Origin of the sequence: Collimonas sp. OK607, assembly GCF_900111995.1 — a bacterium.
Classification (GTDB): Bacteria; Pseudomonadota; Gammaproteobacteria; order Burkholderiales; family Burkholderiaceae_D; genus Collimonas.
The window spans coordinates 1-55,284 of record NZ_FOKF01000009.1 but is presented as its reverse complement, the minus strand read 5'-3'; the positions used below and the strand labels follow the sequence as shown (position 1 = coordinate 55,284).

The 55,284-nt window shown below is 54.3% G+C and carries 67 protein-coding genes (1 of these 67 only partly in view); 14 read left to right on the top strand and 53 right to left on the bottom strand.

The genetic code is table 11. From position 1 onward, the window contains the following. From BM029_RS08635 to hpf, 6 genes are all read left to right on the top strand, one after another. Window positions 1-315: the 3' portion of a KdsC family phosphatase gene (locus BM029_RS08635; RefSeq protein ID WP_092434730.1), read on the top strand. Its footprint begins 294 nt before the window's first position; 315 of the gene's 609 nt are visible here — the last part of the coding sequence; its start codon lies off the left edge, out of view; the stop codon is at window positions 313-315. After that, window positions 312-905, top strand: a complete 594-nt coding sequence (gene lptC / locus BM029_RS08630; RefSeq protein ID WP_092434727.1) for an LPS export ABC transporter periplasmic protein LptC — start codon at window positions 312-314, stop codon at window positions 903-905. The genes BM029_RS08635 and lptC overlap by 4 nt, the downstream gene beginning before the upstream one ends. Before the next feature lie 94 nt (window positions 906-999). Beyond that, a complete protein-coding gene (lptA, locus tag BM029_RS08625; protein WP_170851023.1) occupies window positions 1,000-1,554 on the top strand; it encodes a lipopolysaccharide transport periplasmic protein LptA in 555 nt (184 codons plus the stop codon). Continuing rightward, window positions 1,551-2,297 (top strand): LPS export ABC transporter ATP-binding protein, encoded by a 747-nt coding sequence (gene lptB / locus BM029_RS08620; protein WP_092414100.1) that lies wholly within the window; start codon window positions 1,551-1,553, stop codon window positions 2,295-2,297. Before lptA ends, lptB begins: the two co-directional genes overlap by 4 nt. A gap of 110 nt (window positions 2,298-2,407) precedes the next feature. Then, on the top strand, window positions 2,408-3,898 hold the full coding sequence (locus BM029_RS08615) for an RNA polymerase factor sigma-54 (RefSeq protein ID WP_092434721.1): 1,491 nt from the start codon (window positions 2,408-2,410) through the stop codon (window positions 3,896-3,898). Between the two features lie 167 nt (window positions 3,899-4,065). Next, entirely contained in the window at window positions 4,066-4,416 is a 351-nt protein-coding gene (gene hpf / locus BM029_RS08610; RefSeq protein ID WP_061532045.1) for a ribosome hibernation-promoting factor, HPF/YfiA family, read from the top strand. Window positions 4,417-4,549: 133 nt separating this feature from the next. Here hpf and BM029_RS08605 read toward each other — a convergent pair whose 3' ends face one another. From BM029_RS08605 to BM029_RS08570, 8 genes are all read right to left on the bottom strand, one after another. After that, window positions 4,550-5,239: a DUF4197 domain-containing protein gene (locus BM029_RS08605; RefSeq protein ID WP_092434718.1), complete on the bottom strand. Its 690-nt coding sequence runs from the start codon at window positions 5,237-5,239 to the stop codon at window positions 4,550-4,552. A gap of 96 nt (window positions 5,240-5,335) precedes the next feature. Further along, entirely contained in the window at window positions 5,336-6,478 is a 1,143-nt protein-coding gene (locus BM029_RS08600) for a deoxyguanosinetriphosphate triphosphohydrolase (protein ID WP_092434715.1), read from the bottom strand. Then, a complete protein-coding gene (aroKB, locus tag BM029_RS08595; protein WP_092434712.1) occupies window positions 6,475-8,217 on the bottom strand; it encodes a bifunctional shikimate kinase/3-dehydroquinate synthase AroKB in 1,743 nt (580 codons plus the stop codon). Before aroKB ends, BM029_RS08600 begins: the two co-directional genes overlap by 4 nt. A 63-nt stretch (window positions 8,218-8,280) precedes the next feature. Continuing rightward, complete coding sequence (gene pilQ / locus BM029_RS08590; protein WP_371329104.1) at window positions 8,281-10,407, bottom strand: type IV pilus secretin PilQ; 2,127 nt, start codon at window positions 10,405-10,407, stop codon at window positions 8,281-8,283. Window positions 10,408-10,457: 50 nt separating this feature from the next. Then, window positions 10,458-11,006: a pilus assembly protein PilP gene (locus tag BM029_RS08585; protein WP_092434706.1), complete on the bottom strand. Its 549-nt coding sequence runs from the start codon at window positions 11,004-11,006 to the stop codon at window positions 10,458-10,460. Further along, the gene (locus BM029_RS08580) at window positions 11,003-11,662 is read right to left on the bottom strand and encodes a type IV pilus inner membrane component PilO (RefSeq protein ID WP_092434703.1); all 660 of its coding nucleotides are present in this window, start codon (window positions 11,660-11,662) and stop codon (window positions 11,003-11,005) included. Before BM029_RS08580 ends, BM029_RS08585 begins: the two co-directional genes overlap by 4 nt. Next, entirely contained in the window at window positions 11,659-12,333 is a 675-nt protein-coding gene (locus tag BM029_RS08575) for a PilN domain-containing protein (RefSeq protein WP_092434700.1), read from the bottom strand. The genes BM029_RS08580 and BM029_RS08575 overlap by 4 nt, the downstream gene beginning before the upstream one ends. Beyond that, the gene (locus BM029_RS08570; protein WP_244544970.1) at window positions 12,333-13,412 is read right to left on the bottom strand and encodes a pilus assembly protein PilM; all 1,080 of its coding nucleotides are present in this window, start codon (window positions 13,410-13,412) and stop codon (window positions 12,333-12,335) included. The genes BM029_RS08575 and BM029_RS08570 overlap by 1 nt, the downstream gene beginning before the upstream one ends. 451 nt (window positions 13,413-13,863) lie before the next feature. Between BM029_RS08570 and BM029_RS08565 the strand changes: the two genes are divergently transcribed. Continuing rightward, a complete protein-coding gene (locus BM029_RS08565) occupies window positions 13,864-16,236 on the top strand; it encodes a penicillin-binding protein 1A (protein WP_244544969.1) in 2,373 nt (790 codons plus the stop codon). 41 nt (window positions 16,237-16,277) lie between these two features. Here BM029_RS08565 and BM029_RS08560 read toward each other — a convergent pair whose 3' ends face one another. The 6 genes from BM029_RS08560 to cyaY all read right to left on the bottom strand — a co-directional run bounded on the left by BM029_RS08560 (window position 16,278) and on the right by cyaY (window position 22,339). Next, the gene (locus BM029_RS08560; RefSeq protein ID WP_092434694.1) at window positions 16,278-17,414 is read right to left on the bottom strand and encodes a DUF2827 domain-containing protein; all 1,137 of its coding nucleotides are present in this window, start codon (window positions 17,412-17,414) and stop codon (window positions 16,278-16,280) included. Then, entirely contained in the window at window positions 17,411-18,556 is a 1,146-nt protein-coding gene (locus BM029_RS08555; protein WP_092434691.1) for a DUF2827 domain-containing protein, read from the bottom strand. Before BM029_RS08555 ends, BM029_RS08560 begins: the two co-directional genes overlap by 4 nt. A 27-nt stretch (window positions 18,557-18,583) precedes the next feature. Next, a complete protein-coding gene (locus BM029_RS08550; RefSeq protein WP_092434688.1) occupies window positions 18,584-19,723 on the bottom strand; it encodes a DUF2827 domain-containing protein in 1,140 nt (379 codons plus the stop codon). A 52-nt stretch (window positions 19,724-19,775) separates the two neighbouring features. Next, window positions 19,776-20,321, bottom strand: a complete 546-nt coding sequence (locus BM029_RS08545) for a hypothetical protein (RefSeq protein WP_244544968.1) — start codon at window positions 20,319-20,321, stop codon at window positions 19,776-19,778. 177 nt (window positions 20,322-20,498) lie between these two features. Then, the gene (locus BM029_RS08540) at window positions 20,499-21,719 is read right to left on the bottom strand and encodes an MORN repeat-containing protein (RefSeq protein WP_170851022.1); all 1,221 of its coding nucleotides are present in this window, start codon (window positions 21,717-21,719) and stop codon (window positions 20,499-20,501) included. Window positions 21,720-22,012: 293 nt separating this feature from the next. After that, window positions 22,013-22,339 carry an iron donor protein CyaY gene (cyaY, locus tag BM029_RS08535; protein ID WP_092414085.1) on the bottom strand — a complete coding sequence of 109 codons (327 nt, stop codon included), beginning with the start codon at window positions 22,337-22,339 and terminating at the stop codon, window positions 22,013-22,015. Window positions 22,340-22,380: 41 nt separating this feature from the next. Between cyaY and BM029_RS08530 the strand changes: the two genes are divergently transcribed. From BM029_RS08530 to BM029_RS08520, 3 genes are read left to right on the top strand one after another with little or no spacing between them, the layout of a single operon-like run. Next, window positions 22,381-22,629: an LPS translocon maturation chaperone LptM gene (locus BM029_RS08530; protein WP_092434682.1), complete on the top strand. Its 249-nt coding sequence runs from the start codon at window positions 22,381-22,383 to the stop codon at window positions 22,627-22,629. A gap of 8 nt (window positions 22,630-22,637) precedes the next feature. After that, window positions 22,638-23,924 carry a diaminopimelate decarboxylase gene (gene lysA / locus BM029_RS08525; protein WP_092434679.1) on the top strand — a complete coding sequence of 429 codons (1,287 nt, stop codon included), beginning with the start codon at window positions 22,638-22,640 and terminating at the stop codon, window positions 23,922-23,924. A gap of 19 nt (window positions 23,925-23,943) precedes the next feature. Further along, the gene (locus tag BM029_RS08520) at window positions 23,944-24,711 is read left to right on the top strand and encodes a transporter (RefSeq protein WP_092434676.1); all 768 of its coding nucleotides are present in this window, start codon (window positions 23,944-23,946) and stop codon (window positions 24,709-24,711) included. Here the strand turns inward: BM029_RS08520 and BM029_RS08515 are convergent. The 6 genes from BM029_RS08515 to BM029_RS08490 form a co-directional block, all read right to left on the bottom strand. Next, a complete protein-coding gene (locus tag BM029_RS08515) occupies window positions 24,695-25,351 on the bottom strand; it encodes a protein-methionine-sulfoxide reductase heme-binding subunit MsrQ (RefSeq protein WP_092434673.1) in 657 nt (218 codons plus the stop codon). The two genes, BM029_RS08520 and BM029_RS08515, sit on opposite strands and share 17 nt — an antisense overlap. Window positions 25,352-25,358: 7 nt before the next feature. Continuing rightward, window positions 25,359-26,339: a protein-methionine-sulfoxide reductase catalytic subunit MsrP gene (gene msrP, locus BM029_RS08510; RefSeq protein ID WP_092434670.1), complete on the bottom strand. Its 981-nt coding sequence runs from the start codon at window positions 26,337-26,339 to the stop codon at window positions 25,359-25,361. Window positions 26,340-26,428: 89 nt separating this feature from the next. After that, on the bottom strand, window positions 26,429-27,100 hold the full coding sequence (locus tag BM029_RS08505) for an HAD family hydrolase (protein WP_244544967.1): 672 nt from the start codon (window positions 27,098-27,100) through the stop codon (window positions 26,429-26,431). 4 nt (window positions 27,101-27,104) lie between these two features. Next, complete coding sequence (gene ccsB / locus BM029_RS08500; protein ID WP_092434667.1) at window positions 27,105-28,250, bottom strand: c-type cytochrome biogenesis protein CcsB; 1,146 nt, start codon at window positions 28,248-28,250, stop codon at window positions 27,105-27,107. Between the two features lie 82 nt (window positions 28,251-28,332). After that, entirely contained in the window at window positions 28,333-30,507 is a 2,175-nt protein-coding gene (locus BM029_RS08495; protein ID WP_092434664.1) for a cytochrome c biogenesis protein ResB, read from the bottom strand. 74 nt (window positions 30,508-30,581) lie between these two features. Next, window positions 30,582-31,247 (bottom strand): c-type cytochrome, encoded by a 666-nt coding sequence (locus tag BM029_RS08490; protein WP_092434660.1) that lies wholly within the window; start codon window positions 31,245-31,247, stop codon window positions 30,582-30,584. A 198-nt stretch (window positions 31,248-31,445) separates the two neighbouring features. Between BM029_RS08490 and yihA the strand changes: the two genes are divergently transcribed. The 4 genes from yihA (at window position 31,446) to BM029_RS08470 (ending at window position 35,988) form a co-directional block, all read left to right on the top strand. Further along, the gene (gene yihA, locus BM029_RS08485) at window positions 31,446-32,183 is read left to right on the top strand and encodes a ribosome biogenesis GTP-binding protein YihA/YsxC (RefSeq protein ID WP_092434657.1); all 738 of its coding nucleotides are present in this window, start codon (window positions 31,446-31,448) and stop codon (window positions 32,181-32,183) included. Window positions 32,184-32,418: 235 nt separating this feature from the next. Further along, window positions 32,419-33,432, top strand: a complete 1,014-nt coding sequence (hemB, locus tag BM029_RS08480; RefSeq protein ID WP_170851021.1) for a porphobilinogen synthase — start codon at window positions 32,419-32,421, stop codon at window positions 33,430-33,432. Between the two features lie 137 nt (window positions 33,433-33,569). Then, window positions 33,570-34,826: a sterol desaturase family protein gene (locus tag BM029_RS08475; protein WP_244544966.1), complete on the top strand. Its 1,257-nt coding sequence runs from the start codon at window positions 33,570-33,572 to the stop codon at window positions 34,824-34,826. Next, window positions 34,804-35,988 (top strand): magnesium transporter CorA family protein, encoded by a 1,185-nt coding sequence (locus BM029_RS08470; RefSeq protein ID WP_092434648.1) that lies wholly within the window; start codon window positions 34,804-34,806, stop codon window positions 35,986-35,988. Before BM029_RS08475 ends, BM029_RS08470 begins: the two co-directional genes overlap by 23 nt. Window positions 35,989-36,077: 89 nt before the next feature. Here BM029_RS08470 and BM029_RS08465 read toward each other — a convergent pair whose 3' ends face one another. The 33 genes from BM029_RS08465 to tuf form a co-directional block, all read right to left on the bottom strand. Continuing rightward, complete coding sequence (locus BM029_RS08465; RefSeq protein WP_092434646.1) at window positions 36,078-36,719, bottom strand: peroxiredoxin; 642 nt, start codon at window positions 36,717-36,719, stop codon at window positions 36,078-36,080. 122 nt (window positions 36,720-36,841) lie between these two features. After that, window positions 36,842-38,701: a protein-disulfide reductase DsbD gene (gene dsbD / locus BM029_RS08460; protein ID WP_092434643.1), complete on the bottom strand. Its 1,860-nt coding sequence runs from the start codon at window positions 38,699-38,701 to the stop codon at window positions 36,842-36,844. Next, complete coding sequence (gene cutA / locus BM029_RS08455; protein ID WP_092434640.1) at window positions 38,694-39,026, bottom strand: divalent-cation tolerance protein CutA; 333 nt, start codon at window positions 39,024-39,026, stop codon at window positions 38,694-38,696. Before cutA ends, dsbD begins: the two co-directional genes overlap by 8 nt. Window positions 39,027-39,181: 155 nt before the next feature. Beyond that, on the bottom strand, window positions 39,182-39,577 hold the full coding sequence (gene rplQ, locus BM029_RS08450; RefSeq protein WP_014004420.1) for a 50S ribosomal protein L17: 396 nt from the start codon (window positions 39,575-39,577) through the stop codon (window positions 39,182-39,184). 170 nt (window positions 39,578-39,747) lie between these two features. Next, window positions 39,748-40,725: a DNA-directed RNA polymerase subunit alpha gene (gene rpoA / locus BM029_RS08445; protein WP_014004419.1), complete on the bottom strand. Its 978-nt coding sequence runs from the start codon at window positions 40,723-40,725 to the stop codon at window positions 39,748-39,750. 142 nt (window positions 40,726-40,867) lie between these two features. Continuing rightward, window positions 40,868-41,491: a 30S ribosomal protein S4 gene (rpsD, locus tag BM029_RS08440; RefSeq protein WP_092356384.1), complete on the bottom strand. Its 624-nt coding sequence runs from the start codon at window positions 41,489-41,491 to the stop codon at window positions 40,868-40,870. Between the two features lie 179 nt (window positions 41,492-41,670). Beyond that, on the bottom strand, window positions 41,671-42,075 hold the full coding sequence (rpsK, locus tag BM029_RS08435) for a 30S ribosomal protein S11 (protein ID WP_014004417.1): 405 nt from the start codon (window positions 42,073-42,075) through the stop codon (window positions 41,671-41,673). Window positions 42,076-42,140: 65 nt separating this feature from the next. Continuing rightward, complete coding sequence (rpsM, locus tag BM029_RS08430) at window positions 42,141-42,506, bottom strand: 30S ribosomal protein S13 (RefSeq protein ID WP_014004416.1); 366 nt, start codon at window positions 42,504-42,506, stop codon at window positions 42,141-42,143. A gap of 27 nt (window positions 42,507-42,533) precedes the next feature. Then, on the bottom strand, window positions 42,534-42,647 hold the full coding sequence (rpmJ, locus tag BM029_RS08425; RefSeq protein ID WP_014004415.1) for a 50S ribosomal protein L36: 114 nt from the start codon (window positions 42,645-42,647) through the stop codon (window positions 42,534-42,536). A gap of 25 nt (window positions 42,648-42,672) precedes the next feature. Beyond that, entirely contained in the window at window positions 42,673-42,891 is a 219-nt protein-coding gene (infA, locus tag BM029_RS08420) for a translation initiation factor IF-1 (RefSeq protein WP_014004414.1), read from the bottom strand. Window positions 42,892-42,926: 35 nt separating this feature from the next. Next, window positions 42,927-44,258: a preprotein translocase subunit SecY gene (secY, locus tag BM029_RS08415; RefSeq protein ID WP_092414067.1), complete on the bottom strand. Its 1,332-nt coding sequence runs from the start codon at window positions 44,256-44,258 to the stop codon at window positions 42,927-42,929. Window positions 44,259-44,292: 34 nt separating this feature from the next. Then, complete coding sequence (gene rplO, locus BM029_RS08410) at window positions 44,293-44,724, bottom strand: 50S ribosomal protein L15 (protein ID WP_092356311.1); 432 nt, start codon at window positions 44,722-44,724, stop codon at window positions 44,293-44,295. Window positions 44,725-44,750: 26 nt separating this feature from the next. Beyond that, a complete protein-coding gene (gene rpmD / locus BM029_RS08405) occupies window positions 44,751-44,930 on the bottom strand; it encodes a 50S ribosomal protein L30 (protein WP_041742931.1) in 180 nt (59 codons plus the stop codon). A 10-nt stretch (window positions 44,931-44,940) separates the two neighbouring features. Continuing rightward, on the bottom strand, window positions 44,941-45,459 hold the full coding sequence (rpsE, locus tag BM029_RS08400; RefSeq protein WP_014004410.1) for a 30S ribosomal protein S5: 519 nt from the start codon (window positions 45,457-45,459) through the stop codon (window positions 44,941-44,943). Window positions 45,460-45,471: 12 nt separating this feature from the next. Beyond that, the gene (rplR, locus tag BM029_RS08395) at window positions 45,472-45,834 is read right to left on the bottom strand and encodes a 50S ribosomal protein L18 (RefSeq protein WP_041741098.1); all 363 of its coding nucleotides are present in this window, start codon (window positions 45,832-45,834) and stop codon (window positions 45,472-45,474) included. A 12-nt stretch (window positions 45,835-45,846) separates the two neighbouring features. Further along, complete coding sequence (gene rplF, locus BM029_RS08390) at window positions 45,847-46,380, bottom strand: 50S ribosomal protein L6 (RefSeq protein WP_092414066.1); 534 nt, start codon at window positions 46,378-46,380, stop codon at window positions 45,847-45,849. Window positions 46,381-46,390: 10 nt separating this feature from the next. Further along, the gene (rpsH, locus tag BM029_RS08385) at window positions 46,391-46,786 is read right to left on the bottom strand and encodes a 30S ribosomal protein S8 (RefSeq protein WP_092356317.1); all 396 of its coding nucleotides are present in this window, start codon (window positions 46,784-46,786) and stop codon (window positions 46,391-46,393) included. 14 nt (window positions 46,787-46,800) lie between these two features. Continuing rightward, window positions 46,801-47,106, bottom strand: a complete 306-nt coding sequence (rpsN, locus tag BM029_RS08380; RefSeq protein ID WP_014004406.1) for a 30S ribosomal protein S14 — start codon at window positions 47,104-47,106, stop codon at window positions 46,801-46,803. A gap of 7 nt (window positions 47,107-47,113) precedes the next feature. Beyond that, window positions 47,114-47,653, bottom strand: a complete 540-nt coding sequence (rplE, locus tag BM029_RS08375; RefSeq protein ID WP_061936382.1) for a 50S ribosomal protein L5 — start codon at window positions 47,651-47,653, stop codon at window positions 47,114-47,116. A 6-nt stretch (window positions 47,654-47,659) separates the two neighbouring features. Further along, the gene (gene rplX, locus BM029_RS08370; protein ID WP_061538669.1) at window positions 47,660-47,974 is read right to left on the bottom strand and encodes a 50S ribosomal protein L24; all 315 of its coding nucleotides are present in this window, start codon (window positions 47,972-47,974) and stop codon (window positions 47,660-47,662) included. 9 nt (window positions 47,975-47,983) lie between these two features. Continuing rightward, window positions 47,984-48,352, bottom strand: a complete 369-nt coding sequence (gene rplN / locus BM029_RS08365; protein ID WP_014004403.1) for a 50S ribosomal protein L14 — start codon at window positions 48,350-48,352, stop codon at window positions 47,984-47,986. Window positions 48,353-48,575: 223 nt separating this feature from the next. Continuing rightward, window positions 48,576-48,848, bottom strand: a complete 273-nt coding sequence (rpsQ, locus tag BM029_RS08360; protein WP_014004402.1) for a 30S ribosomal protein S17 — start codon at window positions 48,846-48,848, stop codon at window positions 48,576-48,578. After that, window positions 48,848-49,039 (bottom strand): 50S ribosomal protein L29, encoded by a 192-nt coding sequence (gene rpmC, locus BM029_RS08355; RefSeq protein WP_014004401.1) that lies wholly within the window; start codon window positions 49,037-49,039, stop codon window positions 48,848-48,850. The genes rpsQ and rpmC overlap by 1 nt, the downstream gene beginning before the upstream one ends. 12 nt (window positions 49,040-49,051) lie before the next feature. Then, window positions 49,052-49,471: a 50S ribosomal protein L16 gene (gene rplP / locus BM029_RS08350; RefSeq protein WP_092356322.1), complete on the bottom strand. Its 420-nt coding sequence runs from the start codon at window positions 49,469-49,471 to the stop codon at window positions 49,052-49,054. A 2-nt stretch (window positions 49,472-49,473) separates the two neighbouring features. Then, window positions 49,474-50,328: a 30S ribosomal protein S3 gene (gene rpsC / locus BM029_RS08345; RefSeq protein ID WP_092434637.1), complete on the bottom strand. Its 855-nt coding sequence runs from the start codon at window positions 50,326-50,328 to the stop codon at window positions 49,474-49,476. 9 nt (window positions 50,329-50,337) lie between these two features. Continuing rightward, on the bottom strand, window positions 50,338-50,670 hold the full coding sequence (gene rplV, locus BM029_RS08340) for a 50S ribosomal protein L22 (protein ID WP_170851020.1): 333 nt from the start codon (window positions 50,668-50,670) through the stop codon (window positions 50,338-50,340). Between the two features lie 6 nt (window positions 50,671-50,676). Beyond that, a complete protein-coding gene (rpsS, locus tag BM029_RS08335) occupies window positions 50,677-50,952 on the bottom strand; it encodes a 30S ribosomal protein S19 (RefSeq protein WP_014004397.1) in 276 nt (91 codons plus the stop codon). 10 nt (window positions 50,953-50,962) lie between these two features. Continuing rightward, window positions 50,963-51,790 (bottom strand): 50S ribosomal protein L2, encoded by an 828-nt coding sequence (gene rplB / locus BM029_RS08330; protein WP_014004396.1) that lies wholly within the window; start codon window positions 51,788-51,790, stop codon window positions 50,963-50,965. After that, the gene (gene rplW / locus BM029_RS08325; RefSeq protein ID WP_092414065.1) at window positions 51,790-52,104 is read right to left on the bottom strand and encodes a 50S ribosomal protein L23; all 315 of its coding nucleotides are present in this window, start codon (window positions 52,102-52,104) and stop codon (window positions 51,790-51,792) included. The genes rplB and rplW overlap by 1 nt, the downstream gene beginning before the upstream one ends. After that, complete coding sequence (gene rplD, locus BM029_RS08320; RefSeq protein ID WP_014004394.1) at window positions 52,101-52,721, bottom strand: 50S ribosomal protein L4; 621 nt, start codon at window positions 52,719-52,721, stop codon at window positions 52,101-52,103. Before rplD ends, rplW begins: the two co-directional genes overlap by 4 nt. A gap of 3 nt (window positions 52,722-52,724) precedes the next feature. After that, window positions 52,725-53,381 (bottom strand): 50S ribosomal protein L3, encoded by a 657-nt coding sequence (gene rplC / locus BM029_RS08315; RefSeq protein ID WP_092356334.1) that lies wholly within the window; start codon window positions 53,379-53,381, stop codon window positions 52,725-52,727. A gap of 291 nt (window positions 53,382-53,672) precedes the next feature. Beyond that, complete coding sequence (gene rpsJ, locus BM029_RS08310; protein ID WP_014004392.1) at window positions 53,673-53,990, bottom strand: 30S ribosomal protein S10; 318 nt, start codon at window positions 53,988-53,990, stop codon at window positions 53,673-53,675. A gap of 118 nt (window positions 53,991-54,108) precedes the next feature. Then, window positions 54,109-55,284 (bottom strand): elongation factor Tu (tuf, locus tag BM029_RS08305; RefSeq protein WP_244544965.1); only part of this gene is annotated, 1,176 nt, incomplete at its 5' end.

Below are 55,284 nucleotides of genomic sequence, written 5' to 3'. Positions count from 1 at the left end.
GTGCATGACAAGCACGCGGCTTTTGCCGCATTGCTGGCGCAACTGCAACTGACGCCGGACGCATGCGGATTCATCGGCGATGATGTAATCGACTTGCCGATCCTGTCGCAAGTCGGTTTTGCCGCCAGCGTGCCGAACGGCCATCCTGATGTCAGAAGCCGCGTACACTACGTCACCCGGGCCGGCGGCGGCCATGGTGCTGCGCGCGAGATCTGCGACCTGATCATGCGTGCGCAAAATACCTATGCCGACGCATTGGCATCGTATTTGCGTACTCCTTTGCCTGCTACTCCGCCAAGATCAGGTAAAGCATGAAAAATCTGCGCACCACCTATCGCTTTCGCTTCCTGCTGTTGCTGATATTGTTCATCCTGCTGGCGCTCGGCAGTTTCTGGCTGGTGCAGGTGATGAACAAACATACCGAGGATTCGCTGCCGAAGGCGGCGCGCACCGAGCCTGATTATTTCGTTGAGCATTTCAACTACGTGCAAATGTCGCCCAGCGGACTGCCGCGTTACAACATTTCGGGCGATCTGCTGACGCACAATCCGGTGGACGATTCGTTTGATGTGCAAAAGCCGCTGATCCATAGCTTGGATAAAGAAAAGCCGCCGATGAACCTGCGTGCGAACCGCGGCAAGATTGAAGACAACAATAGCAAGGTGCATTTGTACGGCGACGTTAATGCGGATCGGCCAAAGACGCCGAAGGCAGACAATTTTCACCTGAAATCCGAGTATCTGCTGCTATTGCCAGACGACGATGTCATGCAATCAGACCAACCGGTGGAACTCACGCTGGGGCAATCGATATTGCACGGTACCGGCATGGATTTCAACAATTCCACGCGTGTACTGAAACTGTTTAGCAAGGTGCATGGCGTATTTCCGCCGACACCTCATTGAGCGACGACGATCATATGCAAACCGTTGCAACGCATTGCAATCCATCGCGCCACATTTTTATGCATATAGCTCCATCCTTTATCCAGGATTTTTCATGAAACGAATTTTTTTCATATCTCTGCTATTACTCGGCGTCAGCGTCGGTGCCGCCGGCGTCGCGCATGCAGAAAAAGCAGACTCCGAGAAACCGACACTGATCGATTCCGACCAGCTTACGTATGACGACGTCAAGCAGGTCAACGTCGCCACCGGCAACGTGGTCCTGACGCGTGGCACGTTGCTGATGAAAGCCGATCGCGTGGTAGTGACCACCGACCCGTCCGGTTATCAATACGCGACTTTGTATGCGGATCCGGGCAAGCTGGCGACGTTCCGTCAAAAACGCGACGGCGGTCCGGACCTGTGGGTCGATGGCCACGCCGAACGTATTGAATACGACGGCAAGACCGAAGTCACCAAGCTGTTTTCGAAGGCGCAAATGCGCCGCCTGCAAGGCGACAAGCCGACTGACGAAGTAAATGGCGAATTCATTTCCTACGACAGCCGCACTGAATTCTACTCAGTCAACAATACGGTCAACGGCACCAGCCAGTCTGGCGCCGGGCGCATCCGCGCAGTGATCCAGCCACGCCCGAAAGCTGTCCCATGACCGCGCCTAGTACCCTGATAGTTAAAGGTCTGCAAAAAAGCTATGGCGCGCGCCAGGTGGTGCATGACGTGTCGCTGGAAGTCCGTTGCGGTGAAGTGGTCGGCTTGCTGGGGCCTAACGGCGCCGGCAAAACCACTTCCTTCTACATGATCGTCGGCCTGGTGCCATCGGATGGCGGCGAAATCGATCTGGACGGCGTCGACATTTCACGCCTGCCGATCCATCGGCGCGCCGTGCTTGGCCTGTCGTATCTGCCGCAGGAAGCATCGGTATTTCGCAAGCTGACTGTAGAAGACAATATCCGCGCCGTTCTGGAATTGCAGCGCCCCAATGGCAAGGCGCTCACCAAAGCCGAAATCGACGAGCAGTTGCATAAGCTGCTGCATGAATTGCAAATCGAAAAGCTACGTGAAAACCAGGCCTTGTCACTCTCCGGCGGCGAACGCCGGCGTGTCGAAATTGCCCGTGCGCTGGCAACCAATCCACGCTTCGTCCTGCTGGATGAACCGTTTGCCGGGATCGACCCGATTGCCGTGATCGAGATCCAGCGCATCGTCCGCTTCCTTAAGGAACGCGGCATAGGCGTACTGATTACCGACCACAATGTGCGCGAAACACTGGGCATTTGCGATCGCGCCTACATCATCAATCAAGGTAGCGTGCTGGCAAGCGGCAGTCCGGACGACATCATCGCCGACGAGTCGGTACGGCGCGTGTATCTCGGCGAGCATTTCCGCATGTAACTTCACGAACGCGAGAACGATGCAATTGCAGGTGGCGTAATTCGCCGCAGCACAGTGGCGCTTGAACTCCTTACAACAAACCATAGAAGTGAATTGTCCGCACGGTAGCCATGAAACAATCACTCCAGCTTCGCACCTCCCAGCATCTTGCGCTGACACCTCAATTGCAGCAGTCGATACGGCTGTTGCAACTGTCTACGCTCGAACTGCATCAGGAACTGGAACAGATCTTGTCGGACAATCCGCTGCTGGAGCGGGTCGACGACCCTCTCGATAATTCTGTGCGCTTGCTGGCGGACGGCGCTATCAGCGGCAGTACGTCAACCATGGACGCGCCGGTCGGCGATAGCGAAGTCAGCAGTTCGCCCAGCGAAAGCGAAGCCAGTTTAGATGCGCCGCCGGCAGCGGATGGCAGCCCCGAAAATAGTGATGGCGGCGATAGCGAATGGAGTTTTGACGATATCGCACGCAGCTCGAAAACCTCGGACGACGAGGATGCGCGGCCGCAACTGGAAGCCCACGAGTTGACGTTGCGTGAACATCTGCTGCAGCAAATGCGCGAAACGCTCGACAATATACGCGATCGGGCATTGGTCGAGCTGACCATCGATGCGCTGGACGATAACGGCTATCTGGAAGAATCGCTGGAAGAAATCCTGGAGCGTCTGCCGCCAGAACTGGAGATCGCTATCGAGGAGTTGTCGATGGCCCTGAAAATGGTGCAAAGTTTCGACCCCCCAGGCGTCGGCGCCCGTAACGCCTCAGAATGCCTGAGCTTGCAGATCAAGCGTTTTATCAAAGTGCCATTCGTCACGCGCCGCCTGGCATTGGCGATTGTACAAGATCACCTGATGCTTTTTGCGCAACGTGATTTCAATAAAATCAAGAAAGCACTCGATTGCGACGACGAGGATCTGCGTGAAGCGCAGGTCATCATCAAACAGTGCAATCCGCATCCCGGCGCGCCCTTTGCCGCCAATACGTCAGACTACGTGGTGCCGGACGTGATCGTCAGGCGCAGCAAGCAAGGCTGGCAGGTGATGCTGAATAATGACGTCATGCCAAGGTTGCGGGTGAATGTCCTGTATGCCAACATCCTGAAGCAAAGCAAGGGCGACGGCGCCCTCACTTCCCAGCTGCAGGAAGCCAAGTGGCTGATCAAGAATATGCGTCAGCGCTTCGACACCATCTTGCGTGTTGCACAAGCGATAGTGGAGCGACAGAGGAACTTCTTTTCGCACGGGGCGGTCGCAATGAGGCCGCTTGTGTTGCGTGAAATAGCTGATACACTGGGACTACACGAGAGTACTATTTCTCGTGTAACCACACAGAAATACATGCTTACTCCCCACGGGATGTTTGAACTGAAGTATTTCTTCGGCAGCCATGTTGCTACTGAGGCAGGTGGAGAGGCTTCCTCAACGGCAATCAGGGCACTCATTAAGCAATTGATAGGAGCGGAAGATTCAAAAAGTCCTTTCTCTGACAGCAAGATTGCCGACATGCTTGCGGAACAAGGTATGGTGGTCGCCCGCCGCACCGTCGCAAAATATCGCGAAGCACTGAAAATTCCGTCTGTTAATCTGCGCAAGGCCTTGTAGTTTTTTTCTGGTTTGATTGTAAAGCTTAACCTTGCTGTGTTTGGATCAAGCGGTTTTCATTGGGTTTTCGTTGATTCTTGCCAGGACAGTTCCTCTTGAATCGTCCGCCTAAAGATTCAGCCTATTCTGTTCCGGACCGCCAGCAATATTCTTGATAGGAGCGCTGTATGAACTTCACCATCAGTGGGCATCACCTCGAATTAACCCCTGCCATTCGCGAATATGTACAAAGCAAACTAGAGCGTATCAAACGCCACTTCGACCAGGTCATCGATATCAGCGTGATTCTGACCGTCGACAAAATCACTGAAAAAGAAAAGCGCCAAAAAGCGGAAATTAATCTGCGCGTAAAAGGAAAAGATTTGCATGCTGAAAGTATTGCTCACGATCTTTATGCCGCCATTGATGCACTGATCGACAAGCTCGATCGCCAGGTGATCAAATACAAGGACAAGATGCAGGACCATCAGCACGATGCTATCAAGCATCTGCCGGAAGAACTCCCCGCCGCGACCTGAACCGGTCGCCGAGCGCGCGAGCTGTCTAGCTCGCGCCAATAAATGAACAAGGGCGCAGTTAATGCGCCCTTTGTTACGAGTAAACCTTATTATTGGTAAATCATATTATTATTGTTCAAGCGTTGTTGCGCTCCTACTTAAGCGCGCCAAACACCTTGCCGATAATCGCACTGCCCGCACCGACAGGATCCTGGCGAATCGCCTTTTCCTCTTCACCGATGATTGTATATAAGCCATCCAGCGCGCGTTGGGTAACGTAGCCTTCTACGGTGCTTTGCTCAGCCGGCACCATCCCTGTTTTACCGACTTGCCCCATGACCGAGTTATATTGCGCCGACAGGCCGTTGCGGTCGGTCACGCCTTTGACGATAGGCAGGAATTTCTGTCCCAATTGCGCCGAAGTCTTTTGTTTGAAAAAATCGGTGACTGAAGTATCACCGCCGGTCAGGATATTTTTTGCATCTGTAACCGACATCGATTTAACCGCATTCAACAGCAAGGGCTTGGCCAAAGGCACTGCCTGTTCCGCCGCATGATTCATCGACACCACCAGATCGTCCAGTTTCTGTCCCTGGCCAGTCATCCTCAACAGCGGCATGGCTTTATCCAGCACGCTGGGCAAACCGATCTTGACCTTGTCATTATTCAGGAAGCCATTCTCGACCCCCAACTTGGACACCGCAACATCCGCGCCTTTTTGCAGCGCGGCTTTCAGGCCACTGCTGGCGTCCTGGTTACTCAGGTCGCCTATCGATAAAGCGAGCGCGGCCGATGCGGTTACCGCCAGAGTGATTGTCAATGCTGTTTGGTATGCGCGACGCATAATTGATCCTTGTGAAGTTAAATGGACAACGACAAAGTCTAACTCAACTTATTGCTATCAGATCTACAAACTACGAATGACGTTGGCACGTAAATCTTAAAGATGGCCTTCGTCTACCAGGAACAAACGCCTGTGTTCACGTATCGCATAGCGGTCGGTCATGCCTGCGATGTAATCGGCAATCGCGCGCGCTTGCTGTTGCGTGCCGGGCTGGCCGAGCTGATAGTCGGGCGGCAGCAGATTCGGCTCGGCGCTAAAACATGCATACAATTCCGCAACGATGCGGCGCGCCTTGGCGGTCATGCGGTTGACCAGATAATGGCGGTACAGGTTTTCGCGCAGGAAGCGTTTCAGCAAAGCGGCTTGCTGCGCCATGCCATCGGAAAATGCGATCAGGGGCGGCGCGTTACGTACATCGTCGACGCTTTGCAGGCGTGCATCCAGGATGCGTTGCCGGGAGGTCTGAATCAGGTCGGTGATCAAGGCATTGATCATGCGCCGCACCGTTTCATTGATCGCGCGGCGCCCGCTCAGCCCAGGGTACAGCAACTCGACCTGGCGGCTGTGCGTGGCATAGAACTCAATCTGGTTCATCTGCTCCAGCGTCAGCAAGCCTGAACGCAAACCGTCGTCGACATCGTGGTTGTTATAAGCAATCTCATCTGCCAGATTGGCGACTTGCGCTTCCAGCGTCGGTTGCTTGCGCTGAATGAAGCGTTCGCCGATATCGCCCAGTTTCTTGGCATTGGCCAGCGAACAATGCTTCAGGATGCCCTCGCGGGTTTCGAACATCAGGTTCAAGCCGTCAAACGCACCGTAGCGCTGTTCCAGCTGATCGACCACGCGCAGACTTTGCAAATTATGTTCGAAGCCGCCGTGGCCTTCCATGCAGTCGTTCAAGGCATCCTGGCCGGCATGGCCGAATGGCGTGTGCCCCAGATCGTGGGCCAGTGAAATGGCTTCCACCAGGTCTTCGTTCAACTGCAGGTTGCGCGCAATCGAACGGGCGATTTGCGCTACTTCGATGCTGTGCGTCAAGCGCGTGCGGAACAGGTCTCCCTCGTGGTTGACGAATACCTGGGTCTTGTATTCCAGCCGGCGGAATGCGGTGCAGTGGATGATGCGGTCGCGGTCACGCTGAAACTCACTGCGTGCGCTAGGAGGAGCTTCCTCGAACAAACGTCCTCGCGACAACGCAGAATGTGCGGCATAGGGTGCGAGGGACGTTTCCTGGTTCATCGTGGCATGTCTCCGGAGGCTAGTTGCTGAATTGTCGCCAGCAGGGCATCTTGCGGTGCAGTGGTGATCAGATGGCCGCCCAAGGGTTTCATTAAAATGAACTTGATCTGGCCGTCTTCGTTCTTCTTATCGATCTGCATCAGTTCCAGCCAACGCTGGGTGCCCAGGTTGGGCGCCTCGGTCGGCAAGCCGGCGGCGCGTACCAGTGCGCAAACCCGTTCCTTGTCGATGGCGCTGATGTGGCCGAGCCTGTGCGACAGATCCGCCGCCATCACCATGCCGCAACCGACCGCTTCGCCATGCAGCCATTTACCGTAGCCCAGACCGGATTCAATCGCGTGGCCGAAGGTGTGGCCAAAATTCAGGATGGCGCGCAAACCGCCCTCGCGCTCATCTTGCCTGACCACGTCGGCCTTCAGCTCGCAGGAACGGCGGATGGCGTAAGCCAAGGCGACGTTATCGCGCGCCATCAGCGCGTCGATGTTGTCCTCTATCCATTTGAAAAAAGCGGCGTCGATCACGGCGCCGTATTTAATCACCTCTGCCAGCCCGGCCGACAGCTCGCGCTCCGGCAGGGTATGCAAGGTCATGGTATCGGCGATCACAGCTTGCGGCTGATAAAAAGCGCCGATCATGTTTTTGCCGAGCGGATGATTGATGCCGGTTTTCCCGCCCACGGAAGAATCGACCTGGGCCAGCAGCGTAGTCGGGATTTGTACGAATGGCACACCGCGCATGTAGGCCGAAGCAGCGAAACCGGTAAGATCGCCGATCACCCCGCCGCCCAGGGCGATCAGGGTGGTCTTGCGATCGCATTTTGCGCTCAGCAAGCGATCGAAAATCTGCATCAGGCTGGCCCAGTTCTTTTCTTCTTCGCCGTCCGGCAACACGATTTCCAGCACGTTCTTGCCGGCGTCTTTCAACGCCTGGCTAAAGCCTTGCAAATACAACGGCGCGACGGTGGTGTTGGTCACCACGGCGACATGCTTGCCTGTAATCAGGCGGGCGATGCGCTCGCGGTCGGTCAACAGCGACGGTCCGATCTCGATCGGGTAGCTGCGTTCGCCCAGTTCTACCTGGAGTGTGATGGTTGGCGCTGGGGCCGGAAAGGTTGACGGCTGATTCATAGAAAAATTTGATGGAATAGGGGCGCTGGCGCTAGCCTGGCTAAATGTATCGACTTGCGATTCTTGCTCAAGCTCGTCTGGCAACTGGTTTGGCAACAACTCCAACTGGCTCAAAATGCTGTGCACAAGGAATTGTACGTTAGGTCGGCCAGTGTCGATGATAATGTCGGCGACATCGCGATAGTATGGTTCCCTCTGCCGTGACAATTCTTCCAGGCGTCGGCGCGGATCGGCGGTTTGCAATAGCGGCCGGTTTTTATCGCGGCTGGTACGCTGCAGGATGTTATGGATGCTGGCACGCAGGTAAATCACGGTGCCGCGGCTTTTGAGATATTCGCGATTTTCGGGACGCATGACGGCCCCGCCACCAGTGGCCAGCACAATGCCACGCCGGCCGCTGAGGTCGCGTATCACCTCCGTCTCGCGCTGACGGAAGCTCTCTTCGCCTTCTATTTCGAAAATCAAAGGAATCGAGACACCAGTACGCGCCTCGATTTCGTGATCCGAATCAATGAATAGCTTGTTGAGTTTTTTTGCCAGGGCGCGGCCAACCGTAGTCTTGCCCGCGCCCATCAGGCCTACCAGAAAGATATTGCCTGTGTACCGCACCATTTCACCACTCAACCTTTTGCTCAAAATGCAGGCACCGGCGTCTAACCGATGCCTTCTGTGCAATTACTGCCCAGAAATCCGGTCGATGACGATCTTCGGTGTCAGGAAAATTAATAATTCAGTTCGTTTGTTAACAATTGCCGTTTGTTTGAAAAGATAACCCAGAACCGGAATATCTCCAAGCAGTGGCACTTTATTAACATCATTTGAAATTGTCTGGGTATAGATCCCGCCAATCACGACCGTGCCGCCATTTTCAACCTGTACCTGGGTCTGGACATGCTTGGTATTGATCGAAACACCGCCAGGAACAACCACACCTACACTGTCATTGGTCACATCTACTGTCAAAATGACATTGCCGTCCGGGGTGATCTGCGGGGTCACTTCCAGCTTCAGGTTAGCCTTCTTGAACTCTACGGAGGTAGCGCCGCTGCTGGTGGCATTTTGGTAAGGAATTTCAGTACCTTGTTCAATCAGGGCTTTTTGCTGATCCGCCGTGACTACACGCGGGCTGGAGATAATCTTGCCCTTGCCATCTGCTTCCAGTGCCGACAGCTCCAGGCTGATGAATTTCGAGGCAGCCGAATTAAACAGAGTCAGCGCCACCGAACCAGCTGTACCAGTACTAGGATTGGCCGGTAAATTCACTGAATTCCCTGACGTCAGGGGAACTGTGCCAGTAGTTGTCGCCGTATTTTGTGTGCCTCCGGAGGAGACATTCTTGCTATTGAAGCCAAATCCAAGCTTGGCGCCAAGGTTACGGCTGAAGCCATCATTCGCTTCGACCATACGTGCCTCGATCAAGACTTGCCGCGAGGCGACATCGATTTTCTGAATCAGATTACGGATGTTCTGCAAGGTGGTCGGCGTATCGGTCACGAACAACTGATTGGTGCGAGGGTCGATCACAGCACTGCCGCGGCTCGACAAGATGGAATTCTTCTTCTTGCCTGCGCCACCACCACCGGCATCATCGATCCCGAATACTTTCTTGAAGGCTTCGGCTTTCTGATAATTCAGCTGGAATGACTCGGTGCGCAGTGGCTCCAGTTCGGCAATTTGCGAGCGCTGCTCAAGCTCCAGCTTTTCCTTGGTCAATAATTCGTCCTTCGGCGCGATCCAGATGACTGAACCGTTTTTACGCATATCCAGGCCCTTGGCTTGCATCACGATATCCAATGCCTGATCCCAGGGAACGTCTTTCAAGCGCAAGGTCAGGTTGCCGCCGACGGTATCGCTGGTAATGATGTTCAGACCGGTAAAATCGGCAATTACCTGCAACACCGAACGCACTTCCACGTTCTGGAAATTCAGGGACAGCTTGTCGCCGTGATAGCCTTGCGTACCTTGCGCCAGCTTGTTCGGATCTTCTTTGAGCGGCTTGACTTCAATCACCAGCTGGCTGTCGCTTTGATAAGCGCTTTGTTCCCACAGGCCTTTCGGCTCGATGATCATGCGCACATTTTCACCCTGCGTCACGGTCGTGATGGTCTTGACCGGCGTGCCGAAATCACCGACATCGAGCTTACGGCGCAAAACATCCGGCAAACTGGTCTTCAGGAAATCCACCACGATCGTCTGGCCTTGCTGGCGCACATCGACGCCAACCTGCGTGTTAGGCAAATCAATCACAACCCGGCCTTCACCAGCAGTGCCGCGACGGAAATCGATATCGCGCAGTGCCGGTTTGCCGTTTAACAAAGGTGCAGCTGCTGGCGCTGCGGCTGCGGCTCCCGCTACGACTGCTGCAGCTGGACGAACCGGCATGCCGACAGCATTGACCGGTGTTGCCAGGCCGCCGGAACCGTCGATGGTGACGATCAAGGCATTGCCGTCCATTGCAGTGGCATACGACAACGAACGTTTCAGGTTGAATACCAAACGCGAGCGATCGTCAGCTTGCGCCACCACCACGTTGCGCACATCACCCATACTGATGTCTTGCGAGGTTTTGCCGGTGGCGTTACCGACGCCGACAAAATCGAAAGCAATGCGGGCTGGACTTATCACGGAAAACGCCGTTGGCTGTGCGCTCAAAGGGCGTTTGAAATTAATCTTGACGATGACGTTGGCGCCTTGCTGATTGGCGCTGATCGATGTAATGGCATTATCTTCGGCAGCCATTACCGATGCTCCGGTTACCAGCAAACACACCAGCGCAACAAACATCAATACCTTCTGTCGCATCACGCTCAGCCGGCTTACGCTCAGGTTAACGAATTTTTTTCCTGCTGCAATCATTTTGTGCTCTCCTGCAACGCTAACTTGGCTTCGCGTTCGACCCATTCGCCGGACGCATCTTGTACGATTTCTTTCAAAATTACTTCGGACTCAGTGATCTTGGTAACCATGCCGAAATTCTGCCCCACGTAATTCCCCACCTTGGTTTGGAACACGGTCTTGTCGACTTGCAGCAAGCCATAGCTCAAACCCACCTTTTGCAACGTTCCGACCATCTTGATCGTATCCAGCGGATAGTTTTCCAGCGTTTCGCGGCGGCGATCCAGGTTTGGTTTCAAGCCGGTTGAGTTACCGCGCAATTTGGCCAGCGCCACCAGCAACTTGTTGGGGTTATATGGATCGACGCTGGTCGCGCCGGTATACGTGAAAGGAATAAATTTCTTCGGCTCGGTCAGCTTAGGAATCCCGACCTTGGTATGGCTCTTGACGTCGGCCATCCATTCTTTCAGTTCCGGCACACCGCTGTCGCCGCAACCTGACAAAGTTGAGATGAATACGACAAAAAATGTCACCTGGGTCAGACGCCCAATGCGAAAAAACGTCATTTTTGACCTTTCTGCTTTGCTGAATCGGTGGCCTTGCGCTGCGCTACCACTTCGTCCTTATCCAGATACCGGAAGGTCTTGGCAATCGCATCCAGGCTCAGCGTACCGTCCTTGCCGGTTGCCAGGCTCATATTATTCAAGGTCACGATGCGCGGCAGGTTGGCGATGTCGCTGGCGAACGAGCCGACATCGTGATAATTACCGGTTACCTTGATATTGATCGGCAATTCGGCGTAGTAATTCTTCACTACCACCTGGCCTGGCTTGAACAATTCAAACTGCAGCCCGCGTCCCAGGCCGGCCTGGTTGATATCGGACAGCAATGCATCCATCTCCGCCTTGCTAGGCAATTGCTTTTCCAGGGTGGCGACGTAATCGGCTACCTGCAGCTTTTGCTTTTGCAATGCGTCCAGATTGATGGCTTGCTGGACCTTCGACTTGTACTGGTCTTTCAGCTGCACTTCCTGCTGTTGGCCCGCGTTGAGCTCATCGTTCTGATCGCTCCAGTAAAGAAACCACCCCGCCACCAGCACCAGCAGGAATACCCCGATGCCGGATAAAACACGAGGAACTATCGGCCATTGGCCCGGATGGCGGCCGTTCAATCCACGAAACTGCGCGCTCAGCGAGGCGCCCAAATTATTCAGATCCGTCATTTGGCGTCTTTCAAAGTTGCTTTTGGTGCAGCCGCAGTGCCGCCAGCGGCCGCAGTAGCTGCCCCGGCTGCCGCAGTTTTCGGCGTCGCAGCGGTATCTTTAGCGTCCTTGTCAGACGGTCGTTTGATGCCGACATTGACGGTGAACGCGAACACATGCTTGCTGTCGCGGCCGGTACCGATATTGGCAGAACGAATCTCGATCAGGTCAGGACGCTCCAGCCACGCCGAGTTGTTGCCCAAATTGCGCAGCAATTCGGACACCCGCTCATTCGACTGCGCATAACCATTCAGCGCCACCCGCTGACCATCCTGCTTGAAGGAATTCAGATAAACGCCTTCCGGTACCTGCTTGACCAGTTCATCCATCAGATACACAGGCTGATTGCGATCGCTCTGCAGATCTTCCACGGCTTGCTGGCGCGCCTTCAATGCCTCGATTTCCTGCTTGAGAGTGGCAACTTCCGCGATTTCACCGTCAAGACGTTTGTTTTCGGCGGTAATGAAATTGTTGCGCTGAGTCTGGTTGGCAATACTGTTGGCGATAAATGCGCCGACCACCAGCACCGTTACCAGACCGACAACCGCAGATAATGCCAACATGGCGAAGTAAGCATTCTTGCGCTGTTTGCGCTTGGCTTCGCGGTGCGGCAGTAAGTTAATCTTGATCATCAGCCAAACCTCCGCATCGCCAGACCGCAGGCAACCAGATAAGACGGTGCATCCATGCGCAATTGTTTTTCTCTCACGTTCGGCCCCAGTTGCATGCCGGTAAACGGACTGACCACCGAGGTGGAAATCTTGGCCCGTCCTGCTACCACCTCAACCAGGCCGGGGATAGTGGCGCAGCCGCCGGCCAGGAACAGTTGGTCGAGGCGGGTGTACGGCGTCGAAGTAAAGAAGAACTGGATCGCCCGCGTGACTTCCAGCGCAGCGCTCTCCAGGAACGGGTTGAGGACCTCCTGCTGATAGCCTTCAGGCAGTTCACCAGTGCGTTTTTTGGTATCCGCCTCTTCATACGACAGGCCATAGGCACGCACGATGTCTTGCGTTAGCTGATTGCCTCCAAATGGCTGTTCGCGTTCATAAATCAGCTGGCCGTCCAGCAAAGCCGATACGTGCGTGGTTTGCGTGCCGATTTGAAACAGGCCGACAATCTGTCCTTGCCCGGCTTTCGGCAATTGTCCGATGATGCGGTTAATCGCCGCACGCGCAGCGTAGGACTCGATGTCCATCACGGTAGGCTTGAGACCAGCCGCCTCGGCCACCGCCACGCGGTCCTCGACCTTTTCCTTACGGGTAGCAGCCAGCAGCACTTCAACGTCGTCCGGCGAATGCTGTGCAGGCCCGATAACGTCAAAATCAAGGCTCACTTCATCCAGCGCAAACGGAATATATTGGCTGGCTTCGGATTCGACCTGCATCTCAAGCTCTTCTTCCAGCATACCGCTGGCCAGAATGATCTTTTTGGTAATCACCGATGCCGGCGGCATGCCTAACGCCACCAGCTTGGTGCCGGAGCCGCTTTTTTTCCACAGTCGCCGCACTACTTCCGTGACTTGCTCGATATTTTCAATGTTGCCATCCACCACAGCGCCGCGCGGCAATGGTTCCGAAGCGAAGCGGTCAAGACGCAATTGATCCTTGCCCGTCTCCGACAGCTCAACCAGCCTGACGCCCGACGTACTAATATCAATCCCCACCAGAGGCGGGTTCTTTTTACCGATCAGCGATCCAAGATCTAATGCCAAGAGCATTTCTCCCGAGTATGTATTATTTGGGGAACATTCTGCCTGCAAGGCGATCCCATTAGCGGGATTCCGTCTCGAAGTTAGGAAAAACCTGTAAAACAGGGCTTACAGCAATGTTAAATTTTATAAGGTGAAATCGTAGCAATAAGAGTGCGGTGCTGTAAAGAAATTTCCACATGGCAATTGTTTAAGTAACACTAAAATAGACGCCGCAGCGACTCCACTCAACCTAATTTGTTTTTCACCGACAATTTCTGTCTGAATTTCACAACGCAGTTTGCTGTTCATCAAGAACGCATGATGCAGAGCAAGTTTTGAGCCAAGTGTCCATCGGGAGATAATTCAAAGCCAATTCAAGGACAATTCAATAACAGTTCAGCGTATTACCTAACGAGCGCCAGACGCTGTGCCGCTATAATGCGTGGCATCCATCTTTCATAAAACACATCGCATGACGCCTCCAGACACAGCCAGCGACACCACGCAAACCACTCCCCTTTCGCGCCGTCGCTTGCCGCTGTTACTGCGGTTGGTACTTGGATTTTTCGGGATTATTGTCGGTTTGCTTGTTATCGGCTGCCTCACTTTTTTCCTGATGCTGGCGATGGCCTACCCGAACTTGCCGGAGCTGGATTCGCTGACCGATTACAAACCCAAGATTCCATTGCGGATTTTCTCGGCCGACGGCGTCCTGATCGGCGAATTCGGTGAAGAGCGGCGCAGCCTGGTGCGCATCAACGAGATACCCGATGTGATGAAGAAGGCCGTGCTGGCGATTGAAGACGATCGTTTTTACCAGCATGGCGGGGTCGACTACCAAGGCATCCTGCGCGCCAGTTTTTCCAACCTGACCGGCGGCGGCGGCGGCGCCAGTACGATCACGCAGCAGGTTGCCCGCAATTTTTTCCTGACCAGCAACGAACCGACCTTCTTCCAGAAAGCGTCGCGTAAATTTCTCTATGAAATTCCGCTGGCATGGAAGATCGAGCGCAACCTGACCAAAGACCAGATTCTTGAGGTCTACATGAATCAGATTTATCTGGGCCAGCGTGCTTACGGTTTTGCTTCGGCAGCGCAAATCTATTTCGGCAAGAAACTGCAAGACATCACCACCGCTGAAGCCGCGATGCTGGCCGGTTTGCCGAAAGCGCCGTCCGCCAACAATCCGGTCGTCAATCCGAAACGGGCGACTGTGCGCCAGCAATATATCTTGCTGCGCATGCTGCAGCTGGGCTACATCACCGCCGCGCAGTACGAACAAGCCAAGAACGAAACCCTGCACATCAAGAGCGGCGCCAGCGAGTTTGGCATCCATGCCGAATTCGTCGCTGAAATGGCGCGCCAGCTGGTCTACGAGCAATTCAAGGAAAACACCTATACGCGTGGCCTCAACGTGTTCACCACCATTACCAAGGCCGACCAGGACGCGGCGTATATAGCGCTGCGCCGCGGCGTCATGGATTATGAGAAGCGACGCGGCTATCGCGGCCCGGAAGGCTATATGGACATCCCTGACGGCACCAAGGAAGAAGCCGAAGACGCGATCGAAGTAGAACTGGCAGACCATCCCGACAGCGATGAAATCGTGGCGGCGGTGGTACTGGAGGCGACCCCGAAACTGGTCCGTGCATTACTGTCGTCCGGCCAGGAAATCAGTATCAGCGGCGCCGGCCTGGGCATCGCCACCAATTTGCTGAGCGACAAAGCGCCGCCGCAACGTAAAGTCAAACGCGGCGCCATCATCCGCGTCATGCTGGAAGGAAAAAACTGGAGCATCACGCAGATGCCGGCGGTGGAATCGGCTTTCGTTGCCGCTGACACCAAGGACGGCGCCATCCGCGCCTTGATAGGCGGCTTCGACTTCAACCGCAACAAATTCAATCACGTCACGCAAGCCTGGCGCCAGCCGGGTTCGTCATTCAAACCATTTATTTATTCCGCCTCGCTGGAAAAAGGCTTGTCGCCGGCTACCATCATCAACGATGCACCGCTTACTTACGGCGGCGGCCAGACCGGTGGCCAGATCTGGCAGCCGAAGAACTATGGCAACAAGTACGAAGGTCCGATGAGCATGCGCAAGGCGCTGACCAAATCGAAGAACGTGGTCTCGGTGCGAATCCTGGATAAGATCGGTGCCAAATACGGGCAGGAATATGTGACGCGTTTTGGCTTTGATGCTGACAAAAATCCGCCATACCTGACACTGGCACTGGGTGCAGGCGCAGTGACGCCGCTGCAAATGGTTGGCGGTTACGCAGTCTTTGCCAACGGTGGCTATAAAGTCAGCCCCTACATCATCAGCAAGATTACCGATGCCGATGGCAATGTCTTGTCGCAAGTCCATCCGGAGCTCGCTGGCGACGAAGCCAATCGCATCATCGATCCGCGCAATGCCTTCATGATGGACAGCATGATGCGCGACGTCGTGCGCTACGGCACCGCTGTCAAGGCGCTGTCGCTCAACCGTACCGATCTGGCCGGCAAGACCGGCACCACCAACGACTCGCTGGATGCCTGGTTTGCCGGTTATCAGCCGTCGCTGGTGGCAGTCGGCTGGATGGGTTACGACCAGCCGCGCAGCCTGGGTGACAAGGAAACCGGGGGCGGCCTGGCGTTGCCGATCTGGATCAGCTTCATGCAACAGGCGTTGAAGGGCGTACCGATGGAAGACCGCGTGGTGCCGGAAGGCATGGTGCATTCGGGCGGCGAATATTATTACGCCGAATACCCGCCGGGCATCGCTACCCAAAGCCTTGGTGGCGGCACTACGGCGCCGACGGAAGAAGAAAAAGCCAGGGACGAGGTCAAGAACGAATTATTCTGATGTGGAGTGGGCACATTTGTGATTTGTGCCCACCCTGCGTTTTAATTCGAATACAAATCCAGCAAGCGCCGGGTATAGATTTCAATATTCTCCGGCAAGCTCACATCCAGCGTGCGCAGCAATGTCTGCGCGTTGCGCCGATAATCATCGATCTGTGCGTCGTGCGTCGCAAATGCGCGCAGCACGGCCTGGCCGCCGGCGAACGAATCGAAGTCCGGATAATAGTAGCCGTAGTCCTTGATGAATTCCGAATTGTGGATCAACGGATAAGCACCGTACAAGGCTTCGTAGTACAGGTAATTCTGGCCGTTTTCCCAGTGGTGCGAAATGATGCAGTCGCCATAGCTGGCCATGAATTCATACACCGCAAAGCGTCCTTCAAATGATGCCAGGCCGTGATTCACGACATCGAGCGTACGCGCAAACTGTGAGAATTTCAGGTGCTCTTTCAAATGCAAGGTATTGCAGACACGCAGGTTTTCCAGGAACGCCGGCTGCGCGCGATACGCTTCTTCACAGGCCAGCATCGGCAGCAGCGAAGTTTTCACCATGCAGACATTCGGTTCGAAACTGCACACCCGCCAGCGCGGTTTGCCGGGCTGATAGCCGTAGCTGAGGTGGTCTGGCAAAGTGGCTATGCCTTTGGCGAAAAACAGCGGCGTCCACAAATGCGGCACGATATGCACCGGCGCCCGCGCAGTAAGGCTAAAGTAGTCCTTGCAGCTGCGCAGATACTCTGGCAAGGTCCACACCGCGTCGTACGGCTTATTGCTGCACAGACCGCCATGCGGTTTGTTGAATATTGCGCGCTCGATGTCAATCACGTAGTCGTTACCGACTCGCATCCAGGCGTAACGTCCGCCGCGCTCGCGAAACTTTCTTACCCAGTCGTCGTTCAGCTGAGCACTCATTTCGATCACGACATCCAGCGTCTCCATGGCCTGCTCCAGGCCGATCATGTCGATGCCCAGATCGCCCATCATCATGGCGTCGTTGACCTGGTCGGGCGAGCCGTCCAGCACCAGCACCGCGCGTTCTACCGCCGGCGACTGGTTGAATAACTGCACCAGGAATGCGCAATTCTGGAAGATGCCGTTTTCCCAGATCGATTGCGCCCCGCCCCGCACAAACAGGGTGACGCCTACGCGCAATTTACGTTGTGGCAGCAAATGGCTCATACCTGGCCCTCCACGGTGTGCTGCAGTCTTTTCACAAATGCTTCCACGTTCTCGGGGAGTAGCGGATCGAGCGTGCCCAGGTAAGCCTTGGCAGCCTTTTTATAATCATCCCAGAACTCCGGTTCCTGGCGCCAGGCATCGAGCAAAGCGTGACCGCCGGCGCTGGCTTCGAAATCCGGATAGTAGATACCGACACCGCCTTCCTTCAGATATGCCGAATTATGTATCAGCGGATAACCGCCATAGAGCGCATCGTAGTACAGATAATTCAGGCCACACTCCCACTGGTGCGAGACCACCGCATCCATCTTCTGCTGCGCCATGCACTCGACAAATGCTACGCGCGGCTCGTAGGTGGCCTTATGCTGCTGCGTCAGATCGAGGTTGATGGCGAAACGATTGAAAGTCGGATGTTCCTTCATATGCATCGTGTTCATTACCATCATCGTGCTCACCGAACGTTGATCCAGGCGGTAAGCCTGTTCACAGACCAGCATCGGAACAAAGCAGCTTTTGACGACAGAGATATTCGGCTCAAAAATCGCCGTGCGCCAACCCGGCCGTTCAGCACCGGTCCTGGCTTGATAACCGAAGTGATGACCGTCTTTCTGGACCTGGTCGATCTGGCCCTGGATAAACAGCGGCGACCAGATGTGCGGCACGGCGAACACGGGAACCCGCGACACGGTGCGCAACAGCGGGCCGCTGCTTTTCATGTGATGCGGCAGCGTCCATATTTCGTGCCATGGCGTACCGTTGAAAATCTGGCCGCTTGCGCCCTCGAATATCGGCGCTTCGGCATTGTCAGCATAGGTATGGCCAACAAAGAAAGTGATGATCTTGACGCCCAACGCACGTACGTGACGCAACCACTCCAGCGGTAGCTGCGCACCCATTTCGATCACGACATCCAGCTCGTATGTCACCTCGTCGGGCCTCACCAGCGGCACATCGAGACCGTTCAGCCCCATCCCCTCAGGCATATGGTCAATGGCACCGCCATTCAGTAAAAACACGCGGCCGACTTGCGGGCTTTGCTGCAACAACAGCACCAGAAACGCCAGGTTCTGGTTAAGTCCGTTGGACCAAAGCTGCGCCCCGTCGACTGGGAAGATCGAGATACCTACATTGATTTTTTTCATGGATCACGAAAGATTGAAAATCATTTTTTACACTATTGCCTGTTGCAGCAATGTCGCCAATAAACGCTCGTACTCCGCCGTAACTTGTGCGCAGCCCGGCAGATAACGGCTTAGCGCTTGCCGCTGGTGCGCCAGATAGTCTTGCCAACTGCCGTCGTGCGTGACCAGCACTTCGAGCAGTCTTCTACAGCCGTCCTGCACATCATTTCCTTCGTAGTAGTAACCGAGATCGCTGCACATATGAGCGTTATGCACTAACGGGTAACCTTGCCAGCAGACGTCGAAATAAAAATAATTCAGCGCATTCTCTATCTGATGAGAAATCACCACATCGGTCATCTGGCTCAGGAACTGAGGCGTATCGAAGCGTCCCAGAAACACCGCCTTGTGCTGACGGACGATATCCAGCTGGTTCATTACCGCAACAAATTCCTTGCTCTCGCGCGCCAGGCGATCGGCATTCGTGACCTGCAAGATGTCGATGTCTTGCGGCTGCTGCCGGTAAGCTTCTTCCGCAATGAATACCGGATACATGCAGAATTTCACGATATCGTTATTCGGCTCCATCACGGTTAGCCGCCTGGGGCCGGAGCGCGGGCGATATTCACCTTGATGCTCAAAATCGCGGCTGCGCTGATTGACGAAAATCGGGTCCCATACAAACGGCACTACCTGCGCCGGCCGGCGGCGCAAAGTCTCGAAATAAGATTGACTGGTATTCGCTACCTGGGGCACCATCCAGATAGCGTCGTAACGCTGATTGACGAACAGATTGTAGCCCCACATCGGCCGGTCGAATAATACCGATTGCATGACGTTCACGTACTCAACCCCGCAGCAGTACGATATCAAGCGGCATCCGTGCGTTTTCAAATAGGCGGTCTGACCGGCATCGACCTGACCGCCCAGTTCAATCAGCACATCCAGGTTATCCTTGGCCTGCCCGAAGGTCACCGTCGGCCAGCGTGCCTGGTCCCACGGCAAAGCCGCGGTGATGGCAATCGCAGTGGTGTTCACCAGATGTACTGACGCCACGCTCGGGCATTGTTTTAAAGCCTCGGCCAGGTACACGGCATTTTGCTTGATGCCGTTAGTCCATAGCGATTCGTTTTCCTGGTGCAAACCGATAGTGATGCCGATACGCAAACCGCCGATTGAAGAACTCATGTCTTGGATTCAAATCTAAAGTAAGGGATGCATTGCCTCTATTATTTGCGCGTCACTTATGTGCCGGCGCAGGCGTCGCCATGTTTGTCTGCTCGGTCCAGTTGTATTGCACATAGCGCCGGATAATCAGGCAACCCGGCGGTGAGTCCACCAGCGAGACCGAACCGCCCGGCTCGGCAGGCGACACATACACCGTGAAAGTCGGCAGCAGCGGTGTCGCGTTATATCCTTTCAACTCGGTGTCGGCAATACTCTTGCATGAATACGGCGCGATGGAAATGCGCTCGGCGGCAACCGAACAAGCGCCGCCACCCTGCGGCACGGCAGTGATCGATACCGCCGCCGACGCACCGGCATATTCGATGCCGGTCAGCGAAAAGAAAGGGCCGCGATCAGGATGCGCACGGTCCCAATCGACCAGCACATCGTGCGCCCCGGTGCCATTGATGGCAAGCGCTGACAAACGCGTAATCGCTAGCTGGCACTGTTTGATGCCGACGCTGCGCGCGGCTTCCGCCAACAGGTTTTTCGGTGCCGCGGCGGCAGCCTTGGCGCCAGGCAGGTCGGCCTTCATTTGCCCGTGTGCGACGGACATCATCCAGCATGAAAGGACAAAACAGAGCAATACCCGTAGCCATGGCCGCGGGTATCCGCTTGACGTGCCTGATGCAGTTAAACCAATTGAATTGCCTTGTTCGATTGTTTCAAAAATATGTGGTGCAAACTTCATCAGCTAGTTCCGTTTTAAATTGAGTGGTACGTCACGTCCGGAATCCTAGGTGACCGGCGCAGCCTCCGGCACGACAGCAGGCTTGTCGTCAGGCGCTGCCGCAGGTTCGCCGACAGGCTCCGCAGCGGGAGCAGCGGGCGCTGAAGTCGACGGCACAACGACTGGCGTAACAACGGGTAACTCCGGTATCGGCGCGGTTGCCGACGGCACTGGCGCAGGCTCGACATCAGGGGCGCCAGGTGCTGACGGGTTCGGCACCGGCAATTCCGATGTCGGCGTTGCCGGCGCCTGATCTGCGACAGGATTTGCGGGCTCCGGCAACGCCGGCGATACAGATTCCATTACAGGTAATTCGGTTTTTGGCGTGGTAGCTGCGGGCTCCGTAGGAGGAGTTACTGGTGCCGCAACTGCAGGCTCCGCTGCAGGAGTTGCTGGCGTCGTAGCTACAGGCTCCGCAGCAGGAATTGCTGGCGTCGTGACTACGGGCCCCGCAGCTGGAATTGTTGCTGGTGTCGGTGTCGTAGCGGCGGGCTCAACAGCAGGAGCAACCGGCGCAGCTGGTGCCGGCGTCACTGGAGTACCTGCTTTGGCAGCGGCTGCTTCTTGCTCGCGCTTGATCTGGGCCACCAAAATTTTTTCACACTCTTCTTCGCTGTCGCATGGAAAGATGAAGGTTTTCCCCTCCCACCAGCCACGCATTTCGTAAGTGCCATTCTCGATTCTTCTGCCCTTGCCGCTGTTCAGCATCTCCTGATATTGTGGATGCGCCGGCGGAAACGTCATGATCCCGTAGCCCAGTTGGCGACCGCGATGCCACATTCCGCTATAAACCGAGCCGTCCGAAAAATTGGCCTTGCCCTCACCCTCCGGCAAGGAATCGATAAACATCCCGTCATAACGATTGCCAGGTTCTTCGACACCGACAGTATGGCCTCGTATTTTTCCCTGCTCCATGGTGCCGGTCAGTTCCGCCATCTGCTTATTGTCGTTAAGCCAGCGTACGGTGCCCGGACCTTGCGCAAAATTATTTTCGCAGCGCCCGCTCCAACGGGCTGTGACGCCACTCGCAATCTCTCCGGGGTTCCAGACTTTACAGCCGTTGGTGGTATCCGCGGCCCAGTGCGTAGGCGCCGCAGCCGCGCCGTTGTTGACTGAATTACTCAACGGGTTGTTCTGGATAACCGCACCAGCCACGCCGGAAGCATTGACGGCACCTGCCAGTTCGATTGTGGTCAGGAATACGCTGGTCAAAAAGATGGCGCTCACCCGGCGCCACCGTCGATAGCCGCCTGACTTGCCGCCGCCGCAGGCAGATCCCCAAACACCTGGTTCTTCCGAATCCCTGACCGAATCCCTCATTATTATCATCGTGTTCATTGGTCGCTATCGATAGTTGAGAAGCGTTGAACAACTTTTCTTGATGCAGTTCTTGCGAACGTTGAAATCAAGCCCGTGGTACAGCTGGCGAACGAACGTATCAAAACAACATTGCATTGTTCATATCTTACGACAAACGCACCTTGAGAAATCTCTGGATTCACTGCGTCGGCAAGAAAAATTTACAGCGCTATCGCTACGCCGCCCTGGGAGCTGATCATCGCCGACAAGGCGGTAAAGAACTCTGAACCGTCGCGTGTATTGACCCAGATATCGCCTTTTTGCTTGTAGTGAAAGCCGCCTGATTTTGCAGCAATCCACAACTCCTGCATCGGCGCCTGGCTGTTGACGATAATCTTGCTGCCATTATCGACGAACTCGATCTCCAGCACATTACCGCTGCGGCTGCACTCTACGTCCAGATCGGTATTATCCGCCGCCTGCTCCAGCGCCGTCTCGATCTTGCCCAACGCAGCCTCTGCCGCGGCCAGGAATTCTGATTCTGTCATGCTACACTCCAATCCGTTTCGTTAAACTGTGATTCTAATCCGTGAAACCCATTTTTGATTTGTCGCGCATCACCATGATCGCCATGATTCCGCTTACGCTCAGTCTGGCGGCATGCGGCCAAAAAGGCCCGCTGTTCATGCCGGCCAAGCTACCGCCGCCTGTCGTCAGAACGGCGCCGGCGCCTGCCCAGCCAAATGTTGCTCCTGAGACATCTGGCGAATCCGCCGATCCAGCGTCAGCGGCGCAACCGAAAACCATAGTCACTCCAACAACACCTGCACCCAAATAAGCTGCCCTATGTCGTATTTTTCATACAAGAATGGCGTCCTGCACGCTGAAAACGTCGCGCTTAGCGCTATTTCGCAGCAATTTGGCAGCCCCACTTACGTCTACTCCAAAGCCGCACTGGTCGCCAATTTTTCAGCTTACGCCGATGCTTGCAAACAACATAGCCGCGAACCGGATGGCACGCTGATTTGTTATTCGGTCAAATCCAATTCCAACCTGGCCGTGCTGCAATTGCTGAGCCAGCTCGGTTCTGGTTTCGATATCGTCTCGGGAGGCGAATTATTGCGTGTAATCGCTGCCGGTGGCGATCCCGCCAAGGTAATTTTTTCCGGCGTCGGTAAATCACGTGAAGAAATGCGCCTGGCCTTGTCGCATGACATTCTTTGCTTCAACGTTGAGTCCATCCCCGAACTGCATCGCCTGAATGAGGTTGCCGGCGCCATGGGCAAGCGCGCTGCCATTTCGCTCCGCGTCAATCCCAACGTCGACGCCAAAACCCATCCTTACATCTCGACTGGCCTCAAGGAAAACAAATTCGGGGTGGCGTATGAAGATGCCCTGTCCTGCTACCGGACCGCTGCCGCGCTACCGCATATCGATGTGGCCGGGATTGATTGCCACATCGGGTCGCAGTTGCTGGACGACGCCCCCATGCTGGAAGCATTGGACAAATTGATTGAACTGATCGACCAGCTGGCGAGCGAAGGCATCGACTTGCACCACCTGGATATCGGTGGCGGCATCGGCATTACCTACGACGACGAAAAGCCGGTTGCCATCGGCGATTACCTGGGCCGCTTGTTTGCCCGTATCGACGCCTGGCGCCAACAAAAATACCAAGGCGTGCCGATCAAGGTGATGTTTGAACCGGGCCGTTCAATTGTCGGCAATGCCGGCATTCTGCTCACAGAGGTCCAGTACCTGAAACATTCGGAAGCGAAGAATTTTGCGGTGGTCGATGCCGCCATGAATGACTTGATGCGGCCAGCAATGTACCAAGCCTGGCATGGCGTGCAGACTGTCGCCCAACGGGATACTGCTGCGCAGGTTTATGACGTGGTCGGCCCGGTATGCGAATCCGGCGACTGGCTGGCGCGCTCCCGTTCGCTGGCGATCGAGGCAGGTGATTTACTGGCGCTGATGTCAGCCGGCGCTTACGGCATGACGATGGCTTCCAACTACAACACGCGCGGCCGCGCCGCTGAAGTAATGGTGGACGGCGCGCAAGTGCACCTGATCCGTCAACGCGAGAATCCAGCTGATCTGTTTGCCCTGGAATCACTCATATCGCCGTAACCAAAGAAACAGGAAGACCATGCGACAGCTCTTGTTCACTGCCATATCTTCCTGCTTTCTGATCCAGGCCGCACATGCCAACCATCCGTTGGCGACCGATGACACCGGCACCCAGGATAGCGGCAACCAGCAAGTCGAACTGAACACCGACTGGCTGCGACAGAATGACGTTCACAGCCATGTAATGAATTTCACGTACAGCTACGGCTTACTGAAAAATCTCGATATCTATGTCAATCCGCCGGTGACGCTCTCCAGTCCGTCCGGGATCAACGATATTGCGCTGGGCCTCAAATGGCGGTTGCTGGAAGATGGTGATTTCAGCCTGGGCCTGAAACCCGAAGTGACGTTCCCCAGCGGCGATCCCAACCAGGGATTGGGGCATGGCAGCGCCAGCGCTTCCCTGACGCTGATCGGAAGCTATCAGATCGACTCCTGGGCTTTCAACGGCAATCTTGCGGCCTATTACAATCGCTATCGTTTACTGAGCGACCAGCAAGCCAACCGGACCATGGTCTGGCGTGCCTCTGCCTCGGCGCTGTATTCACTCAATCCGAAATGGACCCTGGCGTTCGACAGCGGCATCGTCAGCAATACCGAACGCGCCAGCGACAGCAGCGGCGACAACCATGCCAGCAGTAATCCCGGTTATTTCCTGACCGGTGTGATGTATTCCCCGAATCCCAATCTTGATCTGGATGCGGGCGTCAAATTCGGTATCGGTTGTGGCGCCTGCGCGGCACAAACCCACCGTCAGCTTGGCATCGGCGTTACCTGGCGTTTCTGAGTTCCTGAACTCCGGCGCGTTGGCCGATGCGGCTGCGCAAAGCGAAAACCACCCGCACCAGCAGCAATGCTGCGACGATCGTGCCAAACAGAATCGGCTTTTCGAAATTATGCTTGCCGGCGCGCATCCACCAGAAATGCAGGATGCCCAGCATCGCGATTGCATACAGGCTACGATGCAGCCATTGCCAGCGTTTGCCGCCGAGGCGGCGGATCATGCCATTGGTGCTGGTCAGCGCCAGCGGTATCAGCAAGACGAAAGCGATGAAGCCGACTGTAATGAACGGCCGTTTGACTACGTCTTTGAACATCTCCGCAACGTCGAAGAAATGATCGAACCAGAGAAATGTCGTGAAATGCAAGCTGGCGTAAAAGAAGGCGAACAAACCCAGCATGCGCCGTAACTTGATGAGCCAGTTCCAGTTGGTGAAGCGTCGCAACGGCGTTACTGCCAAGGTGATGCAGAGGAAATAAAGCGTCCAGTCGCCGCTGCTGCGCGTGATGAATTCGATCGGGTTGGCGCCCAGCCGATCGGTAAAACCGAACAGCAGCAATCGCGCGGCCGGCAGCAAGGCCAGCGCAAACAGGGCTACTTTAAGGAACTTGAATTGTCTCGGGGTCGGATTGAACATGCTGCGCATTCCAGTTCTAGAAGTACGTCTTCAAGTCCATGCCCCTATACAGCGAGGCAACCTCGTTGTAGCCGTTGAACATCAAGGTCTTGCGCTTTTTGGTGAAGAAACCGTCTTCGCCGATGCGGCGTTCAGTCGCCTGCGACCAGCGCGGATGATCGACATCCGGATTCACATTCGAATAAAACCCATACTCGCGCGCCGCCGTAATATTCCATGCCGTCCGCGGCTGATCCTTGACGAAGCGAATCTTGACGATCGACTTGGCCGATTTGAAGCCGTATTTCCAGGGCAGCACCATACGCACCGGCGCCCCGCTTTGATTCGGCAATACCTGGCCATACATGCCCACCGTCAGCAACGCCAGCGGATGCATTGCCTCGTCCATGCGCAAGCCCTCGACGTACGGCCATTCCAGCACCGGACTGCGCAAACCCGGCATTTGGCGGTTGTCGGCGAGGGTTGTGAATTCAACGTATTTGGCGTTGCCGGTCGGCTCCACTTTCTTGATCAGCTCTGACAAGGAATAACCGATCCAGGGAATCACCATCGACCACCCTTCAACGCAGCGCAGCCGATAGATACGCTCTTCCAGCGGCGCCAGTTTCAGCAGGCTGTCTATATCCAGCGTCATCGGCTTCTTGACTTCACCTTCAATGGCTATCGTCCAGGGCCGTGTCTTGAGGCTACCGGCGTTTTCGGCGGGATCGGATTTTTCGGTGCCGAACTCGTAAAAATTATTGTAGGTGGTGGCGTCTTTATAGGGCGTCGCCTTGTCCATCACGACATAAGCCGGGTTGGCCTTTGCCGCGAGTTTCTGCCCGCTGCCCGCTTGAGCGAAGGCATCGCCGGTCGTCAGTTCCAGCAATGAACCCGCGCCGACTGCGCCTACGGCAATTTGCCTGATAAAGCTGCGGCGGGATTCGAATATTTCTTGCGGAGTAATTTCGGAAGCGAACGGCAAATCGATTCCATTGGGGCGACGATACAGCGACATGCGGCTCTCCTGTGAGGTAGATAGAACTAATCCCTTAGTCAATCAGGATGACGATTCCTTACAGAACCGCAGAAAAATCGCCGCAGTTTTTATCCGGCGATATTGATATGGTCGTGTAGCTCCGCCAATCGGGAAATGATTTTTGCCTGCGCGGGAAATTGCGCGTCAACCTGCTCGGGCTGCAACGCAAATACCTGCATGCCGGCAGCAACGCCGGCTTGCACGCCGGGCAGGCTATCTTCGACTACAGCGCAACGGGAAGGTTCGACGCCCATGGTTTTGGCGGCATGCAGGAACAGGTCCGGCGCCGGCTTCCACGAAGAGACTTCGTAGGCGCTGAAGATCCGGCCTTCGAAATAAGGCCACAGGCCGGTGACGCTAAGCGATACCTTAATCTGGTGCAACGGCCCGTTGGACGCCATGCAAAACGGCACCTTGAGGGATTTCACCAGCTCCAGCGCACCTTCGATCGGTTGCAGGCGCTGATGCAAAACGGGGGCGATGCGGTCGCGCAGGACCTTGGTGAAATCGGCTGGTAAAGCCCGGCCGAACATCTGTTCCAGTTCAGTCACGCAATCTGCCATCTTGCCGCCCTTGAAGCGCGACAGTGCTTCATCGGCTGACAACGGCATGCCCAATTCCGCCAGATAGGCGACCATCACATCGGTGGCGACAGTTTCGCTGTCAACCAACGTGCCGTCGCAATCGAAAATCACCAAATCCACTGGCACCATATCTGCGTCCGCTTTTGCCTTTACCATCGGATCACAGTTCTCCGTATGAATGCAGGCCCGACAGGAACATGTTGACGCCGAGGAAGGCAAACGTCGTCACCAGCAAGCCGATCAACGCCCACCATGCCCCGACCCGTCCGCGTAATCCCTTCATCAGGCGCATATGCAGCCACGCCGCGTAGTTGAGCCAGACGATCAGCGCCCAGGTTTCCTTCGGATCCCACGACCAGTAGCCGCCCCACGCTTCTGCTGCCCACAGCGCGCCGAGAATAGTGGCGATGGTGAAGAAGGTGAAGCCGACGGCGATCGCCTTGTACATCACATCGTCCAGCACTTCCAGCGTCGGCAGGCGATCAGCCAGGTAGCCATGCGATTTCAGCAGATACGCTACCGCCACCATCGCCGACAAGGCAAACGTGCCGTAGCCGATGAAGTTGGCCGGCACATGGATCTTCATCCACCAGCTTTGCAGCGCCGGCACCAGCGGCTGGATTTCAGCAGCGTCGCGCGACACCATGTACCACAGCAGGAATCCGACTGCGGCCGAGATCACCAGCAACACGAAAGCGCCGAGCTGGCGGGTACGATAGTGATGTTCGTAGTACAGGTAGAACAGGGCGGTAATCAGGCTGAACAAAACAAATACTTCGTACAGGTTGGAAATAGGGATATGACCGATGTCGGCACCGATCAGGTACGACTCGTACCAGCGCACCAGCATGCCGGTGAAGCCCATCACCACCGCAGCCCAGCACAGCTTGGAACCGATCGATGCGCCAAAATCGGAGCGCGTGATCAAGCCGCCCCAGAAGAACAAGGTCGAGAGGAAAAACAGCGTGCTCATCCACAGGATCGCGGACTGGCTGGAAAGCAGATACTTGAGGAAGAATTTCTGGTTCGACATATCCAGCACGCCGCCATACATGGCGATTGCCGACAGCGACAACACCGCCAGCAAAGCCATCAGCCAGCGCACCGATTTCCAGTGCCAGCCGAGCCAAGAGAAAGTCGGCGCAGCTAGCAGCAACACGCCTTTTTCGTAATAGTCCATGTGGCTGCCATAGCGGTTCAGGGCGAACAGCGAAGCGGCGAACAGCGCGATGGCAAACAGCCAGTCGATCGCGGACAGGCGCTTGATAAAGCTGGTAGGGGGGGAATACGTTTGCGTCAGTTCCATCATCATCTCCATATCGTTCCGCTACTGCGCCGGAGGCGCAACGGAGCGCTTGCTTTGCTCGTCTTGCAGCACGGCAATGAATCTATGCTTCCGTCTGCTTTAATTGTGTTTTCAACACTTCAAATTCTTTTTCAAAGTCCATCGTCTTACGCTGCGAACTCATTGCCATCAGCGCATGCGACTGGCCTTCTGCATCCTTGTCCGGGCGAATCCAGACCCACAACCTGCGCTCACGCACGTACAGCATCGAGAACACGCCCAGCACCAGTAACAGGCAACCCAGATACACTACCTTCTTGCCCGGTGAACGCGTGACCTGGAATACCGACGCCTTGATCTCGTCGAAACCGGTCATTTGCAGATATACAGGCGCATTATAGAAGCTTGCATCCGACAGTGCATTGGTACTCAATTGCAAGAAACGGGCGCGCTTTTCATCGGCTGGCAGATCCTTCAATCCGTCTTTCTCACGTGCAACCTGCCACAGATCCCACATGCTGCCGTTCAGGATCTTCATGAAAATATCTGCCGCCTTTTCCTGTTCCTGCGCAGGTACTTGTTCCAGGAATTTGGAAATCGCCATGTATCCAGCTCCACCTGCAGCCTCCTTGCCGTCGCCCGCAAACAAGGACAAACCACGCAGGGCCGATTGCTCCAGCTGGACGCGCAAGACGGCGATGCCTTCGCGGCTTTCAGGAATCGCGCGCTGCGCATAGCGATGTGCCGCTGCTGCACGCAATTCCGGATTCAACAGGGCCGCCCGCATGCGCATCCACTCTTGCACCGAATCGTCGTCATCGGCCGGAATCCGCAAATAACGGAACGGCTCGTCCGGTGTATCGCGCACCCCGGCCAGGAACACATAGGCATCGTCAACCTTGATCGATTGCATGTAGTTGCTGAACTCGCGGGCCTGGCCGGTCTTGTCGCGCAATTTGTATTGCACGCTAGGCCCGACATTCCTCAGGTCTTTCTTGTTGGCACTTTTTGCTGCGTTGCCAAGATGATTGCTCAAATCGTCGCTCAAGCGTTGATTGAGGCTCCTGGTTTTTGTCACTGCACGCAAATCGTCACCCGATTGCGCCATATTCTCTACGTTAAACGGGCGGAAACCAGACCATTCAATCGTATAGTCGGTATTACCGTTATTCGCTAATGCCGGGTTGGCTAACGGTGTGGTGCCGTTGACTTCGCCCGTCACCGGGAAGCTGGTTTCACTGCTGCCGGCCATCGGATAGGCCGTCAGCTTGAGTTTGCTGCCGCCGTCTTCGAAACTCGATTGATAGACCGCAATACCTTTGTAAATCAGAGGTTGGTTAACCTTGATGGTTGCCGGGAAAGTATGACCGTCGGCGTTATCCCGGATTACGACCTCGCTGGCGAACAGCTTCGGCATGCCGGTGCTATAAAAATCGATAATGAATTTTTTCAGCTGGATCGTGAACGGCAAGTCCTGGATCATCACGCCGTCTTTTTGCGGAATGATGGCGGTGCTGCTGGCGGAACCTTCCGGAATCAGGGTATTGCCGCGGAAAGTAGGATTGCCCAGTCCCAAACGATGTTCTTCCGGGATGTCAGCGATGATGCCGTTGCCGTTAAATGGCGTTTTGCCATAGAACCATTGCTGCGCGCGTATCGGCATGTCAGAGTCCAGCAAACCGCCGACGCAGATGATCACGATCGCGCTATGGGCGAAAATATAGCCCCATTTATTGGCGGCGCCTTGCTTGGCCGTAATCAGGGTGGCATTGTCTTTGGCCACCAGCTTGGTCTTGTAGCCTCTGGCGGCAATCCGTGCGACCAGCTGCTGCGTCAGCACGGCAGGCGCCGTAGCTGATGTCCACTCGGCCTTGTGATGGAAATTGCGCAACGATTGTTCGCGTACATTTTCGCGCCAGCTGCGCATGTCTTTCAACATCTTCGGTGCATTACGGGCGATGCATAACGAGGTCGAAATCACCAGGAATGTCATGATCAGCAAAAACCACCAGGACGAATACACGGCGTACAAACTCAGCTTGCCGAATACTTCAAACCAGAACGGACCAAACTGATTGACGTAGTTCGGCATGGGTTCGTTTTGCTTGAGCACCGTGCCGATCACAGAAGCGATAGCGATAATCGTCAGCAAGCTGATGGCGAACCGCATAGATGACAATAATTCAACTGCATCCGCCAGCCAGCGCCGGCTGGTTTTCAGCTGTATGCCTGCCGTCGTAATCTCGCCATCCTTGACTTCGTCGTTACTTTTGCTCATAGCCAATTCATCTTTTTGAAAAGAAAAAGGGGTGGCCTAGGCCACCCCTGAATTCATGTTTTATTATTATTTTTTTACTTCAGGCCGGCGATGTAGTCAGCTACCGCTTTGATTTCATCATCAGACATGCGCTTGGCGATCGTCGTCATCATCGGCCCGTTCTTGCGGGCGCCGTCGCGGAAATTGGTCAGCTCAGCCACGGTGTAGTCCTGATGCTGGCCGCCGATCCGCGGAAACTGGGCCGGGATGCCGGCGCCGTTCGGGCTATGGCAACCGGCACAGGCCGGAACGCTCTTTTCGGCAATCCCGCCACGATAGATCTTTTTACCCAGATCCAGCGTATCCTTATTCTTGGCAGCACCCGGTTTAGCCGGTTGCGCATCCAGGTAAGCGGCGATGTTTTTCATTTCATCGTCGGTCAACAGCTTGGCCAGTGGCGACATGATCGGATTATTCCGGTCGGCGCCTTGGAAATTGGTCAATTGCTTGTGGATGTATGCAGCGTGCTGGCCACCCAGTTTCGGGTTGGTGCTGATGGTTGAAGCACCGACGGCACCGTGGCAAGAGACGCAAGCGGTAATGTTGCGCGCTGCGTCGCCATTGGTATACAGTGCTTCGCCCTTGGCTGGATCCGCTTTGGCAGGCCCGGCTGTCGGCGCATCCGAGGCATAGGCCACGGAGGAAAGTGCTAGCACTGCAACGAAGAAAGATGTCACTACTGGAAAAAACGCACGGTTCATTCAAACACCCTGAGACTTGATTTTAGAATTCGGTGGCGACGAAGCTGACCGGCTGAGCACCATCAATTGATCGCCTGGCTCCCAAAGGCTATCGATTGCGTATAAGGCGAAGCTAAGCAGAACAGCAGTACATAACCCCTTATTGTACAATAGCTTTCCGGCATTTTTGCCCCCCTTACCGCATTTTCTGCTCAACACATGTCCCTACTTTGGCAAGCCCGCTTCTTTACTACGGTTAATCATCTTCGAGACTTGCCAACTTTGCAAGTCCCCGAGATCGCTTTTGCCGGCCGTTCCAACGCCGGCAAATCGACCGCCATCAACCTTTTGTGCAATCAGAAGAAGCTGGCTTTCGCGTCTAAAACACCAGGCCGCACCCAGCATATCAACTACTTTTCCATAGGCGGCGCCCACGTCGCCCAGCATCGCAAGGACGAAACCAAGATCGATGAAATTCGCGCCTTGCTGGTCGACTTGCCCGGTTACGGCTATGCTGAAGTGTCCGGTTCGGCCAAGCTTCACTGGCAACAATTGCTTGGCGATTACGTACGCCGCCGCCAGCAGCTGGCAGCGCTGGTGCTGATTGTCGACTCGCGCCGTCCGTTCACGGAACTCGATGTCCAGATGGTGGAATGGTTTGCGCCTACCGGTAAGCCGATTCATTGCATCTTGAGCAAATCCGACAAGCTCAACCGCAATGACGCAACCAACGCCCTGCGCCAGGCGCGCACTTTCCTGGCGAGTTACGTCGATGAAAACAATCAGCAACTGCCGTTTACCGCACAACTGTTTTCTGCGCTGAACCGCAGCGGGCTGGAAGAAGCCAATGATCGTATTTTGGAACTGGCTGGTCTGACAAGCGTGGCCGGTGGTGCTGCTGAGTCAGCTGACGCCGCTAGCGCCGCTGATGAAGGCGACGACGAAGGGCAAGTTTAGCAATTAACTAGACATAAAAAAGCCCTGGAGAAAGGGGAATATCTCCAGGGCGTAATGCCTTATCACCAAAAGCGATACGGCCCCGCTCAGGGAGGGAAGCGGGAGGCGAATGATGCACCTATTGCTAGGAGAAGGACTAGGCCGAAAAAGTTCACGATTTTTTTACTTTTCGGCGAAAATATTAGCGATGCGGGAAAAAATCGCTCTCCACTCACCTGATATCTCAAAGACCGACATGCCACATTCTCAGAAAACTGCTCAATTCCCAGCCATCCGCATGCGCCGTATGCGCAAAGATGCATTCTCGCGCGCAATGATGCGGGAAAATACTGTCACCGCTGCCGATCTGATTTATCCGGTATTTGTGCTGGACGGCAAACATCAACGCGAAAAAGTAAGTTCAATGCCGGGAGTTGAACGCCTGTCGATTGATTTGCTGTTGAATGTGGCAGAAGAGTGTGTAGCGCTGGGAATCCCGGTCATCGCTTTATTTCCGGTCATTAACCCATCGCTGAAAACTCCTGACGGCATCGAAGCCACCAACCCGCAAGGATTGATTCCGCGCGCGGTACGCGAGCTGAAACAGCGCTTCCCTGAACTCGGCATCCTGACCGACGTCGCGTTGGATCCTTACACCAGCCACGGCCAGGACGGCGTGCTGAACGCCGACGGCTACGTGTTGAATGATGAAACCTGCGCCATCCTGGTCAAGCAAGCCCTGACCCAGGCCGAAGCCGGGGTGGACATCGTGGCGCCATCCGACATGATGGATGGCCGCATCGGCGCGATCCGCAACGCGCTGGAAGCGCATCACCATATCTACACTCGCATCATGGCGTATTCCGCCAAATACGCCTCGGCTTTTTATGGCCCGTTCCGCGACGCTGTCGGTTCTTCCGCAACGCTGGGCAAGAGCAATAAGAACACTTACCAGATGGATCCGGCCAACAGCAACGAGGCATTGCATGAAGTCGCGCTGGATCTGGCCGAAGGCGCCGACATGGTGATGGTGAAACCCGGCATGCCTTATCTGGATATCGTGCGCCGCGTGAAAGACGAGTTCAAAGTCCCGACCTTTGCCTATCAGGTCAGCGGTGAATACGCGATGATCAAGGCGGCGGCTCAAAATGGCTGGCTCGATCATGACAAGACCATGATGGAAGCCATGATGTCTTTCAAGCGCGCCGGAGCAGACGGCGTGCTGACCTATTTCGCGCTGGATATTGCCCGTCACCTGAAAAAGGGTTGAAAAACCGTTCAGGCGCTTGGGGCGCTTTGTTTGCCCGTGGTTTACTAGACACCGCTCTCTAATCCAAATGCGGCTTGCATTGGTTACCATGCAAGCACATAACGATCGATCGCCCTCCAGGCGACAAGGAGACTGACGTGCAAGAAAAGGTAATCACGCTGGCAACGCCGGTGTTCTTTTTACTGATCTTCATCGAGCTGATTGTCGGCCTGCTGCGTCAACGCAACACCTACCGCCTCAACGATGCCATCAATAGCATCAGCCTCGGCGTGCTGAGCCAGGTGTCGGGTGTTTTCATGCAAATGCTGCGGGTTGGCATATACGCCTGGCTAGTGAGCCATATCGGACTATTCAAGCTGCCTGCCGACAGCATCTGGGTCTGGCTGTCCGGCTTGCTGCTCTACGATCTCTGCTACTACTGGCTGCATCGCTACGGCCACGAAGTCAACGTCTTGTGGGCAGCCCACGTGGTGCACCATCAAAGCGAAGACTACAATCTCTCCACCGCCTTGCGCCAGACCAGCAGCGGTTATCTGCTTGGCTGGATTTTCTACGTGCCGCTAGCCATCCTCGGCTATCCGGTGGAAGTATTTGCCGCGCTGGCGCTGATCGATCTGCTGTATCAATTCTGGGTTCACACGCAACAGATAGGCAAGTTAGGTTGGCTCGACCGTGTGCTGGTCACGCCGTCGAATCATCGCGTCCATCACGGCGTCAACGACATCTACCTGGATAAAAATTACGGCGGTATCCTGATCCTGTGGGATCGCCTGTTCGGCACATTTATCGAGGAACGTGACCAGGATCCGGTGGTCTACGGTACCCGTAGCCCGTTGCGCAGCTGGAACCCGATCTGGGCCAATTTCGAAGTGTACAAAGTGCTTTGGCTGGATTCCTGGCGCGCGCGGAACCTTGGGGATAAGTTGCGGGTCTGGTTTGCCGCACCGGGCTGGCGCCCCGCCGATGTTGCGGAAAAATGGCCGGGTGCGCCGTTCGACATCGCCCGGCCGCTGTATCATCCGCAACTAAGTCGCGCGGCCCAGGTCTATTGTTTGTTGCAATTCATCATTTTGTTGCTGGCAACCACCCACTTTCTGGCGGCACAGGTCACCATACCGTGGCCGCACGGGCTGGCTTACGCCATCTGGCTGGTGGCCGGACTCTGGATTGTCGGCGGCCTGATGGAGATGCGGCCGCGCTACATCGCGCTGGAAGCATTACGCCTGGCGGTAACCGGCGCCGGCGTGGTGATCGGCAAAGTCTGGTTCGGCGCGGTATCCTTATCACCGCTGGTGCAAGGCGTTGTCGTCAGCGTATCGCTGGTTTCGATGATCGCCCTCTGGCTTATATTTAAACGCTTATCGACAATGCATGGACATCTTTCTCATCAGTGACAACCAGGTTAGCCAAAGCAAGGAAATACCCGACACCGTACCGGTCAAGGGATTCCTGTGGATTGACGCCACCCACGAAGAAGTAGGCGCCGATCCGGAAGCCTGGCGCAGCGCCATCGCTCTGGCCACCGGCGTCCAGATCTACGATCCGCACATGACGGATACGCTCAATCCGAATCATCCGTCGTATTTCGATTCGACTCAGGATTACGGCATGGTAGTGTTTCGCAAATTGATGCTGAACGGCGCCGGTGGGGGCAATGGTAACGGCAACGGTCATTCCCGCGCCGCTGAAAACAGTACGCAGAATGCCGGCGACACGAATACTCCGCCACCAGCGGCTACACCCGAAAGCGAACACGGCAAGCGGCGGATTCCAGCTGCATTGAGAGCGTTAGCCACACAACCGGTAACTTTCCTGATCATGGACCATGCGCTGGTTACGGTGCATGAGCGCTATAGCCGCACTATCGATGCCGCGCGCACGCGTCTGCTCGACCTGTGCGACAAGCCGGAAAAGACGCCGCACTCGACACGCCCGCCGACATCGCCGGAAGATTTATTGCTGCGCCTGATCAACGCCATGGTCGATCAATACCTGGATCTGCGCCAGCCGCTGACAACGCAACTGGATCGGTGGCAGCGGGCGCTGCTAGATCCGCGCAAGCCGTTCAAGGATTGGATGGCGCTACTGGACGCGCGGATTGAATTGCGCAAGCTGGAAAACCTGTGCGAAGAACAGCACGATGCCATGCAAGAGCTGCGCGATTATTTCGTCGACATCGATGACGGTATCGAAATCAGCCGCGCCAAGGATCTGCTGCTGGTGCGCATCAATGACGTGATGGAACACATCACGCGGGTGCTGAATCATGCGCGCCGGCTGGAGTCATCGATTGAATCGGCGGTGCAAATTCATTTTTCCGCGGTCGCTCATCGTACCAATGAAATCATGCGCACACTTACCGTGATTACCGCGCTGTTCATGCCGTTGACGCTGATTACCGGGATTTTCGGCATGAATTTTATCGAAATGCCGCTGCTGAAAAATAATGCCGGATTCTGGCTCACGATGGGTAGCATGCTGCTGATCGTGGTCGGCATGCTGGTATTCTTTCAGCGTCGGCGATATCTTGAAAGCCAGGCGCTGGACCGGCGCTAAGCATCGTGCGTCCGTCATGAAAAAGCCCCGTCAAATAACGACGGGGCTTTTTTATTTTTATCTGTCTGCTTCACAAACAGAGCGAAAATTCAGTCGCGGTTAGGCTGCGGAGTCAGTCGCAGATAAGGGCGGATCGCCTTGTAACCCTTAGGGAATTTCTGCTTGAGAACCTCGGGATCCTGCAACGACGGCACGATCACGACATCCTCGCCATCCTTCCAGTTTCCTGGCGTGGCAACCGAATAATTGTCTGTCAGTTGCAGGGAATCGATGACGCGCAGTATTTCGTCGAAGTTGCGGCCGGTGCTGGCCGGATAGGTGATGATCAGGCGTACTTTCTTCGATGGATCAATCACGAACAGCGAGCGCACGGTTGCTGTTGCGCTAGCATTCGGATGGATCAGGTCATACAGTTCCGATACCTTGCGATCGGCATCGGCAATAATGGGAAAACCAACCACGGTGTTCTGTGTTTCATTGATATCCTTGATCCATTCCTGATGCTTGTCGGCAGGGTCCACAGACAATGCGATCACTTTGACGCCGCGCTGTTCGAACTGCGATTTCAATTTGGAAGTCAGGCCAAGCTCAGTGGTGCAGACTGGAGTGAAGTCAGCCGGATGCGAAAACAGCACCACCCACGAAGCGCCGGCCCAATCGTAAAAGTTGATCTTGCCGAGCGAAGAATCCTGCTCAAAATCGGGGGCGACATCGCCAAGGCGTAAAGTCATATCAGGCTCCTTTAAATTGCACGGGGGTTAGCAAAAAACACAGAACTAAAACTATAACGTCGTGGCGGCAATCGCCTAAAGACTTTTATCGACTATCGACATAACCTGCGGTTGGAAGCGCGTTATGTTTTTGCGTCAAGAACCGAGAGCGACTGCAGGAATTTATCGGCATTCTGATAGCCGATGACACGGCCATGCGGTACTTCCTGTCCGCGTCCATCGAAAAATATGATGCCTGGCGGTCCGAACAAATTGAAGCGCTTGAGCATCGCTTTGTCGTCCGCGTTGTTGGCGGTCACATCGATTTGCAGCAAGATCATGTCGCCAAAGCGCGTTTGTACGCGTGGATCGGTGAACGTGAGTTTTTCCATTTCCTTACATGACACACACCAGTCGGCATAGAAATCCAGCAACGCGGATTTGCCATTGGTCTGGGCTAATGCGGCGTCCAGTTCGGCCACGGATCTGACCTTGACGAATTGCGTGTGAACACTTTGACTTTGTTGCGCGCCGCCCAGATGGGCCAGCGGCGTCCAGACATCACGCCCGCCAGTAAGGCCGCCAACCAGTTGCAGCACGCCGCACACCATGAATGCCACGCCGAATGCTTTGGCGAACCAGGCGGATGATGCTGATGACTTCGCCCACAACAGATACGCGCCATAGCCGATACCCAAGGCCGCCCATCCCAGCATCTGCGCCAGCACTGGGATCACTGGCGATATCATCCATAACGCCGTTGCCAGCATCAGTACACCAAAGAAGCGCTTAATAGACTCCATCCAGGCACCAGCCCGCGGTAACAGCGAGCCCGCAGAAATACCGATCAGCAGCAAAGGAACTCCCATGCCGATCGCCATCACAAACAGCGTGCTACCACCGATGACAACATCGCGTGTCTGGCTTATATATACCAATGCACCTGCCAGCGGCGGCGCAACACATGGGCCAACAATCAGGGCCGACAGCGCTCCCATGACAAATACACCGATCAATTTACCGGCGGATTGCTGACCGGACATTTGCGTGAATTTTGTTTGAATTGCTGCAGGCAACTGCAATTCATAGTATCCAAACATCGACAATGACATCAGCACCATCAGTAGAGCGAATATCGATAACACCCAAGGATTCTGCAGGGCTGCCGCCAAACCATGACCGGCCAAGCCAGCCGCAACGCCGAGTGCGGCGTATACCAATGCCATACCCAACACATAAGTTGCCGACAGCAGAAATCCGCGGCGGCGACTTACCTGAGTCCCCTCGCCCAGAATAATGGTGGACAGAATCGGCATCATTGGATAGGAGCAAGGCGCTAGGGATAGGCCAAGACCCAGTACAAAAAACAAAGGCAGGATTACCAGCAATTTGCCGCTTTTCAGCGACGAAACGATGCGCCCATCTTCTGAATCTGCATTCGCGGTTTCCCTCGTATTTGTTGACTCCAAGGTCGAATTGCCAGACTGTTCCGCATCAGCCGTTGACTGCGGCGTATCGACAGCTGCGTCGCCACCGCTGGCCAGCCCCATGGCACTCAGCAAGCCACCGCCAGCGCCACCACCGGTCGTGGACAGGCTGATGCGCGAATCCATGGGCGGATAGCACAAGCCTTTGTCAGCGCAACCCTGGCCGGTGGAAATCAGCGTGAAGTTGCCATTCGCCTCAACTGGCAAGCGGATGGTGACGCTATGGTGGTAAGTCTCGACATTCTTATTGAACGTCTGGTCGAACTTGACGGTGCCGGCCGGGATCTGCGGTTCGCCCAAGGTCGCGCCTTCAGCCTTGAAATGGAAACGCTCGCGGTACATGTAATAGCCGTCGGCGATCGCATAGGTTACTTCAGCAGTCTTGGCGTCGACCATGCGGGCGGAGAACTTGAACGCGACTTCCGGCGCCAGATAGTCGTCGTCATCGGCATGCGCCAGGGAAAACACGAACATCATGGCAAACAACACTGACAATTGCTTGAAAAGCTTAAACATTCACGTCCCTTTGGGTTTCTGCAGTAATCCAGTTCAGATAGGCCGGTAAACCAGCCACAATCGGTAAGGCAATTATTTCCGGCAATTCGTACGGATGGGCCGCTTTTATCGCGATTTCCAGCTCAGCATAACGGCTGCTGACGCTCTTGATCAGCACCGTCACCTCGCTGGCCTGCTCCACCGCACCGTGCCAGCGATACACCGACTGCACGGCAGGCATGATATTGACACAAGCAGCCAATTTGCGTTCCGCCAGTTGCTGCGCCAGCGCCTGGGCACTGGCTGCGTCGGGCAAGTTGGTGAGTATGAGCAAGGCTTCTGACATAGTCGATCTCCGGGGACATTCCTTACAACCGGCGCCGCCAAATGACGGCCGAAAGGGCAGAGAACGGCGTCCAGAACGCAAAAAAGCCAGGCTAAGCCTGGCTTCTTATTTTAACGCAGCTTGGCTGGTTAAGTTTGCTACCAAATTGACTAAGCTTAGTCAGCTGTCGGCACTTCGGCGCCGTCGCTGATTTCCGGACGGTCCATCAGTTCGATGTAAGCCATAGGAGCGTTATCGCCAACGCGGAAACCCATTTTCAGGATGCGCAGGTAGCCGCCATTACGGTTAGCGTAACGTGGGCCCAGTTCAGCGAACAGCTTCAAAACCATTTCGCGGTCGCGCAGACGGGCGAAAGCCAGGCGCTTGTTTGCCAGTGTATCGGTCTTGCCCAGTGTCAGGATCGGTTCGATCACGCGACGCAGTTCTTTTGCCTTTGGCAATGTGGTCTTGATTGCTTCGTGACGCAGCAGCGAAACAGTCATGTTGCGCAACATGGCGAGGCGGTGGGAAGAAGTACGATTTAATTTACGAAGGCCGTGACGGTGACGCATGGTAATTCCTTTCAGTTTTTGAGTTTACATCCAGCTCTTCGATCGACTTTGGCGTCTTGCCTTGGTCGCGGGCCGGTTGAAATTAAGTACAGCAATGAATACAACAAGGGTAAAGCGGTAAAACAAGCCAAGGGTGGGATTCTATCTCACCCCCGGCCGAACAACAAATATTACTTTTCCAGGCCTGCAGGCGGCCAGTTTTCCAGCTTCATGCCCAGAGTCAAACCACGGGATGCCAGAACTTCCTTGATTTCATTCAAGGACTTACGGCCCAGGTTTGGCGTCTTCAGCAGTTCATTTTCGCTACGTTGGATCAGATCGCCAATGTAGTAGATGTTTTCTGCTTTCAGGCAGTTTGCCGAACGCACTGTCAGTTCCAGGTCATCGACCGGACGCAACAGGATAGGATCGACTTGTGGTGCACGCGATGGCGCTTCTGCAGCAGCTTCTGTGCCTTCCAGTGCCGCGAACACGTTCAGTTGGTCCACCAGCACACGTGCCGATTGGCGAATCGCTTCTTCCGGAGTGATCACGCCATTGGTTTCAATGTTGATGACCAGCTTGTCCAGGTCGGTACGTTGTTCCACACGCGCCGATTCAACAGCGTAGGAAACACGGCGCACTGGCGAGAACGATGCGTCCAGAATGATACGGCCGATAGTCTTGTTAGCATCTTCCGTCAGACGACGGACGTTGCCTGGCACGTAACCACGGCCTTTTTCAACCTTGATCTGCATGTCGAGTGCACCACCAGCTGTCAGGTGAGCAATCACGTGATCCGGATTAACCAGTTCAACGTCATGCGGCAGATCGATGTCGGAAGCCAAAACTGCGCCTTCGCCATCTTTTTTCAGAGTCAGCGTGACTTCGTCACGGTTATGCAGCTTGAATACGACACCCTTCAGGTTCAAAAGAATGTCGACTACGTCTTCTTGCACGCCATCGAGCGACGAATATTCGTGCACCACGCCAGCGATCGTCACTTCAGTCGGCGCGTAGCCAACCATCGACGACAGCAGCACGCGACGCAGCGCATTGCCCAGGGTGTGGCCGTAACCACGTTCAAACGGTTCCATCACGACTTTAGCGTGGCCGGCACCCAGTGCTTCTACTTCGATAATACGTGGCTTCAACAAGCTGTTTTGCATGAAATGTCCTTTTCAATACCCTCGGCTCATTACACCGATAAGGCTGATGGCATTAAGGGTGCCGCCGACAATCCCGAAGATCACCGGCGGCACCCTGATAAAAAAGCCTAACCCCGAAAGGCCAGGCCGGAAAAAACTAAAATTAACGCGAATACAGTTCGACGATCAGCGATTCGTTGACATCGTTAGCGATTTCGTTGCGGTCTGGCAGGGACTTGAAAGTACCTTCCATTTTCTTCGCATCAACCGAAACCCACGATGGCATGCCGCCTTGTTCTGCCAGCGACAGAGCTTCAACGATACGTACTTGCTTCTTGGCCTTTTCGCGAACGGCAACTACGTCGCCTGGCTTCACTTGGTAAGAAGCGATGTTGACCACGTTACCGTTGACGGTGAACGCCTTGTGCGAGACCAATTGACGGCCTTCAGCACGAGTCGAGCCGAAACCCATACGGTATACGACGTTGTCCAGACGCGCTTCCAGCAAACGCAGCAGTGTTTCGCCGGTGTTGCCCTTGCGACGGTCCGCTTCAGCGAAATAGCGACGGAACTGACGTTCCAGGATGCCGTACATACGCTTAACTTTTTGCTTTTCGCGCAATTGGTTACCGTAGTCGGAGGTACGTGCACCAGATGTGCGGCCATGCTGACCTGGCTTGGAATCCAGTTTGCACTTGGAATCCAGCGAGCGGCGTGCGCTCTTCAGGAACAGGTCCGTACCTTCACGGCGGGAAAGTTTTGCTTTAGGTCCGATATAACGTGCCACGGTGCTTCCTTTTAAAAATATGACGCCGGTCTGCTGCCAACAACCAGGGTTGCTAGCGACACGGCGCTAGTCTGATTTGCTTTCAATCAGACGGTGGGCTTAAGAACAAAACCCGCCAAGGTCATTGGCGGGCAACTTGCGATCGCTACTGCAGGACAGTAGCGACAATCGAAATCGATTTAGATACGACGACGCTTTGGTGGGCGGCAACCGTTATGTGGTACTGGTGTGACATCTTGAATCTGGGTGATCTTGATACCCAGGTTGTTCAATGCACGAACAGCGGATTCACGACCTGGGCCTGGGCCCTTGATACGTACTTCCAAGTTCTTCACGCCACATTCCACAGCCACTTTACCAGCGGCTTCGGCTGCAACCTGCGCTGCAAATGGAGTCGACTTGCGGGAGCCTTTAAAGCCAGCGCCACCAGATGTCGCCCACGACAACGCATTACCTTGACGATCGGTAATCGTGATGATGGTGTTGTTGAAAGACGCGTGGATATGCGCGATACCTTCAGCAACGTTCTTTTTAACTTTTTTACGCACACGTGCTGCTGCGGCGTTATTTGGGGACTTTGCCATAATAATTTCCTTGAATCCGACTACCTAAATGAAACAATCAGTTGCCACGGAGCGTGGCACCTTAATTATTTCTTCAGCGATTGAGCGGCTTTGCGCGGGCCCTTGCGGGTACGTGCATTAGTACGAGTACGTTGGCCACGGCAAGGCAAGCCTTTTCGATGACGCATACCACGATAGCAACCCAGATCCATCAAACGCTTGATGTTCATCGACAGTTCACGACGCAGGTCACCTTCGACGACGAATTTTGCAATTTCGTCGCGCAGCTTTTCCAGCTCGTTATCGTCGAGATCTTTGATCTTCTTCGTAGTCAAAATACCCGTGCTGTCGCAAATTTCTTGTGCGCGTGGGCGGCCAACACCGTAGATGGCTGTCAAGCCGATAACAGTGTGCTGATGATTGGGGATGTTTACCCCTGCAATACGTGCCATTCGTTATTCCTCGATCAATAACGTTAATTAACCTTGGCGCTGTTTATGGCGCGGCTCTGTACAAATGACGCGAACCACGCCTTTGCGCTTAATGATCTTACAGTTGCGGCAGATGCGCTTGACTGATGCGAGCACTTTCATTTTCGTCTTCTTTCTATACTAAAAGTTACTTGGTACGGAACACAATCCGTGCCCGGCTTAAATCATAAGGTGTCAATTCTACCGTCACCTTATCTCCTGGGAGGATGCGAATATAGTTCATGCGCATCTTGCCAGAAATATGACCGAGGACGATATGTCCGTTTTCCAACTTGACTCTAAATGTTGCATTGGGGAGATTCTCAAGAATCTCGCCTTGCATCTGGATAACGTCGTCTTTTGCCATTCGGTCTACTGGTTCCTCTGGTCGTTCATTTCAACTTACCGCGTCGAAACGCCGCCCTTGAAATTTGCCTTACGCAGCAGCGAATCATATTGCTGCGACATCACGTAATTCTGTACTTGAGCCATGAAGTCCATGGTAACCACTACGATAATCAACAGCGATGTACCACCAAAATAAAACGGTACCTTCCAGCGAGCGATCAAGAATTCCGGAACCAAGCACACAACCGTAATATAGACCGCGCCAACCAGAGTCAAACGCATCAAAATCTTGTCGATATAACGTGCAGTCTGCTCACCTGGACGAATCCCTGGTACAAACGCGCCGCTTTTCTTCAGGTTGTCAGCTGTTTCCTTGCTGTTGAACACCAACGCGGTGTAGAAGAAGCAGAAGAAAACAATGGCAATCGCATACAGCAAAGCATGAATCGGCTCGCCTGGCGCCAACGAAGCCGCCATGTCCTTCAGAAAGTTGACTACCGGATTGGTTGAATCACCGGAAGTAAACCAACTCGTGATTGTCGCAGGAAACAAGATGATCGAGGAAGCGAAGATTGGAGGAATTACACCAGCCATATTCAGCTTCAACGGCAAATGACTGCTTTGACCGCCATAAATCTTGTTACCTACCTGACGCTTGGCATAATTCACCAAAATCTTGCGTTGGCCACGTTCGATAAACACAACCAGGAATGTCACGCCGGCAGCGATCAAACAAATCAGAATCGCCGACAGGGCACTCATGGAACCGGTACTTACCTGCCCGAACAAACCACCTACAGCGTTCGGCAGACCAGCTGCAATACCTGCAAAAATGATGATCGAGATACCATTACCAAGACCACGCTCGGTAATCTGTTCACCCAACCACATCAAAAACATTGTTCCTGTTACCAGCGTCACAACTGTCGTGAAGCGGAAAGCCAAACCTGCATCCAACACCAGGCCAGGTTGCGATTCCAGTGCTACCGCAATCCCCAGAGCCTGAAACGTCGCCAGCAACAGCGTACCGTAACGGGTGTATTGGGTAATCTTGCGGCGACCTGACTCGCCCTCTTTCTTCAACGCTTCCAGCTGAGGCGACACAATCGACATCAATTGCATCACGATCGATGCCGAGATATACGGCATGATCCCCAACGCGAACACGGTGAACCGCGACAACGCACCACCAGAGAACATGTTGAACATGCCCAAAATGCCGCCCTGGTGCTGCTTAAACAATTGCGCTAACTGCGATGGGTCAATTCCCGGTACAGGAATGTGCGCACCAACACGATATACAACCAATGCACCAAGCAAGAACCACAGACGGCCCCAAGGGAAGCCGCTCGCAGCACTCTTTGCAAGTTGGGGAGAAGTCGCCACTTATTGCTCCATTGCTACGAGTTAGAACGACAAATCAAGCAACCGATCCGCCAGCCGCTTCAATCGCAGCTTTTGCACCTTTAGTAGCGATCAAACCTTTGAGCGTTACCTTTTTGGTCAGTTCGCCGGACAGGATCACGCGTACAACGCGTGCCAGTTCGCCGATCACGCCAGCTTGCTTCAACACCAGGATATCTACTTCAGTTACCGGCAGGTTTTCCAGGTCCGACAAACGAACTTCAGCTTTGAACGGGGTTGCCATCGACTTGAAGCCGCGTTTTGGCAAACGACGTTGCAAAGGCATCTGACCGCCTTCAAAACCTACTTTGTGGAAACCGCCCGAACGCGATTTTTGACCCTTGTGACCGCGGCCGGCTGTCTTACCGATACCTGAGCCGATACCACGACCAACGCGACGCTTGTAATGCTTGGCGCCATCTGCAGGTTGAATAGTATTCAATTCCATAATTTGCTCCGTTCGCAAGCCTAAGCTTACGACACCACTTTCACAAGATAGGACACTTTATTGATCATGCCGCGCACGGATGGTGTGTCTTGCAACTCGGAAACCGAATTAACGCGACGCAGGCCCAAACCGCGAACTGTCGCGCGATGAGTTTCGCGCGTGCCGATCAAACCCTTGATCAATTGTACTTTTACAGTTTTTGTCATTTTGATCACCTTAGCCCAGAATTTCTTCAACGGACTTGCCGCGTTTTGCCGCGATTTCCGATGGTGTGTTCATCTTTGACAAGCCGTTCAAAGTAGCACGAACCATGTTGTACGGATTGGTCGAACCAGTGGACTTGGCCACAACGTTCGTCACACCCAGTACTTCAAAAATTGCGCGCATTGGACCGCCGGCAATAACACCAGTACCGTCTTTAGCTGGCAGCATCAAAACCGATGACGCGCCGTGCTTGCCGGAAATAGCGTGTTGCAAAGTGCCATTCTTCAGCGTTACCTTGATCATCTTGCGACGGGCTTCTTCCATAGCCTTCTGCACAGCAACTGGCACTTCTTTCGATTTGCCCTTGCCCATGCCGATACGGCCATCGCCATCACCAACAACAGCCAATGCTGCAAAACCCATGATACGACCACCCTTGACCACTTTGGTCACACGGTTGACCGCGATCATTTTTTCGCGCATGCCATCATCCGGCTTATCGCTTTGCATTTTTGATTGCATTTTTGCCATGACGATTCTTCCTTAGAACTTCAGACCGGCTTCACGGGCGGCATCTGCCAGCACCTTGACGCGGCCGTGGTAACGGAAACCGGAGCGATCAAACGCAACTTCGGTAACTCCTGCTTTCAGTGCCTTCTCGGCAACGCGCTTGCCAACCAGAGATGCAGCTGCTGTATTGCCGCCTGCACCGGACTTGCCGGCCAGTTCTGCACGTACTTCAGCTTCCAGTGTGGAGGCCGAAGCCAGCACTTTAGCGTCAGGGCCGATGATGCTGGCGTAAATGTGCAAGTTGGTACGATGCACTGCCAGGCGGTTCACCTTTAACTCTGCGATCTTGGCACGCGTTTGGCGTGAACGGCGCAGACGTGATTGTTTCTTATCCATCGTCAACCCCTATTACTTCTTCTTGGTTTCTTTAAGGATTACCACTTCGTCCGAGTAACGAACGCCCTTGCCCTTATAAGGCTCAGGTTCGCGGTAAGCACGAACTTCTGCAGCAACCTGACCAACACGTTGCTTGTCGATACCCTTGATCAGGATCTCGGTTTGCGTCGGTGTTGCCACGGTAACGCCTTCTGGCATTTGGTGTACAACAGGATGCGAGAAACCGAGCGACAGATTCAACTTGTCACCTTGTGCTTGCGCACGAAAACCAACGCCAACCAGGTTCAGCTTCTTTTCAAAGCCCTTGGTAACACCATTGACCATGTTGTTGACCAGAGCACGCAAGGTGCCTGACATCGCATTGGCTTCACGGCTGTCGTCAGCGGCAGCGAAATTCAGCGTGCCGTTGTTGTTTTCGATTTTTACCAGGCCATTCAAAGCCTGGGAAAGCGAGCCCAATGGGCCCTTGACTGTGATCGCCGCTGCTGTAATGGTCGCTTCCGCGCCAGTTGGCAGTGCAATCGGCATTTTACCTACACGAGACATGTTGCACTCCTTAGGCGACGTAGCAAATAACTTCGCCACCGACACCGGTTGCGCGCGCTTTGCGGTCCGTCATGACACCAGAAGGTGTCGAAATAATTGCCACACCTAAGCCGTTCATCACGTTAGGGATGTCATCTTTGCCCTTGTAGATCCGCAGCCCTGGACGGGATACACGATCAAGGCGTTCGATAACAGGACGGCCGGCGTAATACTTCAAACCGATTTTGAGTTCCGCTTTGCCGCCTTCTTCTGCGACAGCGAAATCTTCAATGTAACCCTCGTCCTTGAGGACGTTGGCAATCGCAATCTTGACCTTCGACGATGGCATTGCCACGGTTGTCTTGTGAACTACTTGCGCATTGCGGATACGGGTCAGCATATCGGCGATAGGATCGCTCATACTCATTGCATATTCTCCTATTACCAGCTTGCTTTAGTCATACCCGGAATTTCGCCACGCATGGCGATTTCACGGAGCTTAATACGGCCCAGACCGAACTTGCGGAAAGTGCCACGTGGACGACCAGTCAGGGAGCAACGATTACGTTGACGGGTCGGAGCCGAGTTACGTGGCAGCGCTTGCAATTTCAAGCGAGCTTCGTAGCGCTCTTCTTCCGACTTCGATTGGTCATCAATGATTGCCTTTAACTCGGCACGCTTACCGGCGTATTTCTTTACCAGGTCAGCGCGCTTTTGTTCACGGTTAATCAGTGCCAGTTTTGCCATGGCAACCTCAGTTTCTGAACGGAAATTTAAATGCGGCGAGAAGCGATTTTGCTTCGTCGTCGGTCTTTGCAGTCGTCGTGATACTGATATTCATACCACGCAACACATCAATCTTGTCGTATTCAATTTCGGGGAAAATGATCTGCTCTTTCACACCGATATTGTAGTTACCACGACCGTCAAATGCACGACCGGAGACGCCACGGAAGTCACGAACGCGCGGCAGCGCGACAGTAACCAGGCGATCCAGGAACTCGTACATATGAGCGCCACGCAATGTAACCATGCAACCGATTGGATAGCCTTCACGGATTTTAAAACCCGCAATAGCTTTCCGTGCCTTGGTCACGACTGGCTTCTGACCTGCAATCTTGGTCAAATCGCCAACAGCGTGTTCAATGATCTTCTTGTCCGCAATCGCTTCCGACAGACCCATGTTCAGGGTGATCTTCAGGATGCGCGGCACTTCCATCACGGACTTGTAAGCGTATTTCGCTGTCAAGTCGGCAACGACTTTTTCTTTATAGAATTCTTGGAGACGGGCCATGATCTCTTAAACCTTAACAACTTCGCCGCTGGACTTGAAAACGCGGACCTTCTTACCGTCCACATCTTTAAAACCAACGCGATCTGCCTTGCCAGTTGCTGCATTGAACAACGCAACATTTGACACGTGAATTGGCATCAACTTGTCAATGATGCCACCAGTTACACCAGTCATCGGGTTAGGCTTGGTCGCTTTTTTAGCAACGTTGATGCCTTCTACGACAACGTGGTTAGCATCAACGCGTTGCTTTACAACACCGCGCTTGCCCTTGTCTTTACCAGTCAGGACGATTACCTCGTCGCTTTTCCGAATCTTATCCATCTCGACTCCTTACAGCACTTCAGGCGCGAGCGACACAATCTTCATGAAGCGCTCAGTGCGCAATTCACGAGTGACTGGTCCAAAAATACGCGTACCAATTGGCTCAAGCTTCGCGTTCAGCAGCACTGCTGCATTGCCGTCGAACTTGACCAACGAACCATCTTGACGACGAACACCTTTAGCGGTCCGTACGACAACTGCGTTATAGATCTCGCCTTTTTTGACGCGACCACGTGGCGCTGCCACTTTGACGGTAACCTTGATCACATCACCAATGCTGGCATAGCGACGCTTGGAACCACCCAGAACTTTGATACACATAACTTCGCGTGCACCAGTGTTGTCGGCTACTTCGAGCCGGCTTTCCGTTTGAATCATAATATTTTCTTTCCCAACTTAACTCGCTGCCGCACGATGCGGATTTACGGTCAGTCTTGGTCCTGTCAGGGCAACTCTGCTGAGCGCACTGCTTAGGTGGACGACTTCCAAAACTTCTTGCTAGATACTGCAGGGTGTTTTCTACTGCTATCGCTCTTATTGGAAGCCAACAGGAGCGAAGCCAAGCATTATTACATCAAAATGCTTGGCTCGCAACAAATACTTATAATACCTGTGCTACTTGTACCACACGTGTCACGCTCCAAGCTTTAGTCTTGGAAATCGGACGGCCTTCTTGGATCTCGACTACGTCGCCTTCCTTGGCCTGGTTGGTTTCGTCATGTGCATGGTACTTGTTAGTACGCACAATGATTTTGCCATACAGAGGATGCTTGACGTGGCGTTCGATCAGGACGGTAACAGTCTTGTCCATTTTATCGGACACAACTTTACCAACCAGCGTGCGCTTGAGCGCTTGTTTCACTTGATCGTTCATTACAGGGCGCCCTTCGAATTGATGACGGTCTTGACCCGTGCTATATCGCGACGAACTTTCTTCAATTGCGACGTATTGCTCAATTGCTGAGTAGCGATTTGCATGCGAAGGCTAAACTGCGCCTTCAGCAACTCGTTCAGCTCTTTCGTCAAGGCCGCTTGATCTTTGTCGCGGAGTTCAGATGCTTTCATGATTCACTCCAATTATTGGCCAACTTGACGCACGACGAACGTGGTCAAAAGCGGCAATTTAGCTGCAGCCAAACGGAATGCCTCACGCGCCAGAGCTTCGTCGACGCCATCCATCTCGTACAGCACTTTACCTGGCTGAATTTCAGCCACGTAGTACTCGGGGTTACCCTTACCGTTACCCATCCGGACTTCAGCAGGCTTTTGCGAAATTGGCTTATCTGGGAAAATACGGATCCAGATACGACCACCCCGTTTGATATGACGGGTCATTGCGCGACGAGCTGCTTCAATTTGACGCGCGGTGATACGACCGCGGCCAATCGCCTTCAAGCCAAATTCGCCGAACGACACGGCAGTGCCGCGCGAATGCGAAATGCCTTTATTGCGGCCCTTTTGCTCTTTACGATATTTTCTGCGTGCTGGTTGCAGCATGATTATTCTCCTGCTTTCTCGGCCGGCGCAGCAACTGCAGCAACTGCAGTTACAACACCATCAGCAGCGCCATCCGGCTTCTTGGCACGTGCAGGACGCGCACCAGGCGCACCGGCAGTTGCCGTAGTTTTAGGACGTGGACGGCTAGATGGCTTGCCATCATCGCGACGTGGGCCACGGCGTTTCTTGTCGTCGTCGTTAGGTACGTCGATTACCGGCGCTTCGCCGTTAGCCAGACGATCGCCCTTGTAAACCCAGACCTTGATGCCGATGATGCCGTATGTGGTTTCAGCTTCGCCGAAACCGTAGTCGATGTCAGCGCGCAGTGTGTGAAGTGGTACACGACCTTCGCGATACCATTCGGTACGTGCGATTTCGATACCATTCAAACGACCGGATGACATGATCTTGATCCCTTGCGCGCCCAGACGCATTGCATTCTGCATCGCACGTTTCATCGCGCGGCGGAACATAATACGTTTTTCGAGCTGTTGCGCGATCGAATCAGCGATCAGTTGTGCGTCGATTTCAGGCTTACGAATTTCTTCGATATTAACGTGAACCGGCACACCCATCAGCTTGGTCAACGACGACTTCAATACTTCGATGTCTTCGCCTTTTTTACCGATAACGACACCAGGACGCGAGCTGTAAATCGTGATGCGTGCGTTCTTTGCAGGACGCTCGATAACAACGCGGCCGACCGATGCGTTCTTCAGTTTCTTCTTGAGGAAAGCGCGTACTTTCAAATCTTCGCCGAGCATTTGGGCAAAATTACTATTGCCTGCATACCAGCGGGATCCCCAGTTACGTGTAACCGCAAGGCGGAAACCGGTTGGATGAATCTTCTGTCCCATCGTGACTCCTTAGTTTCCGACAGTCACGTAAATGTGACAGGATTGCTTCGAGATACGATCGCCACGGCCTTTAGCACGCGCTGTGAAGCGCTTGAGGACCGAACCTTTTTCCACATATATCGTCGTGACTTTCAGCTCGTCGATATCAGCGCCATCATTGTGTTCGGCATTCGCAATTGCGGATTCCAGAACACGCTTGATGATAGTCGCGCCTTTTTTCGGGCTGAAGGCCAGGATGTTAAGTGCTTGATCAATTTTTTTGCCGCGAATCAGGTCGGCGACCAGACGGCCCTTTTGGGCCGACAGGCGCACGCCGCGGAGGGTAGCTTTAGTTTCCATCATCGGACCTTATTTCTTAGCCTTCTTATCAGCGGCATGACCCTTGAACGTACGGGTCAGCGCAAATTCGCCGAGCTTGTGACCAACCATGTTCTCGGACACATATACCGGGACGTGTTGTTTGCCGTTATGCACAGCAATCGTCAGACCGATAAAATCCGGCATGATGGTCGAGCGACGGGACCAAGTCTTGATTGGCTTTTTGTCTTTGACCGCTTGCGCAGTTTCAACTTTTTTCACCAGATGGGCGTCGCAGAACGGCCCTTTTTTCAATGAACGTGTCATGTGTTACCCCTTATTTCTTGCCACGGCGCGAGACGATCATGGAAGTAGTACGCTTGTTGCTGCGTGTCTTCTTACCCTTAGTCTGTTGACCCCATGGCGAAACTGGATGACGACCAGCTGCGGTCTTACCTTCACCACCACCGTGAGGATGGTCAACCGGGTTCATGACCACACCGCGAACGGTAGGACGAACACCACGCCAACGCATCGCACCCGCTTTACCGATCTTGCGCAGGCTGTGTTCGGCATTGCCGACTTCACCTACGGTAGCGCGGCATTCGATGTGAACGCGGCGAACTTCACCGGAACGCAAACGAATTTGAGCGTAAGTACCTTCACGAGCCATCAACACCACGCCAGCACCGGCGGTACGGGCCATTTGGGCACCCTTACCTGGCAGCATTTCAACGCAATGCAGAATCGTACCAACCGGAATGTTACGGATTGGCAAGCAGTTACCGGATTTGATCGGCGCTTCCGAGCCGCTCATTACCTGGTCACCTACAGCCATGCCCTTAGTGGCGATGATGTAGTGACGTTCGCCGTCGGCGTAGCACAACAGAGCGATATTCGCTGTGCGGTTTGGATCGTATTCGATACGTTCCACTTTCGCTGGAATACCATCTTTGGTGCGCTTGAAGTCGATCAGACGGTAATGTTGCTTATGACCACCGCCGATGTGGCGAGTAGTGATATGACCGTTGTTGTTACGACCAGCTGTTTTCGACTTCTTCTCGATCAGGGCAGCAAATGGACGGCCTTTGTACAGGTCGGGATTAACGACCTTGACCATGCCACGGCGGCCCGGCGAGGTTGGTTTAACTTTAACGAGTGCCATTATTTAGCCTCCTCGGTGAAGTTGATCTCTTGACCCGGCTTCAAGCATACGAATGCGCGACGGGTGTGGTTACGGCGACCCATGGTCTTGCCGCTACGCTTTTGCTTACCCATACGATTGGCAACTTGTACCGACTCAACTTGAACTTTGAAGAGCAGTTCGACAGCAGCCTTGACTTCCAGCTTGGTAGCGTCTGGTGCGATACGGAAAACGACTTGCTCGTTCTTCTCCGCAACCATCGTTGCCTTTTCGGAAATCACTGGCGCCAGCAACACTTTCATCAAGCGTTCTTCGCTATGTTTAATTGCGTTCATGCCAGCATCTCCTCAATCTTCGCCAAAGCCAGCTTGGTGATCAGGATCTTCTTGTAGAACACAAGCGATACTGGATCAGCGTGACGTGGCTCACATACCAGGAAGCCTGGCAGGTTACGCGACGCCAACAACAGGTTTTCTTCCAGGTTGTCGGTAATCACCAACACGGAATCCAGACCCATGGTCTTCAGCTTTTGTGACAGCAATTTAGTCTTTGGCGCTTCGACCGAGAAATTCTCGACGACCGACAAACGACCTTCGCGTGCCAACTGCGACAGAATCGAGCAGAGACCTGCGCGATACATCTTCTTGTTTACTTTGTGCGTGAAGTTTTCATCAGGCGAGTTCGGGAAAATCCGACCACCGCCGCGCCACAGTGGCGAAGACGACATACCGGCACGAGCGCGGCCAGTACCCTTTTGGCGCCATGGCTTTTTAGTCGTGTGATGAACTTCTTCACGGTCTTTTTGCTTACGGTTACCGCTACGAGCGTTAGCCTGGTAAGCAACTACGACCTGGTGAATCAGAGCTTCGTTGTAGTCGCGACCGAAAATTGTATCCGGTGCAGCAACGTTCGAAGCAGCTTGACCTTGGTCATTCAGGAGCTTGAGTTCCATGAATTAGGCTCCCTTCTTAGCTTTGATTTTGATCGCAGGGCTGACCACAACTTGGCCGTTCTTTGCACCTGGAACCGCGCCTTTGATCAGCAACAGTTGGCGCTCAGCGTCAACACGTGCGATTTCGAGGTTTTGCGTGGTTACAGTAACGTCACCCATGTGACCGGTCATGCGCTTACCAGGGAAAACACGACCTGGATCTTGCGCCATACCGATGGAACCTGGGACATTATGCGAACGGGAGTTACCGTGGCTGGCACGACCGGATGCAAAGTTGTGACGCTTGATAGTACCGGCGTAACCTTTACCGATCGAGACACCTTGAACGTCAACCTTTTGACCGACTTCGAACAGGCTAGCAGCGATAACTTCGCCGGCCTTCAGCTCGGAAGCCTTGGTTGCGTCAATGCGGAATTCTCTGAGGATGGTACCAGCCTCGACGCCAGCTTTGGCGTAGTGACCAGCAGCAGCTTTAGTCACGCGTGAAGCGCGACGCTGACCGAATGCAACTTGAACAGCGGTATAACCGTCTGTTTCAGGCGTTTTGATTTGGGTCACGCGGTTGTTCGATACGTCCAACACGGTTACCGGGATTGAATCCCCATCTTCCGTGAAAATGCGCATCATACCAACCTTGCGACCAACAAGGCCTAAGCTCATTGTTTTTCTCCATTCCCGCCTACGATTGGGCGGGGCTGATGTTTGTACAACTAAAATAAGCACGATTGCATTAGGCCAAAGCAGCCGCAATCGCACCGAAGCCGATCAGTATAACCGGGTAAATTTTTATTTGCAAGACCATCTTTGTCGTGGTATGTCAAACTTTAGCCGGCTACACCTTATTTACAACACTCGCTAAATAACTGGGGGCAGAGTAATTTGCCCCGGGATTTACCCGGTAGCTCTTAGACTCTGCCCCAAGAATTATTGCGAATTTACTACTACTGCAAATTACTGCAGTTTGATTTCTACGTCTACGCCAGCTGGCAGGTCCAGCTTCATCAACGCATCGACAGTCTTGTCGGTTGGGTCAACGATGTCCATCAGGCGTTGGTGCGTACGGATTTCGAACTGATCGCGCGACGTCTTGTTGACGTGCGGCGAGCGCAATACGTCAAAACGCTGGATACGTGTTGGCAGAGGTACTGGACCCTTGACAACTGCGCCGGTGCGCTTGGCTGTATCAACGATTTCCTGTGCGGACTGGTCGATCAGCTTGTAGTCGAACGCCTTCAGGCGGATACGGATTTTTTGGTTAGCAGCGGACATGATTTTCCTTTAAAGAACGAACCGTGGATGACTATCAGCCACGGCATATTGTTACAGTGACAGCAAACCACCGAAGTGGCTTGCTTATTGCACTACAGCTTGCGCTACAGTTTTGCTATTACGCGTCAGGCAGGATCTTGGCAACAACACCTGCACCAACAGTACGGCCACCTTCGCGGATTGCGAAACGCAGACCTTCTTCCATCGCGATCGGGTTGATCAGCATGACTGTGATCGACACGTTATCGCCTGGCATAACCATTTCTTTGTCTTTCGGCAACTCGATCGAACCAGTCACGTCCGTTGTACGGAAGTAGAACTGTGGACGATAGTTGTTGAAGAAAGGTGTATGACGGCCGCCTTCGTCTTTCGACAGAACATAGATCTCGCCAGTGAAATGCTTGTGTGGCTTGATCGAGTTCGGCTTAGCCAACACTTGGCCCCGCTCTACGTCTTCACGCTTGGTACCGCGCAACAACACACCTACGTTGTCGCCTGCTTGACCTTGGTCCAGCAGCTTGCGGAACATTTCAACGCCAGTACAAGTTGTATCTTGTGTGTCACGGATACCGATGATTTGCAGTGCTTCGCCAACCTTGACGATACCGCGCTCGATACGGCCGGTCACAACAGTACCGCGGCCGGAGATCGAGAATACATCTTCCACTGGCAACAGGAAGGCGCCGTCAACAGCACGTTCCGGTGTCGGGATGTAAGTATCCAGTGCTTCAGCCAGAGCCATGATGGCTTGCTCGCCCAATGGGCCAGTGTCGCCTTCCAGAGCCAGCTTAGCCGAACCCTTGATGATTGGCAGGTCGTCGCCTGGGAAATCATACTTGGTCAACAGCTCGCGCACTTCCATTTCAACCAGCTCGAGCAACTCTTCGTCGTCGACCATGTCGGCTTTGTTCAGGAACACGATGATGTATGGCACGCCAACTTGACGCGACAACAGGATGTGCTCACGCGTTTGTGGCATCGGGCCGTCAGCTGCGGAGCAAACCAGGATCGCACCGTCCATCTGTGCCGCGCCGGTGATCATGTTTTTCACATAGTCAGCATGGCCTGGGCAGTCAACGTGGGCGTAGTGGCGAGCTGCAGTTTCGTATTCGACGTGTGCAGTGTTGATCGTGATGCCGCGCGCTTTTTCTTCTGGCGCTGCGTCAATCTGATCGTACGCTTTGGCTTCGCCGCCAAACTTCTTCGACAGTACTGTCGCGATCGCTGCTGTCAGCGTGGTCTTGCCGTGGTCAACGTGACCGATAGTACCAACGTTGACGTGCGGCTTGGTCCG

Excerpts from the sequence above, each read along its gene's own strand:
- BM029_RS08465 (WP_092434646.1), bottom strand. The coding sequence starts at position 36,719 with ATGACTTTACGCCTTGGCGATGTCGCCCCCGATTTTGAGCAGGATTCT.
- BM029_RS08605 (WP_092434718.1), bottom strand. The coding sequence starts at position 5,239 with ATGCGTCGCGCATACCAAACAGCATTGACAATCACTCTGGCGGTAACC.
- lptA (WP_170851023.1), top strand. The coding sequence starts at position 1,000 with ATGAAACGAATTTTTTTCATATCTCTGCTATTACTCGGCGTCAGCGTC.
- BM029_RS08560 (WP_092434694.1), bottom strand. The coding sequence starts at position 17,414 with ATGAGCCATTTGCTGCCACAACGTAAATTGCGCGTAGGCGTCACCCTG.
- BM029_RS08495 (WP_092434664.1), bottom strand. The coding sequence starts at position 30,507 with ATGAGCAAAAGTAACGACGAAGTCAAGGATGGCGAGATTACGACGGCA.
- cyaY (WP_092414085.1), bottom strand. The coding sequence starts at position 22,339 with ATGACAGAATCAGAATTCCTGGCCGCGGCAGAGGCTGCGTTGGGCAAG.
- rpoA (WP_014004419.1), bottom strand. The coding sequence starts at position 40,725 with ATGCAAAACAGCTTGTTGAAGCCACGTATTATCGAAGTAGAAGCACTG.
- rplW (WP_092414065.1), bottom strand. The coding sequence starts at position 52,104 with ATGAACGCAATTAAACATAGCGAAGAACGCTTGATGAAAGTGTTGCTG.
- BM029_RS08545 (WP_244544968.1), bottom strand. The coding sequence starts at position 20,321 with ATGATGTCCGTCGCACACGGGCAAATGAAGGCCGACCTGCCTGGCGCC.
- rplF (WP_092414066.1), bottom strand. The coding sequence starts at position 46,380 with ATGTCTCGTGTAGGTAAAATGCCGATTGCACTGCCAACTGGCGCGGAA.
- rpsJ (WP_014004392.1), bottom strand. The coding sequence starts at position 53,990 with ATGTCCGCTGCTAACCAAAAAATCCGTATCCGCCTGAAGGCGTTCGAC.
- rpmJ (WP_014004415.1), bottom strand. The coding sequence starts at position 42,647 with ATGAAAGTGCTCGCATCAGTCAAGCGCATCTGCCGCAACTGTAAGATC.
- infA (WP_014004414.1), bottom strand. The coding sequence starts at position 42,891 with ATGGCAAAAGACGACGTTATCCAGATGCAAGGCGAGATTCTTGAGAAT.
- rplR (WP_041741098.1), bottom strand. The coding sequence starts at position 45,834 with ATGGATAAGAAACAATCACGTCTGCGCCGTTCACGCCAAACGCGTGCC.
- rpmC (WP_014004401.1), bottom strand. The coding sequence starts at position 49,039 with ATGAAAGCATCTGAACTCCGCGACAAAGATCAAGCGGCCTTGACGAAA.
- cutA (WP_092434640.1), bottom strand. The coding sequence starts at position 39,026 with ATGTCAGAAGCCTTGCTCATACTCACCAACTTGCCCGACGCAGCCAGT.
- lptC (WP_092434727.1), top strand. The coding sequence starts at position 312 with ATGAAAAATCTGCGCACCACCTATCGCTTTCGCTTCCTGCTGTTGCTG.
- rplV (WP_170851020.1), bottom strand. The coding sequence starts at position 50,670 with ATGATGGAAACTAAAGCTACCCTCCGCGGCGTGCGCCTGTCGGCCCAA.
- BM029_RS08575 (WP_092434700.1), bottom strand. The coding sequence starts at position 12,333 with ATGATCAAGATTAACTTACTGCCGCACCGCGAAGCCAAGCGCAAACAG.
- BM029_RS08520 (WP_092434676.1), top strand. The coding sequence starts at position 23,944 with ATGCGACAGCTCTTGTTCACTGCCATATCTTCCTGCTTTCTGATCCAG.
- BM029_RS08505 (WP_244544967.1), bottom strand. The coding sequence starts at position 27,100 with ATGGTAAAGGCAAAAGCGGACGCAGATATGGTGCCAGTGGATTTGGTG.
- BM029_RS08615 (WP_092434721.1), top strand. The coding sequence starts at position 2,408 with ATGAAACAATCACTCCAGCTTCGCACCTCCCAGCATCTTGCGCTGACA.
- rplX (WP_061538669.1), bottom strand. The coding sequence starts at position 47,974 with ATGGATAAGATTCGGAAAAGCGACGAGGTAATCGTCCTGACTGGTAAA.
- BM029_RS08515 (WP_092434673.1), bottom strand. The coding sequence starts at position 25,351 with ATGCGCAGCATGTTCAATCCGACCCCGAGACAATTCAAGTTCCTTAAA.
- rpsK (WP_014004417.1), bottom strand. The coding sequence starts at position 42,075 with ATGGCAAAGTCCCCAAATAACGCCGCAGCAGCACGTGTGCGTAAAAAA.
- rplN (WP_014004403.1), bottom strand. The coding sequence starts at position 48,352 with ATGATTCAAACGGAAAGCCGGCTCGAAGTAGCCGACAACACTGGTGCA.
- rpsS (WP_014004397.1), bottom strand. The coding sequence starts at position 50,952 with ATGACACGTTCATTGAAAAAAGGGCCGTTCTGCGACGCCCATCTGGTG.
- rplB (WP_014004396.1), bottom strand. The coding sequence starts at position 51,790 with ATGGCACTCGTTAAAGTTAAACCAACCTCGCCGGGCCGCCGTGGCATG.
- BM029_RS08600 (WP_092434715.1), bottom strand. The coding sequence starts at position 6,478 with ATGAACCAGGAAACGTCCCTCGCACCCTATGCCGCACATTCTGCGTTG.
- hpf (WP_061532045.1), top strand. The coding sequence starts at position 4,066 with ATGAACTTCACCATCAGTGGGCATCACCTCGAATTAACCCCTGCCATT.
- pilQ (WP_371329104.1), bottom strand. The coding sequence starts at position 10,407 with ATGCGACAGAAGGTATTGATGTTTGTTGCGCTGGTGTGTTTGCTGGTA.
- yihA (WP_092434657.1), top strand. The coding sequence starts at position 31,446 with ATGTCCCTACTTTGGCAAGCCCGCTTCTTTACTACGGTTAATCATCTT.
- rpsC (WP_092434637.1), bottom strand. The coding sequence starts at position 50,328 with ATGGGACAGAAGATTCATCCAACCGGTTTCCGCCTTGCGGTTACACGT.
- rplC (WP_092356334.1), bottom strand. The coding sequence starts at position 53,381 with ATGAGCTTAGGCCTTGTTGGTCGCAAGGTTGGTATGATGCGCATTTTC.
- hemB (WP_170851021.1), top strand. The coding sequence starts at position 32,419 with ATGCCACATTCTCAGAAAACTGCTCAATTCCCAGCCATCCGCATGCGC.
- msrP (WP_092434670.1), bottom strand. The coding sequence starts at position 26,339 with ATGTCGCTGTATCGTCGCCCCAATGGAATCGATTTGCCGTTCGCTTCC.
- rpsN (WP_014004406.1), bottom strand. The coding sequence starts at position 47,106 with ATGGCAAAACTGGCACTGATTAACCGTGAACAAAAGCGCGCTGACCTG.
- BM029_RS08555 (WP_092434691.1), bottom strand. The coding sequence starts at position 18,556 with ATGAAAAAAATCAATGTAGGTATCTCGATCTTCCCAGTCGACGGGGCG.
- rplE (WP_061936382.1), bottom strand. The coding sequence starts at position 47,653 with ATGGCCCGTCTCCAAGAATTCTATAAAGAAAAAGTCGTTGCCGACTTG.
- ccsB (WP_092434667.1), bottom strand. The coding sequence starts at position 28,250 with ATGGAACTGACGCAAACGTATTCCCCCCCTACCAGCTTTATCAAGCGC.
- BM029_RS08580 (WP_092434703.1), bottom strand. The coding sequence starts at position 11,662 with ATGACGGATCTGAATAATTTGGGCGCCTCGCTGAGCGCGCAGTTTCGT.
- rpsH (WP_092356317.1), bottom strand. The coding sequence starts at position 46,786 with ATGAGTATGAGCGATCCTATCGCCGATATGCTGACCCGTATCCGCAAT.
- aroKB (WP_092434712.1), bottom strand. The coding sequence starts at position 8,217 with ATGGTGCGGTACACAGGCAATATCTTTCTGGTAGGCCTGATGGGCGCG.
- BM029_RS08550 (WP_092434688.1), bottom strand. The coding sequence starts at position 19,723 with ATGAGTTCTTCAATCGGCGGTTTGCGTATCGGCATCACTATCGGTTTG.
- rpsQ (WP_014004402.1), bottom strand. The coding sequence starts at position 48,848 with ATGAACGATCAAGTGAAACAAGCGCTCAAGCGCACGCTGGTTGGTAAA.
- rplP (WP_092356322.1), bottom strand. The coding sequence starts at position 49,471 with ATGCTGCAACCAGCACGCAGAAAATATCGTAAAGAGCAAAAGGGCCGC.
- BM029_RS08565 (WP_244544969.1), top strand. The coding sequence starts at position 13,864 with ATGACGCCTCCAGACACAGCCAGCGACACCACGCAAACCACTCCCCTT.
- rplO (WP_092356311.1), bottom strand. The coding sequence starts at position 44,724 with ATGGAATTGAATACTATTCAACCTGCAGATGGCGCCAAGCATTACAAG.
- BM029_RS08585 (WP_092434706.1), bottom strand. The coding sequence starts at position 11,006 with ATGACGTTTTTTCGCATTGGGCGTCTGACCCAGGTGACATTTTTTGTC.
- rplD (WP_014004394.1), bottom strand. The coding sequence starts at position 52,721 with ATGGAACTCAAGCTCCTGAATGACCAAGGTCAAGCTGCTTCGAACGTT.
- rplQ (WP_014004420.1), bottom strand. The coding sequence starts at position 39,577 with ATGCGTCACCGTCACGGCCTTCGTAAATTAAATCGTACTTCTTCCCAC.
- rpsE (WP_014004410.1), bottom strand. The coding sequence starts at position 45,459 with ATGGCAAAAATGCAATCAAAAATGCAAAGCGATAAGCCGGATGATGGC.
- rpmD (WP_041742931.1), bottom strand. The coding sequence starts at position 44,930 with ATGACAAAAACTGTAAAAGTACAATTGATCAAGGGTTTGATCGGCACG.
- dsbD (WP_092434643.1), bottom strand. The coding sequence starts at position 38,701 with ATGTTTAAGCTTTTCAAGCAATTGTCAGTGTTGTTTGCCATGATGTTC.
- rpsM (WP_014004416.1), bottom strand. The coding sequence starts at position 42,506 with ATGGCACGTATTGCAGGGGTAAACATCCCCAATCATCAGCACACTGTT.
- lysA (WP_092434679.1), top strand. The coding sequence starts at position 22,638 with ATGTCGTATTTTTCATACAAGAATGGCGTCCTGCACGCTGAAAACGTC.
- BM029_RS08490 (WP_092434660.1), bottom strand. The coding sequence starts at position 31,247 with ATGAACCGTGCGTTTTTTCCAGTAGTGACATCTTTCTTCGTTGCAGTG.
- lptB (WP_092414100.1), top strand. The coding sequence starts at position 1,551 with ATGACCGCGCCTAGTACCCTGATAGTTAAAGGTCTGCAAAAAAGCTAT.
- BM029_RS08470 (WP_092434648.1), top strand. The coding sequence starts at position 34,804 with ATGGACATCTTTCTCATCAGTGACAACCAGGTTAGCCAAAGCAAGGAA.